Annotated in this window: 56 protein-coding genes (1 of these 56 cut by a window edge); 28 read left to right on the top strand and 28 right to left on the bottom strand. The window is 57.1% G+C overall.

The genetic code is table 11. The features are described 5' to 3' along the window. The first annotated feature begins 16 nt into the window (after positions 1 to 16). The 6 genes from FN806_RS10090 to FN806_RS10065 all read left to right on the top strand — a co-directional run bounded on the left by FN806_RS10090 (position 17) and on the right by FN806_RS10065 (position 7,219). Positions 17 to 1,270 carry an ABC transporter substrate-binding protein gene (locus FN806_RS10090; protein WP_142636676.1) on the top strand — a complete coding sequence of 418 codons (1,254 nt, stop codon included), beginning with the start codon at positions 17 to 19 and terminating at the stop codon, positions 1,268 to 1,270. 65 nt (positions 1,271 to 1,335) lie between these two features. Continuing rightward, on the top strand, positions 1,336 to 2,250 hold the full coding sequence (locus tag FN806_RS10085; protein WP_142636674.1) for a carbohydrate ABC transporter permease: 915 nt from the start codon (positions 1,336 to 1,338) through the stop codon (positions 2,248 to 2,250). 10 nt (positions 2,251 to 2,260) lie between these two features. Then, the gene (locus FN806_RS10080; RefSeq protein ID WP_142636672.1) at positions 2,261 to 3,100 is read left to right on the top strand and encodes a carbohydrate ABC transporter permease; all 840 of its coding nucleotides are present in this window, start codon (positions 2,261 to 2,263) and stop codon (positions 3,098 to 3,100) included. Beyond that, positions 3,097 to 4,131, top strand: coding sequence for a Gfo/Idh/MocA family protein (locus FN806_RS10075; RefSeq protein ID WP_142636670.1), 1,035 nt, complete (start codon positions 3,097 to 3,099; stop codon positions 4,129 to 4,131). The genes FN806_RS10080 and FN806_RS10075 overlap by 4 nt, the downstream gene beginning before the upstream one ends. After that, positions 4,128 to 5,123: an ABC transporter ATP-binding protein gene (locus tag FN806_RS10070; RefSeq protein ID WP_142636668.1), complete on the top strand. Its 996-nt coding sequence runs from the start codon at positions 4,128 to 4,130 to the stop codon at positions 5,121 to 5,123. Before FN806_RS10075 ends, FN806_RS10070 begins: the two co-directional genes overlap by 4 nt. A gap of 206 nt (positions 5,124 to 5,329) precedes the next feature. Then, complete coding sequence (locus FN806_RS10065; protein WP_142636666.1) at positions 5,330 to 7,219, top strand: PhoX family protein; 1,890 nt, start codon at positions 5,330 to 5,332, stop codon at positions 7,217 to 7,219. A 47-nt stretch (positions 7,220 to 7,266) separates the two neighbouring features. Here FN806_RS10065 and FN806_RS10060 read toward each other — a convergent pair whose 3' ends face one another. After that, positions 7,267 to 7,833 carry a tetratricopeptide repeat protein gene (locus FN806_RS10060; RefSeq protein ID WP_142636664.1) on the bottom strand — a complete coding sequence of 189 codons (567 nt, stop codon included), beginning with the start codon at positions 7,831 to 7,833 and terminating at the stop codon, positions 7,267 to 7,269. Between the two features lie 30 nt (positions 7,834 to 7,863). Then, the gene (locus FN806_RS10055; RefSeq protein WP_142636662.1) at positions 7,864 to 8,346 is read right to left on the bottom strand and encodes an Lrp/AsnC family transcriptional regulator; all 483 of its coding nucleotides are present in this window, start codon (positions 8,344 to 8,346) and stop codon (positions 7,864 to 7,866) included. A 108-nt stretch (positions 8,347 to 8,454) separates the two neighbouring features. Between FN806_RS10055 and putA the strand changes: the two genes are divergently transcribed. Further along, complete coding sequence (putA, locus tag FN806_RS10050; protein ID WP_142636660.1) at positions 8,455 to 11,856, top strand: bifunctional proline dehydrogenase/L-glutamate gamma-semialdehyde dehydrogenase PutA; 3,402 nt, start codon at positions 8,455 to 8,457, stop codon at positions 11,854 to 11,856. A 42-nt stretch (positions 11,857 to 11,898) separates the two neighbouring features. After that, entirely contained in the window at positions 11,899 to 12,642 is a 744-nt protein-coding gene (locus FN806_RS10045) for a rhomboid family intramembrane serine protease (RefSeq protein ID WP_142636658.1), read from the top strand. On the opposite strand, the gene FN806_RS10040 is transcribed toward FN806_RS10045, so the two are convergent. Further along, on the bottom strand, positions 12,607 to 13,449 hold the full coding sequence (locus FN806_RS10040) for an IclR family transcriptional regulator (protein ID WP_142636656.1): 843 nt from the start codon (positions 13,447 to 13,449) through the stop codon (positions 12,607 to 12,609). The two genes, FN806_RS10045 and FN806_RS10040, sit on opposite strands and share 36 nt — an antisense overlap. Positions 13,450 to 13,638: 189 nt before the next feature. Between FN806_RS10040 and bhcA the strand changes: the two genes are divergently transcribed. The 4 genes from bhcA to bhcD are packed head-to-tail and all read left to right on the top strand — an operon-like array spanning position 13,639 to position 17,981. Then, entirely contained in the window at positions 13,639 to 14,829 is a 1,191-nt protein-coding gene (gene bhcA, locus FN806_RS10035) for an L-aspartate--glyoxylate aminotransferase BhcA (RefSeq protein WP_142636654.1), read from the top strand. An 11-nt stretch (positions 14,830 to 14,840) separates the two neighbouring features. Then, positions 14,841 to 15,812, top strand: coding sequence for a beta-hydroxyaspartate dehydratase BhcB (bhcB, locus tag FN806_RS10030; protein WP_142636652.1), 972 nt, complete (start codon positions 14,841 to 14,843; stop codon positions 15,810 to 15,812). Between the two features lie 11 nt (positions 15,813 to 15,823). Continuing rightward, positions 15,824 to 16,987 (top strand): 3-hydroxy-D-aspartate aldolase BhcC, encoded by a 1,164-nt coding sequence (gene bhcC / locus FN806_RS10025; protein WP_142636650.1) that lies wholly within the window; start codon positions 15,824 to 15,826, stop codon positions 16,985 to 16,987. Positions 16,988 to 17,000: 13 nt separating this feature from the next. Then, positions 17,001 to 17,981, top strand: a complete 981-nt coding sequence (gene bhcD, locus FN806_RS10020; RefSeq protein WP_142636648.1) for an iminosuccinate reductase BhcD — start codon at positions 17,001 to 17,003, stop codon at positions 17,979 to 17,981. Positions 17,982 to 18,035: 54 nt separating this feature from the next. Here bhcD and FN806_RS10015 read toward each other — a convergent pair whose 3' ends face one another. Together FN806_RS10015 and FN806_RS10010 are read right to left on the bottom strand one after the other, a co-directional pair. Next, the gene (locus tag FN806_RS10015) at positions 18,036 to 18,821 is read right to left on the bottom strand and encodes an inositol monophosphatase family protein (protein WP_142636646.1); all 786 of its coding nucleotides are present in this window, start codon (positions 18,819 to 18,821) and stop codon (positions 18,036 to 18,038) included. A 96-nt stretch (positions 18,822 to 18,917) separates the two neighbouring features. Next, entirely contained in the window at positions 18,918 to 19,823 is a 906-nt protein-coding gene (locus FN806_RS10010) for a LysR family transcriptional regulator (protein ID WP_142636644.1), read from the bottom strand. Between the two features lie 93 nt (positions 19,824 to 19,916). Here FN806_RS10010 and metF point away from each other — a divergent pair, with 93 nt between their 5' ends. Beyond that, the gene (metF, locus tag FN806_RS10005; RefSeq protein WP_142636642.1) at positions 19,917 to 20,783 is read left to right on the top strand and encodes a methylenetetrahydrofolate reductase [NAD(P)H]; all 867 of its coding nucleotides are present in this window, start codon (positions 19,917 to 19,919) and stop codon (positions 20,781 to 20,783) included. Positions 20,784 to 20,981: 198 nt separating this feature from the next. Continuing rightward, entirely contained in the window at positions 20,982 to 21,659 is a 678-nt protein-coding gene (locus FN806_RS10000; RefSeq protein ID WP_246097226.1) for a J domain-containing protein, read from the top strand. Between the two features lie 53 nt (positions 21,660 to 21,712). On the opposite strand, the gene FN806_RS09995 is transcribed toward FN806_RS10000, so the two are convergent. Continuing rightward, positions 21,713 to 22,231, bottom strand: coding sequence for a YHS domain-containing (seleno)protein (locus tag FN806_RS09995; protein ID WP_142636638.1), 519 nt, complete (start codon positions 22,229 to 22,231; stop codon positions 21,713 to 21,715). 246 nt (positions 22,232 to 22,477) lie between these two features. On the opposite strand from FN806_RS09995, the gene yghU reads away from it, so the two are divergent. Next, the gene (gene yghU, locus FN806_RS09990) at positions 22,478 to 23,356 is read left to right on the top strand and encodes a glutathione-dependent disulfide-bond oxidoreductase (RefSeq protein WP_142636636.1); all 879 of its coding nucleotides are present in this window, start codon (positions 22,478 to 22,480) and stop codon (positions 23,354 to 23,356) included. 45 nt (positions 23,357 to 23,401) lie between these two features. On the opposite strand, the gene FN806_RS09985 is transcribed toward yghU, so the two are convergent. Continuing rightward, a complete protein-coding gene (locus tag FN806_RS09985) occupies positions 23,402 to 24,190 on the bottom strand; it encodes an SseB family protein (RefSeq protein ID WP_142636634.1) in 789 nt (262 codons plus the stop codon). Further along, a complete protein-coding gene (locus FN806_RS09980; RefSeq protein ID WP_142636632.1) occupies positions 24,183 to 24,770 on the bottom strand; it encodes a uracil-DNA glycosylase family protein in 588 nt (195 codons plus the stop codon). Before FN806_RS09980 ends, FN806_RS09985 begins: the two co-directional genes overlap by 8 nt. 228 nt (positions 24,771 to 24,998) lie before the next feature. Here FN806_RS09980 and FN806_RS09975 point away from each other — a divergent pair, with 228 nt between their 5' ends. The 4 genes from FN806_RS09975 to FN806_RS09960 are packed head-to-tail and all read left to right on the top strand — an operon-like array spanning position 24,999 to position 29,560. After that, positions 24,999 to 25,658: an ABC transporter ATP-binding protein gene (locus FN806_RS09975; protein WP_142636630.1), complete on the top strand. Its 660-nt coding sequence runs from the start codon at positions 24,999 to 25,001 to the stop codon at positions 25,656 to 25,658. Beyond that, positions 25,636 to 27,210, top strand: coding sequence for a KpsE/RkpR family capsule polysaccharide export protein (locus tag FN806_RS09970; protein WP_142636628.1), 1,575 nt, complete (start codon positions 25,636 to 25,638; stop codon positions 27,208 to 27,210). Before FN806_RS09975 ends, FN806_RS09970 begins: the two co-directional genes overlap by 23 nt. 5 nt (positions 27,211 to 27,215) lie before the next feature. After that, positions 27,216 to 28,049, top strand: coding sequence for a 3-deoxy-8-phosphooctulonate synthase (kdsA, locus tag FN806_RS09965; protein WP_142636626.1), 834 nt, complete (start codon positions 27,216 to 27,218; stop codon positions 28,047 to 28,049). A gap of 14 nt (positions 28,050 to 28,063) precedes the next feature. Beyond that, complete coding sequence (locus tag FN806_RS09960) at positions 28,064 to 29,560, top strand: phosphomannomutase/phosphoglucomutase (RefSeq protein ID WP_142636624.1); 1,497 nt, start codon at positions 28,064 to 28,066, stop codon at positions 29,558 to 29,560. A gap of 31 nt (positions 29,561 to 29,591) precedes the next feature. Here FN806_RS09960 and FN806_RS09955 read toward each other — a convergent pair whose 3' ends face one another. Then, complete coding sequence (locus FN806_RS09955; RefSeq protein ID WP_142636622.1) at positions 29,592 to 31,550, bottom strand: AsmA family protein; 1,959 nt, start codon at positions 31,548 to 31,550, stop codon at positions 29,592 to 29,594. Between the two features lie 96 nt (positions 31,551 to 31,646). Here FN806_RS09955 and rimO point away from each other — a divergent pair, with 96 nt between their 5' ends. Continuing rightward, positions 31,647 to 33,035 (top strand): 30S ribosomal protein S12 methylthiotransferase RimO, encoded by a 1,389-nt coding sequence (gene rimO / locus FN806_RS09950; RefSeq protein WP_142636620.1) that lies wholly within the window; start codon positions 31,647 to 31,649, stop codon positions 33,033 to 33,035. 34 nt (positions 33,036 to 33,069) lie between these two features. On the opposite strand, the gene FN806_RS09945 is transcribed toward rimO, so the two are convergent. Together FN806_RS09945 and FN806_RS09940 are read right to left on the bottom strand one after the other, a co-directional pair. Beyond that, on the bottom strand, positions 33,070 to 33,426 hold the full coding sequence (locus FN806_RS09945) for a diacylglycerol kinase (protein ID WP_142636618.1): 357 nt from the start codon (positions 33,424 to 33,426) through the stop codon (positions 33,070 to 33,072). A 131-nt stretch (positions 33,427 to 33,557) separates the two neighbouring features. After that, on the bottom strand, positions 33,558 to 33,746 hold the full coding sequence (locus tag FN806_RS09940; protein ID WP_142636616.1) for a hypothetical protein: 189 nt from the start codon (positions 33,744 to 33,746) through the stop codon (positions 33,558 to 33,560). A gap of 226 nt (positions 33,747 to 33,972) precedes the next feature. On the opposite strand from FN806_RS09940, the gene FN806_RS09935 reads away from it, so the two are divergent. After that, a complete protein-coding gene (locus tag FN806_RS09935) occupies positions 33,973 to 34,215 on the top strand; it encodes a CDGSH iron-sulfur domain-containing protein (protein ID WP_142636614.1) in 243 nt (80 codons plus the stop codon). On the opposite strand, the gene FN806_RS09930 is transcribed toward FN806_RS09935, so the two are convergent. From FN806_RS09930 to FN806_RS09915, 5 genes are all read right to left on the bottom strand, one after another. Continuing rightward, positions 34,216 to 34,473 carry a DUF6455 family protein gene (locus FN806_RS09930; protein ID WP_142636612.1) on the bottom strand — a complete coding sequence of 86 codons (258 nt, stop codon included), beginning with the start codon at positions 34,471 to 34,473 and terminating at the stop codon, positions 34,216 to 34,218. Next, on the bottom strand, positions 34,470 to 34,742 hold the full coding sequence (locus tag FN806_RS20845; protein WP_221929482.1) for a DUF6455 family protein: 273 nt from the start codon (positions 34,740 to 34,742) through the stop codon (positions 34,470 to 34,472). Before FN806_RS20845 ends, FN806_RS09930 begins: the two co-directional genes overlap by 4 nt. Positions 34,743 to 34,752: 10 nt before the next feature. Beyond that, positions 34,753 to 35,004 carry a DUF6455 family protein gene (locus FN806_RS20585; RefSeq protein WP_142636610.1) on the bottom strand — a complete coding sequence of 84 codons (252 nt, stop codon included), beginning with the start codon at positions 35,002 to 35,004 and terminating at the stop codon, positions 34,753 to 34,755. Positions 35,005 to 35,074: 70 nt separating this feature from the next. Then, positions 35,075 to 35,443, bottom strand: coding sequence for a YigZ family protein (locus FN806_RS09920; RefSeq protein WP_142636608.1), 369 nt, complete (start codon positions 35,441 to 35,443; stop codon positions 35,075 to 35,077). After that, positions 35,440 to 36,147: a M48 family metallopeptidase gene (locus FN806_RS09915; protein WP_142636606.1), complete on the bottom strand. Its 708-nt coding sequence runs from the start codon at positions 36,145 to 36,147 to the stop codon at positions 35,440 to 35,442. Before FN806_RS09915 ends, FN806_RS09920 begins: the two co-directional genes overlap by 4 nt. Before the next feature lie 122 nt (positions 36,148 to 36,269). Here FN806_RS09915 and FN806_RS09910 point away from each other — a divergent pair, with 122 nt between their 5' ends. Continuing rightward, complete coding sequence (locus tag FN806_RS09910; protein WP_142636604.1) at positions 36,270 to 36,515, top strand: hypothetical protein; 246 nt, start codon at positions 36,270 to 36,272, stop codon at positions 36,513 to 36,515. Here the strand turns inward: FN806_RS09910 and FN806_RS09905 are convergent. Continuing rightward, a complete protein-coding gene (locus tag FN806_RS09905) occupies positions 36,506 to 36,781 on the bottom strand; it encodes a DUF167 domain-containing protein (RefSeq protein ID WP_142636602.1) in 276 nt (91 codons plus the stop codon). The two genes, FN806_RS09910 and FN806_RS09905, sit on opposite strands and share 10 nt — an antisense overlap. Positions 36,782 to 36,917: 136 nt before the next feature. Here FN806_RS09905 and FN806_RS09900 point away from each other — a divergent pair, with 136 nt between their 5' ends. Together FN806_RS09900 and FN806_RS09895 are read left to right on the top strand one after the other, a co-directional pair. Then, entirely contained in the window at positions 36,918 to 37,496 is a 579-nt protein-coding gene (locus tag FN806_RS09900; RefSeq protein WP_142636600.1) for a nitroreductase family protein, read from the top strand. Beyond that, on the top strand, positions 37,493 to 38,191 hold the full coding sequence (locus tag FN806_RS09895; protein WP_185956679.1) for an EI24 domain-containing protein: 699 nt from the start codon (positions 37,493 to 37,495) through the stop codon (positions 38,189 to 38,191). Before FN806_RS09900 ends, FN806_RS09895 begins: the two co-directional genes overlap by 4 nt. A gap of 3 nt (positions 38,192 to 38,194) precedes the next feature. On the opposite strand, the gene FN806_RS09890 is transcribed toward FN806_RS09895, so the two are convergent. Together FN806_RS09890 and mce are read right to left on the bottom strand one after the other, a co-directional pair. After that, positions 38,195 to 38,470 carry a DUF1467 family protein gene (locus FN806_RS09890; RefSeq protein WP_142636598.1) on the bottom strand — a complete coding sequence of 92 codons (276 nt, stop codon included), beginning with the start codon at positions 38,468 to 38,470 and terminating at the stop codon, positions 38,195 to 38,197. A gap of 17 nt (positions 38,471 to 38,487) precedes the next feature. Continuing rightward, on the bottom strand, positions 38,488 to 38,892 hold the full coding sequence (gene mce / locus FN806_RS09885) for a methylmalonyl-CoA epimerase (protein WP_142636596.1): 405 nt from the start codon (positions 38,890 to 38,892) through the stop codon (positions 38,488 to 38,490). Between the two features lie 134 nt (positions 38,893 to 39,026). Here mce and FN806_RS09880 point away from each other — a divergent pair, with 134 nt between their 5' ends. Next, positions 39,027 to 39,743, top strand: coding sequence for a response regulator (locus FN806_RS09880; RefSeq protein WP_142636594.1), 717 nt, complete (start codon positions 39,027 to 39,029; stop codon positions 39,741 to 39,743). A 194-nt stretch (positions 39,744 to 39,937) separates the two neighbouring features. Here the strand turns inward: FN806_RS09880 and aspS are convergent, their stop codons facing one another. The 4 genes from aspS to FN806_RS09860 all read right to left on the bottom strand — a co-directional run bounded on the left by aspS (position 39,938) and on the right by FN806_RS09860 (position 44,190). Next, positions 39,938 to 41,713 carry an aspartate--tRNA ligase gene (aspS, locus tag FN806_RS09875; RefSeq protein WP_142636592.1) on the bottom strand — a complete coding sequence of 592 codons (1,776 nt, stop codon included), beginning with the start codon at positions 41,711 to 41,713 and terminating at the stop codon, positions 39,938 to 39,940. Positions 41,714 to 41,792: 79 nt separating this feature from the next. Then, the gene (locus FN806_RS09870) at positions 41,793 to 42,464 is read right to left on the bottom strand and encodes a CPBP family intramembrane glutamic endopeptidase (protein WP_142636590.1); all 672 of its coding nucleotides are present in this window, start codon (positions 42,462 to 42,464) and stop codon (positions 41,793 to 41,795) included. Next, positions 42,461 to 43,108 (bottom strand): aminotransferase class IV family protein, encoded by a 648-nt coding sequence (locus tag FN806_RS09865; RefSeq protein ID WP_142636588.1) that lies wholly within the window; start codon positions 43,106 to 43,108, stop codon positions 42,461 to 42,463. The genes FN806_RS09870 and FN806_RS09865 overlap by 4 nt, the downstream gene beginning before the upstream one ends. After that, the gene (locus tag FN806_RS09860) at positions 43,063 to 44,190 is read right to left on the bottom strand and encodes an aminodeoxychorismate synthase component I (RefSeq protein WP_142636586.1); all 1,128 of its coding nucleotides are present in this window, start codon (positions 44,188 to 44,190) and stop codon (positions 43,063 to 43,065) included. The genes FN806_RS09865 and FN806_RS09860 overlap by 46 nt, the downstream gene beginning before the upstream one ends. Positions 44,191 to 44,367: 177 nt before the next feature. Here FN806_RS09860 and carB point away from each other — a divergent pair, with 177 nt between their 5' ends. Continuing rightward, positions 44,368 to 47,712, top strand: coding sequence for a carbamoyl-phosphate synthase large subunit (gene carB, locus FN806_RS09855; protein ID WP_142636584.1), 3,345 nt, complete (start codon positions 44,368 to 44,370; stop codon positions 47,710 to 47,712). 60 nt (positions 47,713 to 47,772) lie between these two features. Here the strand turns inward: carB and FN806_RS09850 are convergent, their stop codons facing one another. The 3 genes from FN806_RS09850 to FN806_RS09840 are packed head-to-tail and all read right to left on the bottom strand — an operon-like array spanning position 47,773 to position 52,336. Continuing rightward, positions 47,773 to 50,823, bottom strand: coding sequence for an efflux RND transporter permease subunit (locus tag FN806_RS09850; RefSeq protein WP_142636582.1), 3,051 nt, complete (start codon positions 50,821 to 50,823; stop codon positions 47,773 to 47,775). A gap of 11 nt (positions 50,824 to 50,834) precedes the next feature. Further along, positions 50,835 to 51,872, bottom strand: coding sequence for an efflux RND transporter periplasmic adaptor subunit (locus FN806_RS09845; protein ID WP_142636580.1), 1,038 nt, complete (start codon positions 51,870 to 51,872; stop codon positions 50,835 to 50,837). Further along, positions 51,869 to 52,336, bottom strand: coding sequence for a MarR family winged helix-turn-helix transcriptional regulator (locus FN806_RS09840; protein WP_185956678.1), 468 nt, complete (start codon positions 52,334 to 52,336; stop codon positions 51,869 to 51,871). Before FN806_RS09840 ends, FN806_RS09845 begins: the two co-directional genes overlap by 4 nt. A gap of 166 nt (positions 52,337 to 52,502) precedes the next feature. On the opposite strand from FN806_RS09840, the gene FN806_RS09835 reads away from it, so the two are divergent. Further along, positions 52,503 to 53,627, top strand: a complete 1,125-nt coding sequence (locus FN806_RS09835; protein ID WP_142636578.1) for a beta-ketoacyl-ACP synthase III — start codon at positions 52,503 to 52,505, stop codon at positions 53,625 to 53,627. 220 nt (positions 53,628 to 53,847) lie between these two features. On the opposite strand, the gene FN806_RS09830 is transcribed toward FN806_RS09835, so the two are convergent. Further along, positions 53,848 to 54,309: a hypothetical protein gene (locus FN806_RS09830; protein ID WP_142636888.1), complete on the bottom strand. Its 462-nt coding sequence runs from the start codon at positions 54,307 to 54,309 to the stop codon at positions 53,848 to 53,850. Between the two features lie 353 nt (positions 54,310 to 54,662). Between FN806_RS09830 and FN806_RS09825 the strand changes: the two genes are divergently transcribed. After that, entirely contained in the window at positions 54,663 to 55,241 is a 579-nt protein-coding gene (locus FN806_RS09825; protein WP_142636576.1) for a thymidine kinase, read from the top strand. On the opposite strand, the gene FN806_RS09820 is transcribed toward FN806_RS09825, so the two are convergent. Continuing rightward, a protein-coding gene (locus FN806_RS09820; RefSeq protein WP_142636574.1) for a 2-hydroxyacid dehydrogenase crosses the window boundary here: on the bottom strand, positions 55,238 to 55,532 show its final stretch. It continues 656 nt past the right edge of the window; the window shows 295 of its 951 coding nt (coding positions 657-951); the start codon falls outside the window, past its right edge; it ends in the stop codon at positions 55,238 to 55,240. The two genes, FN806_RS09825 and FN806_RS09820, sit on opposite strands and share 4 nt — an antisense overlap.

Raw genomic sequence — 55,532 nt, 5'->3', positions numbered from 1 at the left:
AATCGGGAGAATATGGATGACCAAGAATAGCTTGAAACTTGCTCTGCTGGGCACGACGCTGATGGCGTCGGCTGCCTATGCGGAAGATGTGACCCTGACCATCGAAAGCTGGCGAAATGACGACCTGACGCTATGGCAGGACCAGATCATCCCTGCGTTTGAGGCCAAACACCCCGGCATCAAAGTGCAATTCACACCCTCGGCCCCGGCAGAATACAACGCTGTCCTGAACTCGAAACTGGATGCGGGCTCGGCTGGCGATCTGATCACCTGCCGTCCTTTCGATGCATCACTGGCCCTCTATGAGGCCGGCCACCTGAGCGACCTGTCGGGTGTCGAAGCGATGGGCAACTTCTCGGATGTGGCCAAATCGGCCTGGCAGACGGATGACGGCTCGGCCAGCTTCTGCGTTCCCATGGCATCGGTGATCCACGGGTTCATCTATAACAAGGACGCGTTTGCCGAACTGGGTATCGAAGTTCCCACAACCGAGGACGAGTTCTTTGCCGCCCTCGACAAGATCAAGGAAGACGGCACTTATATCCCGATGGCGATGGGCACCAACGACCAGTGGGAAGCCGCCACTATGGGTTATAACAACATCGGCCCGAACTATTGGAAAGGCGAAGAGGGCCGCCAGGCGCTGATCGCGGGCGAGCAAAAGCTGACCGATGAAGCCTGGACCGCCCCCTATGCCACCCTGGCCCGTTGGGGCGCTTATCTGGGTGATGGATATGAGGCGCAGACCTATCCCGACAGCCAGAACATCTTTACCTTGGGCCGCGCAGCCGTCTACCCTGCGGGATCCTGGGAAATTTCGGGCTTCAATGCGCAGGCCGATTTCGAAATGGGCGCCTTTAAGCCCCCAGTCCAGAATGCGGGCGATACGTGCTATATCTCGGACCACACCGACATTGGCATTGGTATGAATGCGGCCACCGCGAATCCCGAAGCTGCCGAGACGTTCCTGGCCTGGGTCGCAAGCCCGGAATTCGCCGAAATCTTCGGCAACGCCCTGCCTGGCTTCTTCCCGCTCTCGAACACTCCGGTCGAGCTGCAGGACCCGCTGGCCAAGGAAATCGTAGGCTGGCGCGAAGAGTGTGAATCGACCATCCGCTCGACCTATCAAATCCTGTCGCGTGGCACACCGAACCTTGAAAACGATACCTGGGGCGCTTCGGTTGCCGCTATCAAAGGCGCAAAATCCCCCGAGGAACTGGGTGCCGAACTGCAGGAAGGCCTGGCCTCTTGGTACGCTCCGCATCAGTAAGCTGATCCATACCCGGGCGGTGCCGACCGCCCGGGTAACTCCGACACCCCTTTGAAAGCAATCCCATGACCCGCCCCCGCATCCGCTGGCATATCGTTGTTTTTCTGGCACCTGCCGTACTCGTCTATACCGCTGTGATGATTTTCCCGCTGTTCAACACACTGCGCCTTGCACTGTATACAGAGGTTGATCAGGCTCGCGTGTTTGTCGGATTGCAGAATTTCCGGACGCTGTTTTTCGATCCCAACTGGTCGGATCAGTTCTGGAATGCTCTGGGTAATAATTTTTGGTTCTTCCTGATCCATATGTTGGTTCAGAACCCGATCGGCATCGCGCTGGCCGCCCTTCTCAGCCACCCCCGCCTACGGTTTGCCGCCCTGTATCGCTCGGCGATCTTTATTCCTACGATCCTCAGCTTTGTGATCGTGGGCTTTGCCTGGAAACTGATCCTGTCGCCGATCTGGGGCATCGCACCTTCGATGCTGGATGCGGTTGGGCTTAAGTCCCTCTTTGCACCGTGGTTGGGCAAAGAGGAATACGCACTGACCACGCTGGCGCTGATCTCGGTCTGGCAGTTCGTAGGCATCCCGATGATGCTGATCTATGCCGCCCTGCTGACCATCCCCGAAGAAATCCTTGAGGCCGGAGAGATCGACGGCATCACCGGGGCCTCGGCCTTCTGGAAGATCAAACTACCGCTGATCCTGCCCTCGATCGGGATCATCTCGATCCTGACCTTTGTAGGAAATTTCAACGCATTCGACCTGATCTATGCCTCACAAGGCGCGCTGGCGGGGCCGGATTTCTCAACCGATATTCTAGGTACTTTCATGTATCGCACATTCTTCGGCTTCCAGTTGCAACTAGGCGACCCGCATATGGGGTCCGCCATCGCCGGGGCCATGTTCGCAATCATCCTGGTGGGCGTCTGCATCTATCTGTTCGGCATCCAGACCCGGATGCGCCGGTATCAACTGTGAGGGCCAAGTGATGAACAAAGCACGCCAAAACCCCCTCAACACCGCAGCAATGCATGCCGGGTTGATCCTGTACACGCTGATCGCGCTGTTCCCGGTCTTTGTGATCCTGATCAACAGCTTCAAAACCCGCCGGTCGATCTTTCGCGAACCGCTGGCCCTGCCCAACGCAGACAGTTTTTCGCTGATCGGCTATGAGACGGTGATGAAGCAGGGAGATTTCTTCCTCTACTTTCAGAACTCGATGATCGTCACCGTGGCGTCGTTGTTCTTTATCCTGCTGTTCGGTGCCATGGCGGCCTATGCGCTGTCCGAATACCAGTTCAAAGGCAACCTGCTGATGGGCCTGTATCTGGCACTGGGGATCATGATTCCGATCCGCATCGGCACTGTCGCAATCCTTGAGATGATGGTGGCGACCGGGTTGGTGAACTCACTTTGGGCGCTGATCCTGGTCTATACGGCACAGGGTTTGCCGCTGGCTGTGTTCATCCTGTCCGAATTCATGCGACAGGTCAGTGATGATCTTAAGAATGCCGGGCGCATTGATGGGCTGTCGGAATATACGATCTTCTTCCGCCTGGTGCTGCCACTGGTGCGGCCCGCCATGGCGACGGTGGCGGTGTTCAACATGATCCCGATCTGGAACGACCTTTGGTTCCCGCTGATCCTGGCCCCCGCCGAAGAGACCAAGACCCTGACGCTGGGCAGCCAGGTCTTTATCGGTCAATTTGTCACCGACTGGAACGCGGTCCTGTCAGCCTTGTCGATGGCAATCCTGCCGGTCCTGGTTCTCTATGTCATATTCTCACGCCAGCTGATCCGCGGCATCACGTCAGGGGCTGTCAAATGACACGTGTTCTGATCGCAGGTCTTGGCAATATGGGGTTCAGCCACGCGCTGGCCCATCACCATCACCCGGACGTGCAAATTGCTGGGCTGGTGAACCGATCCGGGCGCGTGGATGACCCCGATCTGGCGGATTATCCTGCCTATTCGGATTTCGAAACCGCGCTGGCCGAAACAAACCCGGATCTGGTCGTGATCGCCACCTATTCCGACAGCCATGCGGATTATGCCTGTGCGGCGATGGAAGCCGGGGCGCATGTCTTTGTAGAGAAACCGCTGGCCACCAATGTCGCTGATGCGCGGCGCGTGGTCGAAACCGCCATCCGACTGAACCGCAAGCTGGTTGTTGGCTACATCCTGCGCCACCACCCCTCGTGGGTGCGGCTGATTGCCGAGGCCCGCAACCTGGGTGGGCCTTATGTATTCCGCCTGAACCTGAACCAACAATCCAACGGTGCGGAATGGGAGACGCATAAAGCGTTGATGCAGACCACCTCGCCCATCGTGGATTGCGGCGTTCACTATGTCGATGTGATGTGCCAGATCACTGATGCCCGGCCCGTCCGTGTCCACGGAATGGGTCTGCGGCTGTCCGATGAGATCGCGCCCGACATGTACAATTACGGGCAGTTTCAGGTGGTTTTCAATGACGGCTCGGTCGGCTGGTATGAGGCCGGCTGGGGCCCGATGATGTCGGAAACCGCATTCTTCGTGAAAGATATAGTGTCGCCCAACGGTTCGGTCTCGATCACCGACGGGAACAAGGGCGCCTCGGCGGATATTGACGGCCACACAAAGGTTGGCGGTCTGCTAGTCCACACACCGCAAGGCGACCACACAATCGACATGCCCGGTGAACCCGGTCACCAGGAACTCTGCGATGCCGAACAGGGCTATATGCTGCGCGCCATCGCCGAAGACATAGACCTGACGCGTCATATGAATGACGCTGTCCAATCCCTTGCCATTTGCCTGGCCGCAGATGAAAGCATCCGCACTGGCCAGCCCGTTTCCTTTGAGGAGCAAGCGACATGACCGCCCTGACGCTGAACAAAATCAATAAATCCTTCGGCAATGTGCATGTCCTAAAAGACATCACGCTTGAGGTCGAAGACGGCGAGTTTGTCGTCTTTGTCGGCCCTTCTGGTTGCGGCAAGTCTACTTTGCTACGGGTGATTGCCGGGCTCGAGGATGCATCGTCCGGTGAGATCAACATTGGCGGGCAGCAGGTCAATCTGGTGCCGCCATCCAAGCGCGGCATTGCGATGGTATTCCAAAGCTATGCGCTCTATCCCCACCTCAGCGTTCGGGGCAATATGACCCTTGCACTGAAGCAGGAAAAGCAGCCCAAATCGGAAATCGAAGGCCGCGTGGCCAAAGCCAGCCGGATGCTGAACCTGGAACCCTATCTGGACCGCTTCCCGTCCGAACTGTCAGGCGGTCAGCGTCAGCGGGTTGCCATTGGCCGCGCCATCGTGCGCGAACCCAAACTGTTCCTGTTTGATGAGCCTCTGTCCAATCTGGATGCCGCGCTTCGCATGAATACGCGAATCGAGATCGCCAACCTGCACCGAGCACTGGACGCCTCGATGATCTATGTTACCCACGACCAGACCGAAGCCATGACCCTGGCCGACAAGATCGTTGTTCTGCGTGACGGCCGGGTAGAACAGATCGGCAGCCCGATGGAACTGTATAACAATCCCGCGAACCAGTTCGTAGCAGGGTTCCTCGGCTCTCCGTCAATGAATTTCTTGCCGCAGGGGTTGCTGAACGAAAGCGGTCAGAACACGATTGGCATCCGGCCCGAGGACCTGTTTGTTGCAGATGACGGACCACTCACCGCGCGTGTCAGCCATGTCGAAAAGTTGGGCGGAGACACAAATGTCATCGCGCAGATCAATGAACACGCCATAACCGCCCGGCTGTTTGGCCAGCATGCGATATCCGAAGGGCAGGAATTGCGTTTCGCCTATTCACCGGACAAGGCCTATCGGTTCACTGCGGACGGTCAGCGCCTTACCTGACCGCTTTTCCTGGCAAAAAACCAATAAAAACAAGATGTCATCAGCCCGTTTTGACGGACTGATCCAATCGGCGTATCCTAACGCATCCAAAGTTTATCTGTTTCCTGAGTATCCCGGCACCATTGTTAATGGTGCTGTTATTACCCTGTCACAAATGCCCCCTAAATCCGTTTCATCGACTTTTCACAGACAGCCAGGAGCAATCCATGAAAGACGTTGACCCTACCACACTTTCCGCCGACGATTGGGACGAGCTGCATTTCCCCCGCCCCGAAGAAAACGACTTTGACCGCGTTGTCGAAAGCGCAATTTCCCGCCGTGGATTTCTGGCGGGTGTCGTGGCCTTTGGCTCTGGCGCGGCTGCGATGGGTACTTGCCTACTTGGTTCGACCTCGGCGCAGGCACAGGCAGCATCCCGGTTCGCCTTCACCCCGATTCCCGCACAAACTGATGGCACCGTCCATGTGCCTGAAGGGTTTGAGTGGAAAATCTTGATGCGCTGGGGCGATCCGCTGTTTTCGGATGCCGATGGCTATGACATCGCCGAGGGAGGTCCGGTCGAGAGCTCGGACCGAATATTTGGCGAGAATACAGACGGGATGCATACATTCACGTTCCAGGGCCACCAGCTGATCGCGATCAATCACGAATATCCCAACGGCAAGATCAACCTGCCCGCTGCGCAGGAAGGTGTTCCGGCCAGTGCTGACGACGTGCGCAAACTGCAGAACCTGCAGGGTGTGACCGTGATGGAAATCACCGAAGGCCCCGAAGGTTGGTCCGTGGTCAAGGACAGCCCGTTCAACCGGCGCATCCACCACAACACTGAGATGAACATCGTCGGCCCCGCTGCCGGCCACGACCTGCTGAAGACCGAGGCCGACCCGACCGGCACAACCTCGCTGGGCACCATGAACAACTGTGGTGCAGGCAAGACGCCCTGGGGCACGTATCTGACCTGCGAAGAGAACTTTAACGGCTATTTCGGGTCCAGCGACGAAAACGCCAGCTACGATCAAAAGGTCGCGGACGGCTTCAAGCGCTATGGCGTCAAAGCCGAAAGCTGGAATGGCTACGAACTGTTCGATCCGCGGTTCGACACCTCCAAAAACCCAAACGAGCCGCACCGAGTGGGATGGATCGTTGAAATCGACCCGACCAAACCGGACAGCACCCCGGTCAAACACACCGGCCTTGGCCGTTTCAAGCATGAGAATGCCGAGGTGACTCTGGCCGCTGATGGCCGCGTGGTTGTCTATATGGGCGATGATGAGCGGGGCGAGTATCTGTACAAATTCGTCTCGAACGGCACCTATCAGCCCGGCGGCGAAACCCAGAATCTGTTGAACGACGGCACGCTTTATGTGGCGAAATTCGATGACGACATGACAGGCACCTGGCTGCCGCTGACGCCGGATGCAACCGGCATGGATGCGGCGGATATTGCGATCTTCACCCGATTGGCGGCATCCAAGGCGGGTGGCACGACCATGGATCGCCCTGAATGGGTGGCGTCCAGCCCGGTAGCGGTCGAAGCCTATTGCTGCCTAACCAACAACAAGAACCGCGGCGTGAAACCAAATGCCGGGGGAGACGACACGTCGACCAATGGCCCCAACCCGCGTGAGGCCAATAAATATGGCCAGATCGTTCGCTGGAAACCGGACAACGACGACCACGCAGCCGACGCGTTCGTTTGGGATCTCTATGTCATGGCGGGTAATCCGACAGTGCATTCTGACGCCCGCGCCGGATCGGCCAATGTGAACGAGGGCAACCTGTTCAACTCACCCGACGGAATGACCATTGACTCGACTGGTCTGGTCTGGATCCAGACCGACGGCAATGACGACAACGAAGAAGACTTTGCAGGCCACGGCAACAACCAGATGCTGGTCGGTGATCCGGTCACGGGCGAAATCGCCCGCTTCATGACCGGTCCAAACGGGTGTGAGGTCACGGGGCTGGCTTGGTCCAGCGATCTGCGCACCATGTTTGTCGGCATTCAGCATCCCGGCAGCGAATGGCCGGATGGAGGCACGCCGCGCTCATCGGTGATCACGATCAAGCGCACCGATAACGGGCTGGTCGGTTAAGCTGTTCCAGATTGTCCCCGGTCCTATGGATCGGGGACGTCTATTCCTCAGATATCCTTACCTGGCGGCTCCAACGGTCCGCCCGGAGCCATCAGGTGGCGCTCGGACAGCCAGGGGTTAAGCTCCAAGGCATGTGACAGTGCCACACGGGCTTCATCAATCCGATGCAAGCCAAGCAGCGTCAGGGCGCGCCCGCTGATCGCCGCGACATGGTTCGGAGACAGCTCGATCGCCTTGTCCAGATCCGGCAGTGCAGATGCGAAATCCTGGCTAAGATAATATGCAAAGGCGCGCTGATTGTACCCCTCGGCATAGTGCGGGCAGTATTCGATGAGCTTGTCAAACTCCTCGATGGCGCCCCGAAGGTCCCAGCCACTGCGGCGGGTCATGCCCCGGTCCAGAACGGCCTGCGCAACAGCGTCGGGCGCATCGGTCCAGAACTCCCATAATTGATTGGAAAATGTCTGGGCTTCGGCCTCGTTTCCAACATCCTGAATTTGCGCGATTACGGCCGAGATGCTTTCGGTATGATCCGGCGAGGACGGGCATACTTCAGACCAGGCGACACCCGGAGGGGCCACCAACACTAGCAGAGGGAACACAAAACGCTTCATACGCGTATGGTGACGCGCTTGCGCAATTCGTCAACCCACCCTGTCCAAAGCGCCTGAAACAACGGTTTCCTTAACTGCCTCCATCGCCACAAAGGTCGAGGTATTCGCCACATGCGGAAGCGAGGATATCTTCTCAGCCAAAACGGCGCGGTATTCCGACATTGAACCAGTGCGGATTTTCAGCAGATAGTCGAAATTCGACGCGATCATATGGGCTTGCTCGATTTCGGGCACCTTGCGGACTGCGGCGTTAAACTCGGCCAGTGCCTTCTCTCTTGTGTCGGTCAGGCGCACCTCGACAAAAGCCACATGGTCCAGCCCCAGTCGGATCGGGTCCAGTAAGGCGCGATACCCGGTGATCACCCCGCTAGCCTCAAGTCGCTTTAGACGCGCCTGGGTTGGGGATTTCGACAGCCCGATCCGCCGCGCTAGGTCGGCAACTGATATGCGCCCATCCTCTGAGAGAATCGCCAAGATCGCTCGATCAAACCGATCCAAATCCGGAAAGCTCATTTGCACGGCATTATCCCCTAAATACAGTCCATCCGACCAGATGAATTAAAAAATACGGCAATCGTCCTGAGAAATCGACATTATATTCAACAAAAGTCTGGAGGATTCATGTCACACAGCCTGAGCACCCATATCGACAGCCAAACCTACGCTGATCAAACCGCCGTTCTCGACAATCTTATCGATCATGCCGCGCTGTCTGAAACTGATCGAGCCCAAATCTGTGCGGCAGCCGCCCAGCTTGTGCGTGATATTCGATCCAGTACATCGCCGGGCATGATGGAGGTGTTTCTGGCCGAATATGGCCTGTCTACCGATGAGGGCGTGGCGCTGATGTGTCTGGCCGAAGCGCTGCTGCGCGTGCCGGATGCCGACACGATCGATGCTCTCATCGAAGACAAGATCGCGCCGTCCGACTGGGGCAAGCATCTTGGGCAATCCTCCTCGCCGCTGGTGAATGCCTCGACTTGGGCGCTGATGCTGACCGGTAAAGTCCTCGACGACGGCAAGCCCTCGCCTGTCAGTGCCCTGCGAGGTGCGATCAAAAGACTGGGTGAACCGGTTATCCGCACGGCCGTCGGGCGCGCAATGAAGGAAATGGGTCGTCAGTTCGTGCTGGGCGAGACCATCCAGTCGGCCATGGAACGTGCCAGCGGGACGGAGGCCAAGGGCTATACCTATTCCTACGATATGCTGGGTGAAGCCGCACGGACCGAGGCCGACGCGGCACGATATCATTTGTCTTATTCCCGTGCCATCACCGCCATTGCAGAGGCCTGCACCCATGATGACATTCGCGCCAATCCAGGCATCTCGGTAAAGCTGTCAGCACTGCACCCCCGGTATGAGTTGGCCCAGGAACAGCGAGTGATGGCCGAGCTTGTCCCGCGCCTGCGCGCTCTGTGCCTTTTGGCCAAAGCCGCTGGCATGGGCCTGAACATCGACGCCGAAGAGGCCGACCGCCTGTCGCTGTCCCTGCAGGTCATCGAAGCGGTGATGGCCGAGCCTGCACTCGCAGGATGGGACGGGTTCGGAATTGTGGTTCAGGCCTATGGTCCGCGTGCTGGAATCGCTCTGGACGCGCTCTATGGAATGGCCGAGCGCTATGACCGCAAACTGATGGTGCGGCTGGTCAAAGGCGCCTATTGGGATACCGAAATCAAGCGCGCTCAGGTTGAAGGCGTAGAGGGTTTTCCGGTGTTTACCAGCAAGGCCGTGACCGATGTCTCCTATATTGCTAATGCGCGAAAATTGCTGGGCATGACCGACAGGATCTATCCGCAGTTTGCCACCCATAACGCCCATACGGTCAGTACAATTCTGCAAATGGCAACTGATCAGCCTTTCGAATTTCAGCGGCTGCACGGGATGGGAGAAACCCTGCACCATCTGGTTAAGAACGCAAACAACACACGCTGCCGCATATATGCGCCTGTCGGGGCCCATCGTGACTTGCTGGCCTACCTGGTGCGGCGACTGCTTGAGAATGGTGCAAACTCTTCATTCGTGAACCAAATCGTGGATGATACTGTTCCCCCGGAGGAGGTTGCGGCCGATCCGTTTCTCACTCTCCTCGAGCCGGCGCGCGCCATTCCAACCGGACCCGAGCTGTTTCAACCCGAGCGGCCCAATTCGCAGGGGTTTGACCTGCGGCACATTCCCACTTTGGACCGGGTCAACGCCGCGCGGGACGCGTTTCGGACGCATCACTGGTGTGCGCGCCCGTTGTTGTCCGGCGATGCGCGGCCCGATGACGATCAGCCCATCGTCAACCCCGCACAGTCGCGGGATCGCCCCGGTGCCGTTGCCCCGGCCAGCGCACAAGATGTCGAGCTTGCTTTGACTGCAGCCACCCCCTGGCAGGTAGTGGCAGATCAACGCTCGCAGGTTCTGAATGCCGCCGCCGACCTTTACGAGACCCATTTCGGTGAACTTTTCGCCCTGCTGGCCCGTGAGGCTGGTAAGTCCCTGCCCGATGCAGTCGCCGAACTGCGCGAGGCGGTAGATTTCCTGCGCTATTATGCGGCGAATATACCCGACGCAGAACCAGCGGGTGTGTTCACCTGTATCAGCCCGTGGAACTTTCCGCTGGCCATTTTCACCGGTCAAATATCCGCCGCTTTGGCCACTGGGAATGCGGTATTGGCAAAGCCCGCACCGCAGACACCATTGATCGCGCATCGCGCCGTTGAATTGCTCCACGAGGCCGGAGTGCCACGCAGCGCGCTACAGTTGCTGCCGGGCGGTCCATCGGTGGGCGCAGCCCTGACCTCGGACCCGAGGGTGTCGGGAGTGGCCTTTACCGGCTCGACCGGGACCGCCCTGAAAATCCGTGCAGCCATGGCCGGAAACTTGCGACCGGGAACGCCTCTGATCGCGGAAACCGGTGGTCTGAATGCGATGATCGTGGACAGCACCGCCCTGCCCGAACAGGCGGTTCAGTCGATCATCGAAAGCGCATTCCAATCAGCGGGACAAAGGTGCTCGGCGTTGCGCTGTCTTTATGTCCAAGAAGACATTGCCGATGATCTTCTGACCATGCTGACAGGGGCCATGGACGCGCTGCTGGTTGGCGATCCCTGGTTGATTTCAACCGATTGCGGTCCCGTGATCGACGAAGATGCACGCCTTGGTATCGCTGATCACATCGCATTGGCACGGTCCGAAGGGCGTGTCCTGAAAGAGATGTCCGTCCCTGGCGACGGCACGTTCATCGCCCCAACCCTTATCGAAATCCCCGGCATTGCCGAGTTGGAGCGCGAGGTGTTTGGCCCCGTCCTGCATGTAGTACGGTTCAATTCCTCGGAGTTGGATCAGATCATCGCCGATATCAACGCCACAGGATACGGGCTGACCTTTGGCCTGCACACACGGATCGACGACCGCGTTCAACACATCACCGAAGCTGTTCATGCCGGAAACATCTACGTCAATCGCAACCAGATCGGCGCCATAGTTGGATCGCAACCCTTTGGCGGCGAGGGTCTGTCGGGGACCGGCCCAAAGGCGGGCGGGCCGAACTACCTGACCCGTTTCTGCGCCCCGGACCGGCAGGTCAGTCCCGAGCAATGGTCCACCGATATGACCGATCTACCATTGCCAGAAGGAAAATCTGCTGAGATCAAGGCGCGGTTGCTGCCCGGTCCGACGGGTGAATCGAACCGCCTGAGTGAATTCTCACGCGCACCGCTATTGTGTATGGGTCCCGGAGTTGAAGCCGCACAAGCGCAGGCCAACGCGGTCAAAGCACTGGGCGGGCGGGCTATCACTGCTATCGGCGCGTTAGACCTGCACCGGCTTGAAAACCTGACTGGCTTCTCAGGCGTATTGTGGTGGGGCGACGACGCAACCGGTCAGGAAATCGAGCGTCATCTGTCCCGGCGTGCAGGCCCGATCATCCCTCTGATCCCCGGCCAGCCAGATCGCACCCGCGTTCTGGGAGAACGACATGTCTGTGTCGACACCACTGCTGCGGGTGGGAATGCCGCATTGCTGGGGGGTGCGGCCTAAACAGGCCTTGACGCTGGGCAGCCAACCGCCCAGCGTCGCACCATGTTTCCAATTCGTGACCATAACCCTTCGGGACGCACACCGTATGTCATCTATCTGTTGATGGCTGCAAATATCCTGATTTTCCTCAGCTATGCGGGAAGCATGGAGAACCAGCGGCTGATCACCCAGCTGTATACCGACTATGCGGTGGTGCCCGCCCGGATTACGGACGGCTATACGCTTGAGACCCTCGTGACCTCGATGTTCCTGCATGGCGGCTGGATGCATCTGGCAGGAAACATGCTGTTCCTGTGGATCTTCGGCGACAACCTCGAAGACGAGATGGGCCACCTGCCCTTTCTGCTGTTCTATCTTGCCGCCGGTATCGGGGCCGGTCTGATCCACGTCGTCACAGCGCCACAATCTCTGGTCCCTACGATTGGTGCGTCTGGCGCAATAGCTGGCGTCATGGGTGGCTATTTGTTGATGTTCCCCAAAGCGCGCGTGGACATCCTGCTTGTTCTGGTGATCTATTTCCGTGTCTTCTCGATCCCGGCGTTTGTCATGCTAGGCGTGTGGCTGGGTATGCAGTTCATTGGAAGCCTGTCCAGCAACCCCGACGAGGGCGGCGTCGCCTATTGGGCCCATACCGGGGGCTTCCTTGTTGGTTTGCTCTTGTGCATACCCCTTTGGTTGCGGCGCGGCGCGAGTGACTATTGGAACCGCACCCATGGGCATCCGCCCCATCCAGAGCACAAATACAAGCTGTCACAATCCCGCATCCCCCGCATCCCGCGCCGGTAAGCGCCCACCGCTGAGCAAGGTAACCTCTTGCGCGGCGGCTTGTACCAATCGGCCCAATTCCGGCGCGCGTTCAGTGCTGAACCGGGCGGTAGGGCCAGATACGGAAATGCCCGCACAGGGTTCCCCCCGGTCGTTGAAGATGGCCGCACCGATGCATGACATCCCCTCGTATCGTTCCTCCCGATCATGCGACCACCCGCGGGCCCGGGTCTGGTTCAGATCGCTTTGCAGCCCATCGCCGTGCACCAGTGTTTGAGGCGTGAAGACCTTTGTGTCCAACGTGCCCAGCGCTTTGATCAATGCAGCCTCGTTCAACGCGGCCAAGATCGCCTTACCGGTGCCCGAGGCATACATCGGTGTCCGCGCGCCCGGAGGAAAAAAGGCCCGGATCGGATTGGCCGTTTCGACCTGCCCCACAAACACCACTTCGGCCCCGTCCGGAACGGCCAGATTCGCCGTTTCGCCGCTATCCTGCATCAGCCGGCGTAAAATGGGCCTTCCGATTTCGATAACACCATTACGGCGTAGAAAGGACGCTCCGGTGCGATAAGTCTCGATCCCGATCATCCATTCTTGACGCTCTTCATCAAAGGCGACGAAACCGTGCTTCTGCAGCGTCACCAGAATTCGGTGTGTTGTGGCCGTGGGCACATCAACTTCGCGCGCCAAATCGCTGAGTGCTGCGCGTTCCAGACTGGCTACTGTGGTCAAAACGCTAAGCGCCCGATCCAGCGATTGCATGGTCCCGGCCGAGCTTTCCTTGAACAGCGATTTTGGCCTGCCGCGTGGCCTTTTCTGCGTTTCCATCCCAGGCATTTCCTTTCAGCTGTCCAAAGTTTCTCGCGTCCGGATTTCTTGTACGTAAAAATGAAAAACGGAAAAGTATAATATATCAGTAGCTTAATATTTATCTTCAATAAATGAAAATATTTTTCAAGAAAATTGCGTAATGCAGCTTTTTCCCGGACACTTATCTCCAAAGCAGAGGAACAAGCCATGTCGAACCAAAACCCGGTTTTCATTCCCGGCCCGACCAACATACCTGATAGATTGCGCCTGGCCATGCAGGTCCAGACGCAGGATCATCGCGCGCCGGACTTTGTCCAGACATTTGCACCCGTACTGGAAGACACAAAGAAGGTCTTTGATACCGCTACGGCCCAGATCGTTACCTTTCCCGCCAGCGGCACAGGTGGATGGGAGGCTGCAATCACCAACACGCTCAGCCCCGGTGATAAGGTCCTGATTGCGCGCTATGGCGTTTTCAGCCACCGCTGGATTGATCTGTGTACACGTCACGGGCTTGACGTTCAGGTCATCGACTGCCCTTGGGGCAGCGGCGCCCCCGCCGACCAATTTCAGACGGTTCTGACTGGGGACAAAGCGCATGAAATTCGCGCCGTTCTGGTCACTCATAATGAGACGGCGACAGGGGTGCTTTCGGATATCGGGGCTGTAAGGCGGGCGATGGATGCCGCCAATCATCCGGCGCTTTTGATGGTGGACTGCGTCAGCTCTTTGGCCTCTGTACCGTTCGAGTTCGACCGCTGGGGCGTCGACATCGCGGTTTCGGGATCGCAGAAGGGATTCATGCTGGCCACTGGCATGGCCATCCTTTGCGTCAGCCAGAAAGCGCTGGACGCGATGGAAACCGCAGAGCTGCACCGGACCTTTTTCGATTTCCGGGATATGATGGCGGCCAATGCGACCGGAGGGTTTCCCTATACACCACCTCTGCAACTGATCTACGGGCTGCGTGAAAGCCTGAAGATGCTGTTTGAAGAAGGCTTACCGAATGTTTACGCCCGTCATCATCGGCTTGCCGAGGGCGTCCGACGCGCCGTCGATGCTTGGGGGCTGGAACTGGTTGCTCAATCGCCAGACCTTTACTCGGACACGGTCAGCGCAATCTACGTGCCCGAAGGGTTCGACAGCAACATTCTGACCGACCATGCCTTTAACACCTACGGGATGTCCTTTGGTGTTGGCTTGGGCCAGTTGCACGGCAAGGCGTTCCGTATTGGGCATCTGGGCAGTCTGACAGATGCGATGGTCCTGTCCGGACTCTGTACGATCGAGATGGCAATGGCCGATCTAAGCTATCCGATCACGTTGGGCTCTGGCGTCGCAGCAGCCCAGGAACACTTTCGCGCCACACCCGGCAACCGAACCGAGGCCGCGGCGTAAGGAGAATGACAATGTTGGATCACCCCTCTGCCGCGGATCTGACGATCGAGGACATGCGTGTCGCGCATGATCGGATCAAACCGCATATCCGCCGAACTACGGTCATGGCTTCGGACCACCTGAATGACCTGACCGGCGCGCAGCTGTTCTTCAAATGCGAAAATTTCCAAGAAGCCGGGGCCTTTAAGGTGCGTGGGGCCTGCAACGCTGTATTCGGCCTTGCAGACCATTTGATGCCCAAGGGTGTCTGCACGCATTCCAGCGGCAACCACGCCTTGTCTTTGTCTTATGCGGCCGGTCGCCGCGGCATTCCGTGCAACGTGGTCATGCCGCGCACAGCACCGCAGGCCAAGAAGGATGCAGTTCGCCGATATGGCGGAACAATCACCGAATGTGACCCTTCGACAAGCTCGCGCGAAGCAACATTTGCCGAGGTTCAGGCCCGAACCGGTGGCGAATTTGTTCACCCCTATAACGACCCGCGTGTGATTACCGGTCAGGCCACCTGCTCCGCCGAACTGCTGGAACAGACTGGTGGTATGGACGCCGTTATCGCGCCCATCGGCGGTGGCGGCATGATTTCAGGCACCTGTCTGACGGTTTCGAACCTTGCGCCCGAGACCGCAATTTATGCAGCGGAACCGGAACAGGCGGATGACGCTTACCGGTCCTTCAAGGCCGGTCATATCATCGCAGATGACGCCCCCAAGACAGTCGCGGATGGGCTGCTGGTGCCCCTGAAAGAAAACACCTGGCATTTCGTATCCAACCACGTGACCGATATTTTTACCGCCTCGGAAGAGGAAATCATCGAAGCGATGAAACTGACCTGGAAGCACCTGCGCGTGGTGATGGAGCCGTCTTCGGCGGTTCCTCTGGCAACCATTTTGAAGAACCCAGAGGTTTTCCGAGGCAAGCGCATTGGCGTCATCGTGACCGGTGGCAATGTAGACCTGGACAAACTGCCCTGGCTGAAAGGGTAAGGAGAAACAACATGAACAAGACCGTAAATTTTGAAGACCTCGAAGTCGGCTTCGACATCCCCGCCGCGATCGGCATGGACGAAAGCGAGATACAGACGCCTTGCCTGATCCTTGATCTGGACGCGCTAGAGAGCAACATCCGAAAGATGGGCGATTTCGCAAAGGCCCATGGGATGCGCCATCGTGTTCATGGCAAGATGCACAAATCGGTCGATGTGGCCAAGCTGCAGGAACGGTTGGGCGGTTCGATCGGCGTCTGCTGTCAGAAAGTGTCAGAAGCCGAGGTATTTGCCCGTGGCGGCATTACAGACATCCTTGTATCCAACCAGGTGCGCGACCCGGCCAAGCTTGACCGACTGGCACGGCTGCCCAATTTCGGCGCACGTATCATTGTCTGCGTGGACGATATCGACAATATCTCCGACCTGTCGGCTGCCGCTTCGCGTCACGGCACAGAACTGGAAGTGTTCATCGAGATCGACTGCGGCGCAGGGCGCTGTGGTGTAACCACGACACCGGCGGTCATCGAGATTGCCAAAGCTGTGCAAGCAGCGCCAAATCTGAAATTCACCGGCATTCAGGCCTATCAGGGTGCGATGCAACATCTCGATACCTATGAGGCCCGTAAAGAGAAGCTGGATGTTGCCATTGCCATGGTCGAAGACGCTGTCGCCGGGTTGAAAGCAGAAGGGATCGAGTGCGAACTGGTTTCGGGCGGCGGCACCGGTTCCTATTACTTCGAAAGTAACTCGGGCGTTTACAACGAATTGCAATGCGGCTCTTACGCCTTCATGGACGCGGATTATGGGCGGATTCTGGATCAGAACGGCCAGCGGATTGATCAGGGAGAATGGGAAAATGCGCTGTTCATCCTGACCAGCATCATGAGCCATGCCAAAGCAGACAAGGCCATCTGCGACGCCGGCCTCAAGGCGCAATCGGTCGATAGCGGCCTGCCCTTTGTGTTTGGGCGTGATGATGTCGAATACCTCAAGTGCTCGGACGAGCATGGGGTTATCGGGGATCCAGACGGCGTACTGAAGGTCAATGACAAGCTGCGGTTGGTGCCGGGCCACTGTGACCCCACCTGCAATGTCCATGATTGGTATGTGGGCGTACGGGGCGGCAAAGTCGAAGCCCTGTGGCCGGTCTCGGCCCGCGGGAAAGCCTATTGAGATGAGGGATGTTATGAAAAGCGACGGCCTGCTGATTGTAGGCGAAGATCTGTGCGAGAAACTGGTAGGACGCCAGCAGGCCTTTGACGCTGTACAGGCTGTGTTCGGTGCGATGGCTAAAGGTGGCGCGTGGAACTTTCCCGTTATCCGCGAGGCTTTGGGCCATGCCGACGTTCTCTATGGGTTCAAATCGGGATTTGACCGCGACGGTCAGGTGCTGGGCCTCAAATCCGGTGGATACTGGCCGGGCAATGCGGCGAAGGGCCTGACCAACCACCAATCCACGGTGTTTCTGTTCGACCCCGATACCGGGCGATTGTCCGCGCTTGTCGGGGGCAATTACCTGACAGCGGTGCGCACAGCGGCCTCTTCGGCGGTTTCGATCGCGCATCTGGCGCGGCAAGACGCAAGAGTACTTGGTATGGTCGGGGCCGGACATCAGTCAACTTTCCAGCTGCGGGCGGCGGCGGAACAGCGCGACTTCGAAAAGGTCATTGCCTGGAACCCGCATCCCGACATGCTGCCCCGCCTTGCAGCTGTGGCCACTGAGGTTGGGTTGGAATTCGAGGCCGTCAGCCAACAGGAGCTTGGCGCACAGGCGGATGTGATCATCACCATCACCTCGGCTTTTGAGCCGCTCTTGATGAAAGACTGGATCAAGCCCGGCACGCATCTGGCTTGCATGGGCACCGACACCAAAGGCAAACAGGAGGTCGACGCGGATCTCGTCGCTGCGGCGACTGTCTTTACCGACGAGGTCGCCCAGTCCGTGACAATCGGCGAGGCCCAACATGCCATCAACCTTGGCGCCTTGACCGAGGATGCAATCGCGCCCATCGGCGCCGTCATCAATGGTGACCACCCCGGTCGGACAAGCGACGATCAGATCACTCTGTTTGATGGAACCGGGGTCGGGTTGCAGGATCTTGCAGTCGCCTCAGTCGCTGCACGATTGGCTGAAGAGGCGGATCTAGCCCAGCGCGCGACCCTCTGAAACGAAAAAGCGCGCCTCAATCGGGCGCGCTTGCTTGACCTGTCTGTTGGTGGCTCAGCCCCGGATGACCTTGGAAAACTGATCAAAGATGGGCTCGTTGGAACAGATGACCTCGCCGTCCTCCAGCACGTTACCTTCCGGGTTCAAAGCCTGCACAAAGCCACCGGCCTCTTTCACGATGATGATCCCGGCGGCAACATCCCAGGCATTCAGACGGCGTTCCCAAAAGCCTTCATACCGGCCAGCAGCAACATAAGCCATGTCCAGCGCTGCTGCGCCCCACCGACGTACACCGGCGCAGACCGGCATCAGACGTGCCAGATCCTGCAGGGTCGCAGGCAAGTCAGACCGTCCGCCAAAAGGCAGCCCGGTCGAAAAGATCGACTCGATCATGCGGTGACGACCCGAAACGCGGATACGGGTGTCGTTCATCCATGCGCCTTCGCCATTTTCTGCAAAGAACATCTCGTCCTTGGCGGCGTCATAGATCACACCGGCAACAATTTTGCCTTTATGTTCCAACGCGATCGAGATCGCCCAGTGCGGCAAGCCGTGCAGAAAATTCGTGGTGCCATCCAGCGGATCCACAATCCAGCGGCGGGTGGGATCTTCGCCGGCAATCTCGCCGCCCTCTTCGGCCAGCCAGCCATAGGTCGGGCGCGCGCCAAGCAGTTCCTCTTTCAGGATCGCCTCGGCTGCAATGTCTGCCTTGGACACAAAGTCCCCGGCGCCTTTCATCGACACCTGAAGGTTCTCGACTTCACGAAAATCCTTGACCAGTGAACGCCCCGCTTTGCGCGCGGCTTTGATCATGATGTTGAGGTTTGCACTGCCAACCATTGTCCAAAGGCTCCTGTCCGGTCAAACCGCGCGTATACTGGGGCAATGCGCCCTTGCCAAGAGGAATGATACGCATAGCAGACCCGCGTTTTGTGCCTATTGCTCCTGCAGCTTGCGCGCCTCGGTTTTGGCCAGCTTGATCAGCTCTTGCACAAAGGGTTTTTCAAGGTCCTCGGTGCGCACTGCAGCATAAAGGCGACGTGTAATGCCCGCCTTGGTCAGCGGGCGGGTAACATAGTCGGAATTATACTTCACCTCACGCACAACCCAGTCCGGCAGCACCGATATCCCCCGGTTTGACGCGACCAGCAACAGGATCACTGCGGTCAGCTCAACCTGCCGGATCGCAGCCGGTTCAACCCGCGCAGGGATCAGCAGCTGGCTGAATACATCCAACCGTGTCCGTTCGACCGGATAGGTAATCAGGGTCTGGCCCCGAAAATCTTCGGCCTCAATGAACTCTTTCTGGGCAAGCGGGTGTGTCGAAGCCGCGACAAACACCGCGTCATAGTCAAAGAGTTCGATGAATTCGACACCGGGCAGATCTTCTGGGTCCGAGGAAACAACCAGATCGACCTCTTCTTTTTGCAAAGCCGGCAAGGCATCAAAGGCTAGGCCGGGGCGGATATCGACATCCACATCGCCCCAGGATTTACGAAAGGATTCCAGCACCGGGAACAGCCACTCAAAACAGGCGTGGCATTCAATGGCGATATGCATACGGCCCGTGCGCCCGTCGCGCAAAGAAGAGAACTCCTGCTGTGTCGCCTCGACCTGCGGCAGGATCTGCTCGGCCAGGCGTAACAGCCGCAAACCGGCCGCCGAAAGTTTCATCGGTTTGGACCGGCGCAAGAACAATTCGACCCCGGCCTGATCCTCTAGGCCTTTGATTTGATGGCTCAACGCGGATTGAGTGATGTTCAGTTGATCTGCGGCACGGGCAAGCCCGCCACATTCATGGATCGCTTTGATCGTACGCAGGTGGCGGAATTCGATATGCATTGCGTGGAACTCATGTTGTTCTTGAATAATATGAGTTTGTCTCACAATGCGTAAGCTGGCACAAGGGTCAGAGATTTCACCCGTGAGGCCGAGATGACAAGACCAGAAGTTTCATTTGAATTTTTCCCGCCACAGACGCTTGAGGCTTCATTCCGCCTTTGGGATACGGTGCAAACACTGGCACCGCTTGAACCGCGCTTTGTTTCTGTCACGTATGGCGCGGGGGGCACCACGCGCGAGCTGACGCGCGATGCGGTGGCCACATTGCACAAGTCCTCTGGCCTGCCTGTTGCTGCACATCTGACTTGTGTGGATGCGTCACGTCAGGAAACACTGGAAATCGCAGATACCTTTGCTCGGGCGGGCGTGGAGAACATCGTCGCCTTGCGCGGCGATCCGCCCAAGGGTCAGGATCGGTTCGTGCCGCACCCGGAAGGGTTCGCGGACTCGGTCGAATTGATCGAAGCGCTGGCAGAAACCGAGATGTTCAGCATCCGTGTTGGCGCCTATCCAGACAAACACCCCGAAGCGCGGGATTTTTCCGCCGATGTCGATTGGTTAAAGGCCAAGCTGGACGCTGGGGCCGACGAAGCCCTGACTCAGTTCTTCTTTGAGGCCGAGACATTTTTCCGTTTCCGCGATGCCTGTGAAAAGGCAGGGATCGACAAGCCCATCGTTCCGGGCATCCTGCCGATCGAAAACTGGAAAGGGGCGCGCAACTTTGCCCGCAGATGCGGGACACATATTCCGGATTGGATCGAGAATGCCTTTGAGAAGGCCATTCGTGACGACCGCGAAGACCTGCTGGCCACCGCATTGTGCACAGAACTTTGTTCAGACCTGATCGAGGGCGGAGTGGACAAGCTCCACTTTTACACCCTGAACCGGCCGGAACTGACCCGGGATGTGTGCTTTGCCCTTGGCGTCACACCAAAGGCCGAGCTTCAGAACGTCGCTTGATATCCGCTTGTTTCAGACTGTGCACCCGAGGCCAAAACCCCGGGTGTTTTTGCGGAATAAGTTGGGATTACCCTGTCTGACTGGGCCACTTGAACAATCCAGCTGCAGCCTTAATCATTGTCGCGATAAACCGTTCAATTCTGTTACAAATTTGACTTTATCAACCGCCCATTCATTGTGGGGCCGTATAGTTTGTTTATGAGTGAATTTAGTATGGAACCTTTTGACAAGGTTAGTGCCCGCGCCAATGCCTTCGGCACACTTGGTCTGGCTCAAAGCGCCAGTTCAGATGACATTCGAGAAGCCTGGCGCAACATCGCATTCGAAGCCCACCCCGACAAGAATGGCGGAGACGGTGCGGCCTTGGCCAACGCCAAGGCGGCCTATGATTTGCTGCGCAGCGAGGGGCTGGCTGGGAAAGGTCTGGCGGGCTCGGCGGCGGGGAAACCACGCCGCCCCCGATTGCGCAAACGCGTTATTCAGCTGGAAACCCAAGATATTGATGCCTGTCGTGCAATGCTGAATACGGCGCTGCCCCACTTGCAGGACACCCCGGTGGACAGTCAAGATGCGGATCGCCTGCAAGATGCTGACCACATTCCGGACGCTGTCGGCTTGCATGGCCGCAACCTGACTTATTTCATTTCCGCACCTGTCTGCGAAGGTGCTAACCGCGTCGCATTGCCGACGAGTGTTCTCGCTGGCTCCAAGCGCGTCAAGACAGAGATTCTGAGCTTTCAGTCCAAAGATGCGGGCACTGGCGAAGTTGTCGTACCCGTTGCGCTTGCGACCAAGAAATTTCCGGGCGCCCGCAGCGTGCGGATCAGATTCAACGCCGACCAGCAAACGCAGGATGAGTACTGGTTGGCCGGATGACAAACAAAAAGCCCGGCAAATCAATGCCGGGCTTTGCATCCGTTGCAGAACTCTCAGTTTGCGACCGGGCCTTCGGAGGTAAACTTCGGGATCACGCTGCTGGAGGCCCCGTCGGCCTCGATGCCCGGCCAGTTTCCTTCAGCCAGATTGATATTGCCGGGAATATCTTCTTCAAAGAACCCGACAACCACATCGGTAATGTTCAGATACAGCTTGTCATCAACAATCCGCCACAAGTTCGGGTTCGCAGGCACCTTGCCACCGCGTGACACGCCATAGGCGCAGTGACCGTCATATTGCGGCGCATAATAAGCAGGGTTTTCCAGGAACTTGTCCCGGTTCTCTTCGGTCGAGAATGCCCAGGTAACGCCGTTGTATTCGGCCGTAATATCTGACCTTCCGCGAACGGCTTCGGGCTGTGATTGACCGACAGCAACCTGATCCAGACTGCGATAGGCAACCACGTCATATCCCGACACCGCATAGCCGGTGCCGTCCACATACTGATCACCTGCAAGGGCAGGCATGGCAAATGCCAAGGTCGCAGCTAAGGTCCAGGCAAATCGTTTCATAAGGGCGGTCCTTTTTTATTGGATGGGTGATCGGCCCGGAATACGGGGCTGTGCAGAGAATAGGTGATTCCTCGATCGAACGCAGTCCCGCTCGCGTCGCTGTGACATCGAATGAGAAAACGTGAAGTCTTTTGCACTGAATGTTACAAAATCTTCCCAACGGGCAGGGTTGGACTTTGCCCTTTGCAATATTAGCTGTTGAAGCGAACGGATAATTCACCCGAACTTTGCTGAGAAAGGCAAGAAATGAGCGAGCAATCGACCTATACGCCCCCGATGGTCTGGACATGGGATAGCCAAAACGGCGGACAATTCGCTAATATCAACCGCCCGATTGCGGGGGCAACTCATGACAAGGATTTGCCTGCTGGGCGCCATCCTCTGCAGCTCTATTCGCTTGCCACTCCTAACGGGGTAAAAGTAACCGTCATGCTGGAAGAGCTTCTGGCGCTAGGCCATGAAGAGGCCGAGTATAACGCCTGGCTGATCAACATCGGCCAGGGAGATCAGTTTAGTTCGGGCTTTGTAGAGGCCAACCCGAACTCGAAGATCCCTGCCCTGTGGGATCGGTCCGGTGAAAAACCTGTGCGCGTGTTCGAAAGTGCCTCGATTCTGTTTCACCTGGCTGAAAGGTTCAACGCTTTCCTACCCGAATCCGGGCCCGAACGGACAGAGGTGATGAACTGGGTTTTCTGGCAAATGGGCAGTGCACCATATCTGGGTGGCGGGTTTGGCCATTTCTACGCCTATGCGCCCGAGAAATGGGAATATCCCATCAACCGCTTTGCCATGGAAACCAAGCGGCAGCTGGATGTTCTGGATCGGGAGCTGTCCGAGAAAACCTATATCGCAGGCGAGGATTACTCTATCGCCGATATCGCGATCTGGCCCTGGTACGGACAACTGGTTCTTGGGCGCCTGTACAGCGCAGCCGAGTTCCTGGACGTCGAATCCTACAAGAACGTCATGCGCTGGGCCAAGGAGATTGACGGCCGTCCCGCCGTGAAACGCGGTCGCATGGTCAATCGTGCCTTCGGCGAAAAGCATACACAGCTTCACGAACGCCACGAGGCTGGCGACTTTGAAACGCGTACACAGGACAAGCTGGAGCCGGCAGCCGAGTAAACAAACCGGGCTTCGCGGATCAATCTGCGAAGCCCCATTCCGCCATTACTTAAGCAAAGGCGGTTTGTCCGGATCGCGCCCAGGAGCGATATGCGCATTCACACGCGCCTCAGGCTGCGGCAGATCGTACCGCAAACCCACCCGCGCCAAAGACGCTGCGGCCGTGTCACTTGATTTGAAAAAACCTACGTCCATTGCCCCAGCTTCGACCCCGGAAAAGGTAAGCGCTTCGGATGCGGCCTTGGCCAGAGCTGCCTCTGCCCCTTCGACGGCATCGACAAAACCCAGCAAATGCCCGAACCCACCTTCAGCCGTTTTGGTGCTGACCAGATAGGCGGCTTGCGCCAACCCAATGGCCGTAGCCAGCTTGGCGTCCAAAGCTGTCAGCAGTTCGTCGGGCAACCCCGATGGAGCCAGGAACTCGGACAGGTGCTGTTGCACCTCTTCGGGACCATGCTGCAAAGTTTCCATCAACCAGCCCAATGCCTCGGGCGGGATCAACATCGAGGACGGGGCAACCTCAAGGTTCAACCCCAGCCCGATCCCCTGCCCCGACAACATAGACGATAAAACCCGCCCCGACAGCGCAACATAGGGCACCGGGCGGTCTGCGAAGCGGGCCAGCCGGTCTTCGCGATCGAAAGCCAGCACAAAACGCCCGTCTGCCACGTCGAACAATTCGGGCGAAATATTCTCGTTCTTTGCCTCTTCCGTCAGCATCAGGAACAGCTCACTGTCAGCCAGCCGTTCAAAGAAACGCAGACGGGCTGCATCATCCTGCGGAGCGGCCTCAGCCGCGGCATGGGCGGCGTCCAGAGCCGAAATCTCAGTCATTCAGAACCTCCTGCACCCGTGCGCGCAAAACCGGCAACAGATCGGCTTCGAACCACGGGTTTTTCTTCATCCATGCCGTATTCCGCCAGGACGGATGAGGCAAGGCAAAGACCCGCGGTGCATAGTCCCGCCAGTTGCGCACGGTTTCGGTGACTGACCCACGTGACTTCAGGTGATATCTATGGGCGTGCCCCCCGACAAGAATGGTCAACGGCACAGGCCCAAGATCCGCCATGACCCGATCATGCCAAGTCTGACCGCATACTGGCGGAGGAGGCAAATCTGCCTTGCGCGCATCATAGCCGGGAAAGCAAAACGCCATTGGAACGATCGAGACACGCGAACGGTCATAAAACAGCTCCTCATCAACACCCAACCACGCCCGAAGCCGATCACCGGAAGGGTCGGTAAAAGGGCGACCCGACGCATGCACTCGTGCCCCCGGAGCCTGACCACAGACTAAAACGGGCGTGTCTTTGCGGAACCAGACAATGGGTCTTGGTTCATGCGCGGTTTCAGTTGCCGCAAATCGGTCAGCACAAATACGGCAGGCCTCTATTTCTTTTTCGAGTGGGTTCATGAGATCGCAATCAGTGCCGCATCAGATGGTTGGTGTTCTGAAAGCAAGATAGGTAACACACATCCAGACGCCAACAGATGCAAAAGTCACATTACCAAAAACGACCCCCGGAACGCATTGATCATTTGTTTCATAATTCGACATAATGTGGCCTATATGGCGCCGTAGAGGTACCGTTCTTTCGCCGATCCGAACGGAGCAACAACAAGATAAACCCGCAGGCCTTGGATGCTTGAGTTTGAAAATGTCAGCAAGTCCTTTTGGACCGGGACGCGCCGAAAGGTGATTCTGGACAGAGTGTCTTTTCGCGTCGAACTTGGCACATCCATCGGTATTCTGGCCCCGAACGGTACCGGGAAAACCACCCTGATCAACATGATGGCCGGACTAGAGAAACCCGACGAAGGGGTCATTCGCAAATCCTGCCGCGTCTCTTTTCCGATGGGATTTACCGGCGGAGTTTCAAACAAGCTGTCGGCTCTGGAGAACTCGCGCTATATCGCCAAGATCTATGGTATGGACCCGGACTATGTCGAGGCATATTGCAGTTGGCTGTGTGGCCTGGGTGAATATTTCAATCAACCGCTGGCGACCTATTCATCCGGTATGCGGTCGCGGTTCACATTCGCGTTGATGCTGGCTCTGGATTTCGACATGTACCTCATCGACGAAGGGATGCCGGCCACAACGGATGTTGAATTCAACAAAAAGGCAGGCGACATTCTGCAGGAACGGCTGCGCACAACAACACTGGTCATCGTCTCTCACAACCCGGCCCTGCTTGAAAAATTCGCGCGTCAGGCGGCGGTATTAGTGGATGGTCAGCTTCACTTGTTCGAAACCTTGGAAGAGGCAAAGCAGTTATATGACTACCAAACCCAGGGCTGATAAATACAACTGGCGCCGCAAACGGCGGTCTGCGGGAAATGCCGAAACGCGCGAAGACGCGATCTCGCGTATTCGCCAGGCCACAAAGGCGCCCGGCCCAGAAAATGAACCGCCAGTAGGGACCGAGATCGACGCTATCAAACGCGAGGGACTGACCGGCCGCCAACTGAGGGTGGCACGTCGTCTTGCCCAGAAAAACGGTCTTGCGGCGACTTCGGACTATGATGCAGTTCGGTTGTTGCGCAAAAAGGGAATTGATCCGTTTGAACGCTCCAGTCTACTGAACCTTGCCTCGGAAAAGAAAACTTCGGACGAGCAGACGAATGATCGCGTCACGATCCACCTGCCCCAGACCGTGAAAGATGCACCAGAGAACTTGCCCGGACCCGAGATGAGCCCGGCTGAGCGGCGTGAACGTGAAATCGGACAGATTCAGAGGGACATCGCCCGCCGCCGCCGTCGCAAACTGTTCGCTCTGTTTGCGCGGCTTGCGGTCTTTGTCCTGCTACCTACCTTTGTCGTGGGTCTCTATTTCTATCGGATCGCGACCCCAATGTACGCCAGCAACTCTGCCTTTCTTATCCTTCAGGCGGACGGGGGCGCGGGCTCTATCGGAGGGCTTCTGGCAGGGACCCAATTTGCGACCACGCAGGATTCGGTTGCCACCCAGGAGTTTCTGGAATCGAAAGATGCGCTTGAACTTTTGGACACAGAGGCCGGTTTCGCCGATGTGTTCAAACAGGACTGGATCGACCCCATTCAGCGATTGTCCCCAGACGCCAGTCTCGAAGAGGCTTACAAGCTGTACAAACGCATGATCACGGTCGGATATGACCCGACCGATGGCCTGATCCGGATGGAGGTGGCGACACCTGACCCCCAGACTTCGGCCGCGTTTTCACGAGAACTGATTTCCTATGCCGAGCAACGGGTAAACGCGCTGACCGAAAAGAAACGCGAAGACCAGATGAAAGATGCCCGGGAAGGGTTTGTAAGCGCTCAGGAAGAACGCAAGAAAGCTCAGGAAGACCTGATCGAGCTTCAGCTGCAAGGCGCAATCCTTGACCCTGAAAGCGTCATTGCCGGGTTGCGGGGCCGCATAAACGAAATCGAGACGCTTATTCAGGACAAAGAACTGCAGCTTGCAGCCTTGTTGGACAATCGCCGCCCAAACAAAGCCAAGGTGGATGGCGCACAGGCCGACATCGCACGGCTTACGGTTGTGCTGGAGGAATTGAACGCCGAAATGCTGGATGTCTCTGCCGGCGAGAATTCGCTGGCCAGGCTGAGTGTTCGGATTCAGATGGCACAGGCCGATCTGGCCGCTCGGGATATGATCCTGCAATCAGCTATGCAGCATATGGAGACAACCAGGACCGAAGCCAATCGTCAGGTTCGGTATCTGACGGTTTCCGTCAATCCTGTTCCCAGTCAGGAACCCAGCTATCCGCGCAAGTTCGAAAATACGATTTTGGCTTTCCTGTTGTTTGCTGGTATCTACCTGATGATCTCGCTTACCGCGTCGGTCCTTCGTGAACAGGTATCCTCGTAAGACACATGAAACATGTAAAAATCTCCGATCTCACGGTCGGCAATGATCTTCCGCTGACGATCATCGCCGGTCCCTGCCAACTGGAAACTGCCGATCATGCCCAAATGATCGCAGGAAAAATGAAAGAGGCCTGCGACGCCGCCGGGGCGCAGTACGTCTTTAAAGCCTCGTACGACAAGGCGAACCGAACTTCGCTGTCGGGTGCGCGAGGTATGGGAATAGACACAGGGCTCAAGGTTCTGGATGACATCCGCAAAACCTTGGGTATTCCAGTGCTGACTGACGTACATACCGAAGCCCAGTGCGCGATTGCGGCCGAGGCTGTGGACGTGCTGCAAATCCCTGCCTTTCTATGCCGACAAACAGATATGCTGCTCGCAGCTGGCGAAACCGGCAAGGCGGTTAATGTCAAAAAAGGACAGTTTTTGGCCCCATGGGAGATGGGCAACATCGTGAGCAAGGTCGAAAGCACTGGGAACACAAACATCCTACTGACAGAACGCGGAACTTCGTTTGGATATAATACGTTGGTCGCTGACATGCGCGGCCTGCCGCAGATGGCCAAAACGGGATACCCGGTCGTAATGGATGCCACACACTCGGTACAGCAGCCTGGCGGCAAAGGTGGTTCAACTGGTGGGCAGCGAGAATTCGCGCCTGTGATGGCCCGCGCTGCGGTTTCGCTTGGCATCGGTGCGGTTTTTATCGAAACCCATCAGGACCCTGATACTGCACCTTCCGACGGTCCTAATATGATCCCATTGGACCAGATGCCGCAGCTCATCGATACATTGATGCGTTTTGATGCGTTGGCCAAGGCCAACCCTATCCAGATCTGAACAAGAGTATTCCCATGACCAAACCCAACCCCGAGGTGACTCCGAACACCTGGAGCTTTCTGCGCGACGCAATGATCAAGCCAACCGGCTTTCGCGAATATGATGCCCGCTGGAAATATCCAGAAGAGATCAACCTGCCGGGCATGACCGCACTGGGGTTGGGTCTGGGCACACAGATGCGCAAGCGTGGGATTGAACCCGTGATTGCTGTAGCCAATGATTATCGTGATTATTCTCTGACCATTAAAAATGCCCTGATCCTGGGCCTGATGCAGGCGGGAATTCAGGTAAAGGATATCGGTCCGGCGCTTAGCCCGATGGCCTATTTCGCTCAGTTCCATCTGGACGTTCCAGCGGTGGCCATGGTCACGGCCAGCCACAATCCAAATGGCTGGACCGGGGTCAAGATGGGGTTTGAACGTCCCCTGACCCATGGCCCGGACGAGATGTCGGAACTGCGAGACATTGTTCTGAATGGCGAAGGGCAGACCCACCCTGGCGGGTCCTACGAATTCGTTGATGGCGTGAAAGAGGCCTATATCGACGATCTGGTCGGCGATTTCAGAATATCCCGACCTCTCAAAGTGGTCTGTGCCACAGGAAACGGCACCGCATCCGCCTTTGCCCCGGAAATCTTTGAACGCATGGGGGTCGAAGTCGTGCCCAGCCATAACCAGCTGGACTATACCTTCCCGCATTACAACCCGAACCCAGAAGCGATGGAAATGCTGCACGACATGTCCGATACCGTGAAAGCCAGCGGTGCCGACATGGCGCTGGGATTCGATGGTGACGGTGACCGCTGTGGCGTTGTGGATGACGAGGGGGAGGAGATTTTTGCTGATAAGGTCGGCGTGATCATGGCCCGCGATCTGGCCAAGATTTACCCCAATGCCACCTTTGTCGCCGACGTGAAATCAACCGGCCTTTTTGCCAGCGACCCCGAGTTGAAGGCCCGCGGGGTCAAGGCAGATTATTGGAAAACCGGCCACAGCCACATGAAGCGGCGAGTCAAAGAGATCAACGCGCTGGCTGGGTTCGAAAAGTCGGGGCATTACTTTTTGGCCGAACCGATTGGCCGTGGCTATGATTGCGGCATGCGCGTCGCGGTTGAGATCTGTAAACTGATGGACCGCAACCCGGACCAAAGCATGTCCGACCTGCGAAAGGCACTACCGAAAACATGGTCGACACCGACCATGTCCCCCTATGCAGCGGATATCGAAAAATACGACATACTCGACCGTTTGGTCGCAAAGCTGGTCGCCAAATCCGAGGCCGGAGAGACGCTAGCAGGTCGCCCGATCAAAGAAGTGGTCACTGTCAACGGTGCCCGAGTCATTCTGGACAATGGCAGCTGGGGGTTGGTCCGCGCCTCGTCGAATACGCCCAATCTGGTGGTCGTCTGCGAAAGCAGCGAAAGCGAAGAAGAGATGCGTGCCATTTTTGCGGATATCGACGCGGTTATCCGAACCGAACCGGGTGTCGGAGATTACGACCAGACCATCTGAGCGTTGGTGTCGGGGCGCTGGCCCCGACACTTCAATTTCCGCCAAACAGCTTAAGCAGTCCTTTCTTGGCCTCGTCCTCAAGCTTGTTCTTCAGCGCATCCTCGACGCTGTCCCCGTCAGTCCCGGCCGTACCGGTATCGCCGCCTATCTTGTCGATGACTTTCTTTTTGACATCATCCTCAAGCTCTTTGACCTTTCCTCCGGCGGCCGCTTCGATCACCTTGGTCAGGTCCGGCTTGATCGACGGATTGCTCCATGGTCCAACGATACGCACCGGAACCGACAGGCCCTCTCCCGAATTCGCACGCAGAGCGACCGGCGTGAACAGATAGTCGATATTGCGCGCTCCGATCCCGACTTTTCCTTTGCCATCCGCGCGGAAATTGTCCAGCGACATCAACAAATCGTTGTTCTGCAAAACGCCCTGATCAATGGTGAAGCTACCCGTCAGGCTGTTGAACACGGTGGTGCCACCCGATCCTTTGCCTCGTCCCATGAGACGATCAAGGTCAAAGCCCGATATCAACCCCTTTCCTACATCCAAGCGGCCCTTACCGCTGAGAGAACGCATGATCTGATTCTCGTTCTGGCCAACGCCCAGAAACTCGAATGATCCTGACCCGGTCCCGGACAGCCGCTCGACCCCGACCAAGGCTGTCAGAGCTTGTTTGAGGTCAATGCCCTTGGCCTTTATCTTGCCGCCAACGGACAACCCATTCCGATTATTGGCCACCACCTGCCCGTTCAGCGTTCCGGAAAACAAGGTTGCCGGGTTCATCTCCAATGCAGCCCGAGACCGGTCCAGCCGCATTGTCAGGTCGCTGGGGCCAAGCGTCAGCTCGGGCAGCGCGATAGATTTGGCTGTCAGTCGAATTTCACCATTGGCCAAAGCCAGCGCCGAGGCGTCGATCGGTTCCCTTGACCACCCCTCCGAGGCAGCACCCGCGCCGGAACCGCCTGAACTGGACGAGACCGTCTGACCACTTTGATTATAGCGAGAAAGATCAAGATCACTGGCATCCAACCGAGCGGTGATCTGTGGCGGGTTGGAAATGACAATATCAACTTCGCCTGTAAAACGGTTACTGTCGAGTGAAGCCACCAGATCGCGCACAGATATGCGGCCATCTCTGGTATAAGTCATCTGCCCCGACACATTCGCAGCGCGGCCCAACCCGTGCGGCACTCCAACGCCCTCCTGACCAAACGCGGCCAGCATTTTTTCCGTGTCTTTGGTTTTCAACTGCAGCTTGCCGTCCATCTCTCCGGCAAGGTTGACGCGCCCGTCAAACCCGATGTCACCACCGGGGGCGGCAAGCGCCAGCTCAATCTCGGATGCCGCGCCCGAGGCATAGGCCGGCAGGTCGGGTATCTTGATATCCACGCGGGCCTCACCGCCCGGAACCGGCATTTGTGCATCCAGAACCATGGGGGCCGAGACTGCTGGCCAACTAGCAGACAAATCCACATCTGCGACATCAAATCGGGCCGATCCATTTTCAACAAAGATCAGACGCGCCTGAGTCAGTTTCAGATGCTCCAGTGTCACCGCACGCGATGCATCCGCCGGTTTTGATCCACCCGAGCCGCTGGCTGTCGGGGCGACGGCCGTGTCAAACTCCCAGTTTCCGCGCCCGTCTGACAGTTCAAGTCTGAGGGTCGGATTCTCGGCAATAATCCGTTTGATCAGCACATCGCCGGACAAAATGGCCAAGGTATCGACCCCAACCGCCAGGCTTTCGGCGCTCAGCATCGGCTCAGACCCCGCCCACGAGGCATTTCCGAAGGAAACCGCCCCGGTTTCCATGCCCAGCACAGGCCAGAAGGATAGCTTAACGCCCCCCGACAGTTTCAGATCACGCCCGGTTTGTGCCTTGACCTGCTCGGCCAGAATGGTCGCCAACTTGTCGCCCGGCATCAGCAGCAACGCGCCGATGACAAGACCGACCACAGCCACCAAAAGGAACAGGATGCGCATTAGCCATTTCATTTTCTGCTCTCCGACTTATTTGGCACGCTATAAAAAGATCATTCAAAGACGGCAGCGCATTTGCAAGGGGAAGCTTTCCCCACTATATGCCGCGCCATGACCACAAACCCGCCAAACCTCCGCCCCGACCTGGCACCTGCTGCCCGGATCACTGATACACCACGTCCGAACCAGCCGACCATCGGCATGGTATCGCTGGGTTGCCCCAAGGCTTTGGTCGACAGCGAGCGGATTCTGACGCGCCTGAGGGCCGAAGGATACGGCATCTCGCCGGACTATTCAGGCGCGGATGCCGTGATTGTGAATACCTGCGGATTTCTGGACAGCGCCAAGGCGGAGTCTCTGGATGCCATCGGCGAGGCTTTGGTAGAAAACGGCAAGGTTATCGTAACCGGATGCCTGGGGGCCGAACCCGATTACATCCGCGAGCATCACCCCCGTATCATGGCCGTCACCGGACCACATCAGTACGAGCAGGTGCTGGATGCGGTACACAAGGCCGTGCCGCCTGATCCCGACCCCTTCGTGGATCTGCTGCCTGCGGCCAACGTTCAACTGACGCCGCGCCACTACAGCTATCTCAAGATATCCGAGGGCTGTAACCACAAATGCAAGTTCTGCATCATCCCGGACATGCGCGGCAAACTAGCCAGCCGTCCGGCGCATGCTGTTCTGCGCGAGGCGGAAAAGCTGGTCGATAACGGTGTGCGCGAATTGCTCGTGATCTCTCAGGACACGTCGGCCTATGGGTTGGACCGGAAATATGACGTGAATCCCTGGAAAGACCGTGAGGTCCGCAGCCATATCACCGATCTGGCGCGTGAATTGGGTCAGTTGGATGCCTGGATTCGTCTGCACTATGTCTATCCCTACCCGCATGTACGTGAACTGATCCCGCTGATGGCGGATGCGGGCAGTAACGTGCTGCCCTATCTGGATATCCCTTTTCAACACGCACATCCGGATGTTTTGAAACGAATGGCCCGCCCCGCTGCAGCTGCCAGAACACTGGACGAGATCGCCGCCTGGCGCGCGACCTGTCCTGATATCACTCTGCGATCCACCTTTATCGTGGGCTATCCCGGCGAGACCGAGGCTGAGTTCCAGACCCTGCTGGACTGGATGGACGAGGCGCAACTGGATCGCGTCGGCTGCTTTCAGTACGAGAACGTCGAAGGAGCCCGATCCAACGACCTACCTGACCATGTGCCCGCCGATGTCAAACAAGACCGATGGGAAAGGTTCATGGAAAAGGCTCAGGCGATTTCTGAGGCCAAACTGGCCGCCAAGGTCGGCCATACCCTGCAAGTCATCGTGGATGATATCGACGATGAGGCCGCGACCTGTCGCACCACCGCAGATGCGCCCGAGATCGACGGCAATCTGTTCATCGACGAGGGGTTTGAGGCCCTGAAGCCGGGCGACATTGTCTCGGTCGAGGTGGACGAGGCCGGGGAATATGATCTATGGGGCAAGCTGCGCTAACCACACCTAACTGAATTGACCGACCCAGCGGCAGTCAGAAAAGGCTCAACAGCCCGATAACCCAGGCCAATCCGCCAGCCAAAGCAGACAGTGCCACCGCAGCGCTGGCGGCGTCTTTGGCTTGCCCGGCCAATAGATTGTGTTCGGTCGAAGTATGATCCACCGCCCGTTCGATCGCCGTGTTGAACAGTTCGGCCACCAGAACCAACAGACCGATCACCAGTATCAGAGCCCGAACGCCATCGCTCAGGGGCAGCCACAGGGCCAGACCCGCAGAAACAAGATTAGCGCAGACCCAAGCGCGGAACGAGTATTCACCGTGCCAAGTGGCAGCCAATCCCTGCCAGCTCCAGCGGATGCGGTCCTTTAGATGGGTGACAAGTTTTCTCATGCGACCTCGGTAATTCAATAGGTCAAACAGAAACCCGAACACCGTATGACAGGCAATAAAAAAGCCACCCATAGGGCGGCTTTTTTGTTCGATTGTGCGGGCGGCTATGTCGGAATCCGCCCGCGAAAATCTTATTGAGCAGTCGGATTACATACGGTCTGACCTGCTTCGGTCGTCGCCAGATCTGTCCCTGCCGGGCAGCTCGGCGTGCCGTATTTGTCATAATCTGGGGTAATGTATACCGGTGTCGGCTCTTCCTGTTGCGAGCAAGCAGCCAGAACCAGGGCAAACGCACTAACGGCAGCAAATTTGAGTTTCATGTCCGTCATTCCTCTAATTAATTTCTGTTATTGCCCTGAACATGGGGCCGACTTCACAATACGGTGTGGTTGGTAATTTTGCAATAAAATCAACAGCGCGTTTGCGAAAGCAGGCAAAACCATGCCGGGGGGATTGCCCATGGAATGGGTGCCGCGTGGCAGCTACTGCTTTCGGCACATCTGTTCAGGCGATAGACTGGGGAAAGTCAGCGAACGGAGAAACCAGATGCCAGAAGGTCCAGTCATTGCGCAAAAAGCGCCCTATCCAATCGAAGTAACCGAAGGAAAAAGCTATTTCTGGTGCTCGTGCGGCCGGTCCAATCGGCAGCCATTTTGTGATGGATCTCACAAAGGAACCGGCTTTGAACCGGTCAAGTTCACGGCTGATACCAGCAAGAAACTGTTCTTCTGCGGCTGTAAAAACTGCGCTAACCCACCGTTTTGCGACGGGACACATTCCAAGATCTGATCACTTCAGCCGGTTGAAAACCTGGCTATTTACGCAGAACCCGGGCGCTGAACGGGGATCAGATTGCTGCGCCGCCAGCCATTTCGTGCATTTCTCGTGACAGTCCGAGGCCCGGCAACGCGTTACCATCTCGGCGTATTCATCCGGGCTCAACCGCCCGTCGGACATGGCTTCGGTCAACGAGATCTTAAGGCATCGGGCAACAGATCGAGTCAGCCAAAAGTGCTTTTCCACGTCGCCCAGTACAGCGTGTTTCATCCCAATTCCTGCATTTGTATTGCTTTCAACGCGGCGAATTGATGTTTGTTTGGGCAGGTTTGCGGTGCTCCTGCAACATCTGGATGTCTTTCCATCCAATCCGGACAGGCAGCCGCCCAGCCACACCCCTGACACAGGCGGATCATTTCAGCCCAGTCTTCCTGACTTAGCCGACCTTTATTGTGGGCCCGCACAATATCCGTACCCGTAGCTTGCCCCATCCTCAACACAAGGCACAAATGAGTCATGAGGTGTCCAAGGCGCGGCATTGCGGCCCCCCTAAGGGATCAACTTGCTTAACAAATCTTGGTTCCGGCAATATTCGGGTGTCTGCGTTGCCAGAACCGGTTGATTCAAAAATGATTGGCAATGGCCCGGGTTCGGGCAATCGGTGCATCGCAGAACCGCATCGGTAATCTGATCCACCGATATATGTCCAGCGATTGCAGATTCCTGCAGATCCACCCCTAGCTTGCCAGCCATACGGTCAACAAGACCAGCATGATGCCTAAGCGTTTCGCGATCGGGCATTGGCATTCCTTTCCGTTTCGCTTTGTCCGATCAGACTAGCAATACGAAACAGCCCAAGCCTTGACGCAGGTCAAAGTCCCAATTCCAGTTCGTCCAGATAAGCCCGTGTTGCATCCTGAACCCGGCGAAATCGATCACCGCCCAGCTTTTTTCCGCCATACCATCGAGTGACAATGACGATATGACCGCTCAGTTCGGCCCTTTCCAGCATGCGCAGAATCACCATTCCGGCACCGCTTTCCCCGTCATCCGCCTTGAGCGCACCAGTGGGCAGGATTGCGGCCCAGGTATTGTGCGTGGCCTTGGCATAGCTTTTGTCAGATTTCAGATCCTGCAGGACAGCAGCCACCTCGTCACGGGAACTGACCAAAGCGCCGGACACGGCATATTTCGATCCGCGGTCCGTCAAGACAACCCCCAACCGTTTCAGTCCCGTCATTGTGTCAGCCCAAGCTGCCGCGAGGTTTCCAAAACAATTTCGACGCGCTGAGCATTCGGTGGATGGGTGCCTAGAAAACGATCGCCCGGGTCAGGAATTCGGGCAAAATAGCGGGCTCCTAACAAGGGATTATAACCTGCCCGGTGCGTGATGATCGTTCCCAACCGGTCCGCTTCCAGTTCAAAGTCCTTGACATATATCTGGGCACCCACCTGCGCGCCTAGCTTCTGCGCCTGTTCAAGATCGGCGTCATTTGCCCCCGCTATGCGTGCAAGCTCGCCAAAAATCGCGGCACTTTCTCGTGAGTTTTCGGACTGGCGGGGAATATGGCGCAGGATGTGATGAGCAGATTCATGCCCCATCACAAAGGCCAGTTCATCGGCGTTTTCCACCGATTGAATCATCGCGCGGGTGAAGATTATGACTGGTTGATTGTCGTCATCCAAGGTTTGAAAAGCATTTGCTGGTGCGCGAGGGTTCAGATCAACCACGATCGAAAAATCGCAGTTGCTGACATTACTGCGCCGCTTGCACTCTGCGCGCGCCACATCCCCAACCCTTTGACTGATTTCGCGAAAGGTCAGCACATCGACCTGAAAATCAGTTGAAGGTTGTTGCCATTCCTCTACCGGCTGAACGCGTAGCGAACCGGTGTCACAGGCCGACAGAACCAGACCAAATATCAACAAGATCAGGCGACGCATACTATATCCTTTGGTCCGGTCATGCCTTTTCGTCGAACATAGCCCGACACAAGGCGGTTCGCCACCGGACGATTTCCCAAGAACGGGTTGCATTGCAATGTTCCGCCCGGCAAGCTGGACACATGTTTTCGATTGAGCATGAATTCGACTCGACGGTCATAACCCTGGTGGACGAAGGCGAAAAGCCTTTGAACGAGGATGTGGTTATTAACAATTTTGCAGAATGCGTAACGCTGGAACAACTGGATCCGCGCACTGACCAGGTTCAGAAGATTACGCTTTCGCCCGAACAGGTTCGTGATCTGGCTGCGGCACTGGATCTGCCCGAAGGTGTTTACCAAATTCGCGAAACCCCCGGTCAGGCCTGACACACAAAGACTTTCTCGCGCGATGTCTGCCCGCGCTTCAGGATGAGTGCGGACGGAGCAACCCCCAGCGCCACCGCCAGAATCTCACGTGTGGCATCATTTGCCCTGCCGTTTTCGGGCGGTGCAGTGATATATATTCTGATCGTTCCGTCCTGAACCAAAATCCTGTCTGCTGCGGCTTTCGGGGTAACCCTGACCGCAATCTCAGCATTCGGTGCTACACGGTCGCTCAGGTCTGGAAGATTTCTTAGTTTCGGTTTTCCCATTGGCACCTTCTGTTAACAAAGACCCTTGCACGGTTGGGCGGGGAATGAAATTGATCCAACTGGTCCAGCCGATTGCACTTGAAACTCGCCAGACGTTCAACCAGATACAGACAGCCTATGTAAAGGAAGTTAACATATGTCCTTGAAGAATCCGGCCGCTTTTGAGTTTCTGCAGACCCGTCGGTCGCGCCCAGCCAAAACGTTGATTGAACCGGCCCCCGACCGTGAGCAGCTGATGCCCCTGCTGACCGCAGCAGCCCGCAGCCCGGATCACGGAAAACTGGAACCCTGGCGGTTCATCGTGCTTGAAAAAGGCGCAATGGGGCGCCTGTCGGGGCTGACGCAGGAATGCGGTGAGGCGCTTGGCAAATCCCCTCAAGACATTGAAAAAGCGCGCGGACAGTTTGATTTAGGCCATCTCGCCGTCGCTGTGATCGAGGTTCAGAAGCCTTCGGAAAAGATTCCAGCCATCGAGCAGACCTATTCAGCTGGGGCTGTTTGCCTTGCTTTGCTGAACGCTGCTTTGACCGCAGGATGGGGCGCGAATTGGTTGTCTGGCTGGCAAACCCACGATCCAGAATTCTGTCGCAAGGCGTTTGGATTGCGGGATAACGAGAGTGTTGCCGGTTTGATCCATATCGCGACCGAGGGCTCGACCCCGCCCGACCGCCCTCGCCCGGATGTTGATGCCCTGACCGAATGGGTCACAGAATGATCATCCTCAACGCCTTTTTTTCAGCGCTTGGTCAGATCGGAGACCCGAAATTCCGCGGGGTTCTGCTGCGAGGTATCGGCCTGACCATCCTGATGCTGATCGCAGCCTGCGCCGGTGCAATTTGGCTGATCAACCGGCTGTCAGGGGACGAGATATCGCTGCCATTCATTGGTGCAGTTCCCTGGCTGAATGACGTCCTCAGCTATTCCGGCATTTTCCTGGTGCTGATCCTGCCAGTGTTTCTGATGATTCCCGTCGCCTCAGCCATCACGTCTGTGTTTCTGGACGATGTCGCACAAGCTGTAGAGGACAGGCATTATCCGAGCCTGCCCGCGGTTCCACGCATCCCGATAGGCGATGCGATCACTGACGCGCTTGGTTTTATGGGTGTGCTGATTGTGGCCAACCTTCTGGCGCTGATCCTTTATGCGATCTTCACGCCACTGGCCCCGTTTATCTTTTGGGCGATGAACGGATTTCTGCTGGGGCGTGAGTATTTTACGCTGGCAGCCATGCGCCGTATCGGGCGTGAGGGCGCGCGAAAACTGCGGGCACAACATTCGTCAACAATTTGGCTTGCGGGCACGTTGATGGCCATCCCACTGTCTATTCCGCTGGTGAATCTTGTGATCCCGATTATCGGAGCTGCTACATTCACGCATATCTTTCATAAGCTGTCAGGGCCAACGCCCTGAAGCTTAGTTTCGCGGTTCCATTTGATTTAGCCAATCGAAATCCCGTACCGAAATCACGCCCGAAATAATGATCCCTGCAATGATAGCCCAGAGCACGACCGACACCCCGGTGGTGATCCATAGCTTTTTCTTCATGTGATGCACTTCCGGGGCCCCTGAATGGGTGCCGGGAACGACCTCGCCCAAATCACCCTGGGTCTTGATGCGGATCGGCAGAATCACCAAAAGCGTCATGAACCAGATGACGGCAAACAGAACCAGTCCTGCAGTGATCGTCATGTGTACACCTCCGGTGTTTATACTTGTTCCAACTCGACCAGACAGCCGTTGAAATCTTTGGGATGCAGGAAAAGAACCGGTTTCCCGTGCGCGCCGATCTTGGGTTCACCGCTACCCAACACCCGGGCGCCGGTTTCTTTCAGGTGATCACGCGCGGCAATGATATCCTCCACCTCATAGCAGACATGATGGATTCCGCCGGCGGGGTTCTTCTCTAGAAAACCATTGATCGGGCTGTCATCGCCCAGAGGATAAAGCAACTCGATCTTGGTGTTGGGCAATTCAATGAACACCACAGTAACGCCGTGATCAGGTTCATCCTGCGGCGCGCCAACCTTGGCACCTAAAGCGCTGCGGTACTGTTCAGACGCCGCCATAAGATCAGGGACGGCAATGGCAACGTGGTTTAAGCGGCCAATCATGGAACTCTCCTAACTTCTGCGTTGCAGCGGTTATGGGGACAGATCAGGCAAAGGACAAGTGCGCCAAATTGCCGTTAACCCCGTGTTAGCCAGAAGTTCCTAGCGTGAAGCATCTGCTGAATAGGAGTTCTCCCATGGACGATTCGAGCCCCTTCACCGCACCCGCACAGCCAACGGCCACGCGGCCGCTGCTGGGACAAACCATTTTGGTTGTTGAGGACAGCCGCTATGCCTGCGACGCCATCCGGTTAATGTGTTTGCATTCGGGTGCGCGGATCAGGCGAGCCGATTGCCTGAAATCCGCCCGACGCCACCTTCAAATCTATCGGCCTTCTGTGATCTTGGTGGATATGGGACTACCCGATGGCTCTGGTGCTGATCTGATTGCCGAATTGGCCATGACTACGCCCCGGATCGGAGCGATCCTGGGCATGTCAGGCGACGACAATTCAGAAACCCTTGCGACAGAGGTTGGCGCGGACGGGTTTCTTGCCAAACCGCTTAACTCACTGTCCTATTTCCAGTCGTCTATTCTGAATTGTCTACCTGAAGACCGCCGCCCCTGCACACTCCACGCCGTTCAGGATGAGGTGATATGCCCCGATCCTATGGCCTATCAGGACGACATGGCACATATCGCAGATGTTCTGGCCGGACCGAATGACCATCGGTCACTGGACTATGCGGCCCAATTCCTGCGCGGCGTTGCCCGTAATGCTGAAGATACGGTTCTGGCCGAAGCCGCCCAGCAGTTGGCAGCCTCACGCGCCGCAGGTATGCCCATCACCGCTCTGACAGCCCAGGTTGCGGGAATAGTGCAGGCCCGTCTGGAACAGCGCGAGGCTATCTGAAGTGACAACCGCATATCTAATTACCGCATCGCTCCTTTGTCTGTGGGCATACAGACAGACACGCGTCAGCGCGCGTGACATTCGGAACAGCCGCGAGAGGAAAAAGGACCATTTCCTGTAAACCCGCTAACAGAGAATTGGAAATGGGTTGAAAACAGAAAAAACCGCCACAGGCGACTGTGGCGGGTTTTCTATCAGTCCTGAGGGATAATTCGCAGGCCCAACTCCATCAGCTGGTCCGAGGCCGGGTCGGACGGTGCCTGCATCATCAGATCCTCGGCACGCTGGTTCATCGGGAACATCATGACTTCTCGGATATTGGCTTCATCGGCCAAAAGCATCACGATCCGGTCGATACCAGCGGCACAGCCACCGTGCGGCGGGGCGCCATAATGGAAGGCGTTGAACAGCGCGCCAAATCGGGATTTCACCTCATCCGCGCCGTAGCCAGCCAGCTCAAAAGCCTTCAGCATGATCTCGGGCTTGTGGTTCCGGATCGCGCCCGAGACCAGCTCGTATCCGTTACAGGCCAGGTCATATTGATAACCGCGCACGTCCAGAGGATTGCCGTTCAGCGCCTCCATCCCGCCCTGCGGCATCGAGAAGGGGTTGTGTTCAAAGTCGATCGCACCGGTTTCTTCGTCTTGCTCATAGATCGGAAAATCGACGATCCAGGCAAAGGCAAAGCGGTCTTTCTCGGTCAGGTTCAGTTCATCACCGATCACATCGCGCGCCCTGCCGGCCACCTTTTCAAAGGCTTTCGGTTTGCCACCCAGGAAGAACGCCGCGTCTCCGACGCCCAGACCCAGTTGCTGGCGGATCGCCTCGGTCCGTTCAGGGCCAATGTTTTTGGCCAGTGGACCGGCGGCCTCCATCCCTTCGCCCTGATCGCGCCAGAAGATATAGCCCATACCGGGCAGACCCTCTTTCTGGGCAAAGGCGTTCATGCGGTCGCAGAACTTGCGGCTGCCACCCGTCGGCGCAGGGATAGCGCGGATTTCGGTGCCATCCTGCTCCAACAGCTTTGCGAAAATCGCGAAGCCAGACCCGCGGAAGTGGTCGGAGACCACTTGCATTTTAATAGGATTCCGCAGGTCGGGCTTGTCGCTGCCATACCACAGGGCCGCGTCCTTGTAGGAAATCTGCGGCCAGTCCTGATCGACTTTACGGCCGCCGCCGAACTCTTCGAACACGCCGGTCAGAACGGGCTGAATCGTGTCGAATACGTCTTGCTGCTCAACAAACGACATCTCAAGGTCAAGCTGGTAGAAATCGGTGGGTGAGCGGTCGGCACGCGGATCTTCGTCGCGGAAACAGGGCGCAATCTGGAAATACTTGTCGAAGCCCGACACCATGATCAGCTGTTTGAACTGCTGTGGGGCCTGCGGCAGCGCGTAGAACTTGCCCGGGTGCAAACGCGACGGCACAAGGAAGTCACGCGCGCCTTCAGGCGATGATGCGGTGATAATCGGCGTCTGATACTCGCGGAAGCCCTGATCCCACATCCGGCGGCGCATCGAGGCAACAACGTCCGAGCGCAAGGTCATATTCTGCTGCATCACTTCGCGGCGCAGGTCCAGATAGCGATAGCGCAGGCGCGTTTCCTCAGGGTATTCCTGATCGCCGAACACCATCAGCGGCAGCTCGTCAGCGGCGCCCAGTACTTCCAACTCGCGCACGTAAACTTCGATCTCGCCCGTGGGCAATTTCGCGTTCACCAGATCGGCGGCGCGCGCTTTGACTGTGCCATCGATACGGATACACCATTCCGAGCGGACTTTTTCCAGTTCGGCGAATGCCGCGCTGTCGCCGTCGCACAAAACCTGTGTGACGCCGAAATGATCGCGAAGGTCGATGAATAGAACGCCGCCGTGATCTCGGACCCGATGCACCCAGCCAGACAGGCGAACGGTTTCACCGACATTGGCGGCGGTCAGAGCGGCGCAGGTGTGGCTGCGATAGGCGTGCATGGATCATATCCCTTCGGGCGCAGAATTGGTCGGGCCGATACACCGCGTCAGACTGGGAAAGTCAAGGCAAGTCGCACCGTCAAAACGGCCTTTGCACGTTGCCTGAGTAGAAATAGATGCCCAGACCCACCGCAAAGATGATGTTCCCCGCGATGGCATGCAGCAGAACCGCATAGAAAAACGATCCGCGTTTGCGATAGGCCCAGGTGAACAGCAACCCTCCGGCAAATGTCATCAGAGCTACGATCCAGCTCCAATACATCAAATGCGCAAGCGAAAAGAGCGATGCATTCAGTAAATAAGCTGTGCGTCCATTGGGCAGGATCGCGTGGTAACGACGAAAGAACAGCGACCGGAACAGCAGCTCTTGCGGCAGGGCGGAAACGAATGGGTAAAACACCCAAATCATCGCCAGCAGCTCGGGTTGGTTGTGCAACAGGAAAAAGGCAGCTTCGGGACGGGTCAGTCGTACTAGCGCAACACAAAACAGTGTCATTCCCACAGCAAAGCCGGCGACTTCGGGCCAGGACCAGTTGCGCCAGCTATATCGCAATTCCGCCCAGGCAAATCCGTGCGTGAAATGCAACAACACGATCCCGATGGCCGTAAAGGTAAACAGCGATGGAAACATCCAGTTGGGCGGGAAAAGTACGGCAATCAGCACAGGTACGGCGATGAAGAACAAACCGAATTCCAGTCGCAACCAACGGGAAGGTGCTGCGGCTTCAGCCCAATCGGTTTGCCTGTTCACAGTACCGCCAATTCTGCCCAGATCAGGCCTCGCAAGGAATTGCCCATCCAGAACCATTCCGCGCTTTGCAGGTCGGTCATGGTCAGCACCGCCTCGCTGACTTTATTATTTTCCAGCAAGTCTTCGCGCAAAATTCCGGGAAGCAAGCCGGAGGACAAGGGCGGCGTCAGGCAACGACCATCGGGCATGTCCAGAAAGATGTTAGTAATGGTGCCCTCGCACACTTCGTCACGCTCATTCAGAAACAGCCACTCATCTACGCCCTCGGGCAGTGCCGCCCGGGCCCGGTCATAAACATCGCGCTGCGTCGTCTTGTGCTGCAACCAGATATCAGAGGCGGCAAGCCTCGTATTGGAAACTGCGACCCGCCAGACGGACGGGTTATCCGCCAGTGCACCAGTTGTCACGCCAAACCCGCCACTGATGTCCATCGTCAATCGACAGCGCAACGAGGTTGAACCCGCAACTTGGTCAAGCGTTGCAATCGCGCGCCCTGCATCGAAAGGAAGCCCCAATGCCCGTGCCGAACGCTCCATCCGGGCTAGGTGTTTTCCAACACGCACAAACCCGCTCTCTGGCCGGAATGCCAGCGTTTCGATCAGACGGAAGTCAGGGTCAGCTGGTGGGCGAAACGTGCCTTCCATAGCGCTTCCTCATATTCGGATGGGGCTGTGCTGTCCCAGACGACGCCCCCACCCACATTCAGCGTGGCCTTGTTGCCCTCGACCATCAGCGTGCGAATAGCCACGTTGAACTCGGATCGCCCGTCTGGCGCGGCCCAACCGATAGCACCACAATAGATATCGCGTGGCCAGGGTTCGAGATCGGTCAAAATCTCCATCGCGCGAATTTTGGGCGCGCCTGTGATCGAGCCGCAGGGAAACAACGCGTTTAGGATATCGGAAAGTTCTGCCCCAAGATGCAGCTGTGCCTGCACCAGCGAGATCATCTGATGCACGGTTGCATATGTTTCGACCTTGAATAGCTCGGGTACCTTTACGGACCCCGGCAGCGCAACCCGGCTGATGTCATTGCGCAGAAGGTCAACGATCATGAGGTTTTCAGCGCGGTTCTTCTCGTCTCTCGACAAGAAATCGCGGCGGCGCGCGTCCTCGGCCATGTCTTCGCTGCGGGGTTGTGTGCCCTTCATCGGGCGGGTTTCGATCGTCCGATCTGCACCGGTGCGAAAGAACAACTCTGGCGAGCGGCTGAGCAAATCGGGCAAATCATCCTGCTGAACCAGCGCTCCGTGACCGACCGGCTGGCCCACAGCCAACGCCGCATAAAGCGCGGCGCTATCCCCTTGCAATGTCAGGTCAATGGGGAACGTCAGGTTGGCCTGATAGATATCCCCTGCCCCGATCGCATCGTGGACCAGCTGAAAGGCGCTTGCATATCTTGCCTCGTCCCAGCGCGGTGTGAATTCGGCAACACCGCCTAGGGGTGCGGGCAGATCGCACTGGCCTGGCGCATCATAGGCACCGAAACACAGCAGTGGCAGGCGGCGGTCAGTAGGCATCCGGTCCAACAGGCGGGGTTCCAACGCATATCCAAGCTCATAGCTTGCATAACCGGCCAGCCAGGCCCCATCCGCGCGTGCCTCATCCAGCGCCGCCAACGCCTGTGGCACGTCTTCCGCTTTGTCTGCGCGGATCACCCGGTCTGGCCGTTCGAAATAAGTTCCCGATCCGGCCGGCCCCTGATCAAAACGAATACGCACGTGCATCCTCATTTGTCGTGCTGCGCGGTATAGACAATACGGCGGTAAGGGAAAGAGGGGAAAGCGGCAATTTCGCCCCTGTTTCCGATACCTCTTGAACCTTTTGGCGCGGTCCCTATAACGCAGAACAATTTGGGCACGCGGGCGGTGCCCTGACTCGCAGTTAACCGAAGGAAACAGGCTATGCCGAGAAGAACCGACATCCAGTCGATCATGATCATCGGGGCGGGCCCCATTGTCATCGGTCAGGCCTGCGAATTCGACTATTCAGGCGCACAGGCCTGTAAAGCCCTGCGCGAAGAAGGATACCGGGTCATTCTGGTAAACTCAAACCCGGCGACAATCATGACCGATCCCGGTCTGGCCGATGCCACTTATATCGAGCCGATCACGCCCGAAGTTGTCGCCAAGATCATCGAGAAGGAACGCCCCGACGCCTTGTTGCCCACAATGGGTGGGCAGACCGGACTGAACACCTCACTTGCACTGGAAGAGATGGGCGTACTGAACGAGTTCGGTGTCGAGATGATCGGTGCGACCCGCGACGCCATCGAAATGGCCGAAGACCGCAAACTATTCCGCGAAGCGATGGATCGGCTGGGCATCGAAAACCCCAAGGCCACCATCGTTACCGCCCCCAAGCGCGACGACGGCTCCACCGATCTTGATGCTGGCGTCCAGATTGCCTTGGGCGATCTGGAAGACATCGGCCTGCCTGCCATCATTCGCCCCGCCTTTACCATGGGCGGCACCGGCGGCGGTGTGGCTTATAACCGCGAGGATTATATTCACTTCTGCCGCTCGGGCATGGATGCCTCGCCGGTAAACCAAATCCTCGTCGATGAGAGCCTGCTGGGTTGGAAAGAGTATGAGATGGAGGTGGTACGCGACACGGCCGACAACGCCATCATCGTCTGTTCCATTGAGAATATCGATCCGATGGGTGTGCATACCGGCGACTCGATCACCGTGGCCCCTGCCCTGACACTGACCGACAAAGAATACCAGATCATGCGCAACGGCTCCATCGCCGTTCTGCGCGAGATTGGGGTCGAGACTGGCGGTTCGAACGTACAATGGGCGATCAACCCCGAAGACGGCCGAATGGTCGTGATCGAGATGAACCCCCGCGTGTCGCGCTCGTCCGCGCTGGCGTCCAAGGCGACCGGGTTCCCGATTGCGAAGATCGCGGCCAAGCTGGCTGTTGGCTATACGCTGGACGAGCTGGACAATGACATCACCAAGGTCACGCCCGCCTCCTTCGAGCCAACCATCGACTATGTCGTGACAAAAATTCCGAAATTTGCGTTCGAAAAGTTCCCCGGCTCTGAACCTTACCTGACCACGGCGATGAAATCGGTGGGTGAGGCCATGTCCATTGGCCGCACGATCCACGAATCGATGCAAAAGGCGCTGGCCTCGATGGAATCCGGCCTGACTGGCTTTGATGAAGTAGAAATCCCCGGCCTGAACGTTGGTGTCTGGGACGAGGTCAGTGACAAAGTCGCGGTGATCAAAGCGATCAGCAAGCAAACCCCCGACCGTCTGCGCACCATCGCGCAGGCCATGCGTCACGGTTTGACCGATGATGAGATATTTGGGGTCACCAAATTTGACCCTTGGTTCCTGGCCCGCATCCGCGAGATCATCGAGGCCGAGCGTCAGTTGCGCAAAGACGGCCTGCCGGTGACCGAAGAAGGCATCCGCAGGCTGAAAATGCTTGGCTTTACCGATGCGCGCCTGGGCAACCTGACAGGCCGTGACGAAGGCAATGTACGCCGCGCCCGCCGCAATCTGGGTGTTAACGCAGTATTCAAGCGCATCGACACTTGCGCTGCCGAGTTTGAGGCGCAGACGCCCTATATGTACTCGACCTACGAAGCCCCTATGATGGGTGATGTTGAGTGCGAGGCGCGCCCGAGTGACCGCAAGAAGGTTGTTATCCTGGGCGGCGGCCCCAACCGGATCGGTCAGGGGATCGAATTCGATTATTGCTGTTGTCACGCCTGCTTCGCACTGACCGATGCGGGCTATGAGACCATCATGATCAACTGTAACCCCGAAACGGTTTCGACCGACTATGACACTTCAGACCGGTTGTATTTCGAACCGCTAACTTTTGAACACGTGATGGAAATCCTGACGAAAGAACAGGAAAACGGCACGCTGCACGGTGTTATCGTTCAGTTCGGTGGTCAGACCCCGCTGAAACTAGCCAACGCTCTGGAAGAAGAAGGCATTCCGATCCTCGGTACTACACCCGACGCCATCGACCTCGCCGAAGACCGCGAAAGGTTTCAGGCGCTGGTCAATGAACTGGACCTGAAACAGCCCAATAACGGCATTGCCTCGACCGACGAGCAGGCGCTGAAAATCGCCGAGGATATCGGCTTTCCGCTGGTGATCCGCCCGTCCTATGTTCTGGGTGGCCGCGCGATGGAAATCGTGCGCGATATGGATCAATTGCGGCGCTATATCAACGAGGCCGTGGTGGTCTCGGGCGACAGCCCCGTGCTGCTGGACAGCTATTTGGCGGGCGCGGTTGAACTGGATGTCGACGCCCTGTGCGACGGCACGGATGTACATGTCGCGGGCATCATGCAGCATATCGAAGAGGCTGGCGTGCATTCGGGCGATAGCGCCTGTTCGCTGCCGCCCTACTCGCTGTCGAAAGAGGTCATTGGCCGGATCAAGGATCAGACTTTCAAGCTGGCCAAGGCGTTGAACGTTGTCGGCCTGATGAATGTACAATTTGCGATCAAGGATGACGATATCTACCTGATCGAAGTCAACCCGCGCGCCTCGCGTACCGTGCCCTTCGTGGCCAAAGCCACGGACAGCGCCATTGCCTCCATCGCCGCGCGTGTGATGGCCGGCGAGAAGCTGGCGGATTTCCCGTTGCGCCCGGCTTACAAGACCGTGGACGACACCAAGATCGCCGACCAGATGACACTGGCAGACCCGGATATGCCGTGGTTCTCGGTGAAAGAGGCGGTGCTGCCCTTCGCCCGGTTCCCCGGCGTCGACACTATTCTGGGGCCTGAGATGCGCTCGACCGGAGAAGTCATGGGCTGGGACCGCGACTTCCCCCGCGCCTTCCTCAAGGCACAGATGGGTGCGGGAATGGTGCTGCCATCCTCGGGACGTGCGTTTATTTCGATCAAGGATGCCGACAAGACGCCTGCCATGCTTGAGGCCGCACAAGTTCTGGCCGCGCAGGGCTTTGCCCTTGTCGCCACCCGCGGAACGCAAAGCTGGCTGGCCGAGCACGGTATTGCCTGTGATCTGGTCAACAAGGTCTACGAAGGTCGCCCCGACGTGGCTGACATGCTTAAAGATGGTCAGGTACAGCTGGTGATGAATACCACCGAAGGTGCACAGGCGGTCGAGGACAGCAAGGCCATCCGGTCCATCGCGCTTTATGACAAGATCCCCTATTTCACCACCGCCGCCGCCAGCCACGCTGCCGCATTGGCGATCAAGGCGCAGGCCGAGGGTGATGTCGAGGTCAGGTCCCTGCAAGGCTGACCTTCCCCCACTACACCAGAATAAAGCAAAACCCCCGGTCCATGACCGGGGGTTTTTCATTTAGACAACCGGCTGCGGTGGTTTCTTGCGCCGTTCCTCCGGCAGGAAGAACACCATGTAGAACACAGGGGCCGCCACCATGGTAAGGACCGTGGCAAAGGCCAGACCTCCCATGATGGTCACCGCCATCGACCTGAAGAACGCATCCGTCAACAACGGAGCCATACCCAAAATCGTCGTGATCGCGGCCAGCATCACGGGGCGCAAACGCGAGACCGAAGCCTCGATGATCGATTCACGCAGCCCCTGCCCGGTTGCACGTACCAAATCGATCTCTTCGACCAAAACGATACCATTCTTGATCAGCATCCCCGATAGGCTAAGCAGTCCCAGTAGCGCCGTAAATGTGAACGGCAGACCCGTGCCCAGCAGACCGATCACCACTCCGTTTACCGACATCGGTACCAACAGCCAGATAATGATCGGCTGACGAATGGCGTTGAATATCAGCACCGAAATCAGAACCATGATCAACAGGCTCAACGGCAACTGACGACCCAGGCTTTTATTTGCATCGCCAGCATTCTCGAACTCTCCACCCCATTCCAGTCGATAGCCCGCTGGCAGCTCCATGCTTTCGATGGCTGTGCGGACTTCGGAATGAACCTGCGCAGCTGTCAAATCCGGCGGGATGTCGGCCCCTACCGTAATGGTCAGCACACGATCCCGGCGGTGAACCAGCGTATTGAGTGCCTTATATTCGAACCTGTCGACCATCTGCTCGATCGGTACGAATTTCTGCGACTGGTCCGAGAATACAACCTGATCCACGATCGAATAATCCCCGTCCACCGGGCGGCGCAAGATGATCGGAATCAGGCGGTCGCGCTCGCGGAACACACCACCGGTGATCCCATCGGTCGAGAATTGCAGAGTCGCCGCGATATCTTCGCGCGACACCCCAGCGGTCTGCGCCCGTTCGGTCGCATAAATTGGCTGGACAGCCAGCCCTTGTTCGCGCCAGTCGTGATAGACGTTCAGCGCATTGGGCGAGGCCGCGCGCATCGTCTGCACAGCCTCATTCGCAAGTTGCCGAAGCACCGCCGGATCGCTTCCCGAGAAACGGGCCTGAATTGGATCACCGCCGCCAGGACCAAAGACCAGCCGCTTGGTGCGGAACTTGCCTTCGGGGAACTGCGCCGAGCCAAACGCCTCGAGATCCGCCCGCAAAGCCGGAATGTCATCCAATGTTTCCGTCCGGATGATCATGTGACCGTAGCTGGGGTTCGGTTTTTCCGAAGAGTAGGTCAACAAAAAACGAGTTGCTCCTTGCCCAACAAATGTCGTGACAGATACCACATCGTCCCGATCCGCCAGCCAGTTTTCGAAAACAGCCATATCCTCGGCGGTGCGCGCAATGGGTGTGCCCTGCGGCAGGTTGTAATGCACGAAAAACAGCGGTGTATTCGAGTCTGGAAAGAACTGTTGTTTGACCAAGCCAAATCCTGCGAAACAGACCACCGTAATGCCCACCAGCATTGCAATCACCATCCAACGGAACCGCAGCGCCCAGTTTAGGATCGCGCCATAAACACGGAACATGATCCCGCCATAGGCATCAATTTCACCTTCTTTGCCCTGCTTGAAGAAATAGTGCCCAAGCATCGGAGTCACCGTCAGCGCCAGGGTCCAGCTCAGCAGCAGCGATATCCCGATAACAGCAAATAGCGAAAACAAGAACTCACCCGTCGCATCAGGGCTAAGACCAATCCCGGCAAAAGCCATGATGCCAATCACCGTTGCTCCCAACAGCGGGATTTGCGTTTTGGCCGCAGCCTCATCCGCCGCATCGCGCGAATTCTTGCCGCGCAGCATTGCAATCTGCATTCCTTCGGCCACCACAATGGCGTTGTCCACCAACATACCCATCGCGATGATCAAAGCGCCCAGCGAAATTCGTTCCATCTCGATCGAGAACAATGCCATGAACAACAACGTGCCAACCACGGTCAGCAACAGAGTTGTTCCCACAACCACAGCCGCGCGCCAACCCATGAACAGCGCCAAAACCGCAACAACAATAGAGACCGACAGCGCGAGGTTCACCAGAAAATCGTTCGATGCCTGCTCAACAACGACGTGCTGCTGGTAAATCGGCAGGATTTCGACACCATAGGGGATCTGAGAATCCAACTCGGCAAATTTCGCGTCAGCACGCTTGCCGACCTCAACGATATTATCAGTCGAAAGCCCAGCAATACCCAGAGTGAAGGCTTCGGTCCCGTTGAACCGGATGATGACATTAGGATCGGTTAGGCGACCACGATGTACATTCGACATATCGAACAGGTTGATAACCTGGCCCTGCGATCCAACAGAAAGGCCAGCAATGGCGGAAACAGTATCGGACCCTTCGGCGGTTAATATCGCGGTCCGGCCATCTTCTGATCGCAATGACCCCGACGAGTTTACCGAGTCCGCATTTGTAATCGCGTCGGTAAGCGCCTGCAGAGGCACGTTCTGGTTCACCGAAATAGACAGGTCGGGTTCGATAAAGATCGCCTCTTGCGGCAGGCCCATCACCTCGACATCCGCGACACCGTCAACCGTCAGTAGTTCGCGCCGAAGAAATGTGGAAAGCTCATGTTTTTCAGCGTCCGAGAAGCCCTCGGCCGTGACCGCATAAAACAAGCCAAACACATCGCCAAACCCGTCATTGACCAGCGGATCACCCACCCCCGATGGCAGCTCCCGTGAGGCGTCACGGACCTTGGCGCGCAATTTGGTCCAGATCTCCGGCAGCTCGGTCCCATCATAAGCTGAGTTAATCTCGACCTCGATCAGCGAAAAACCGGGCTGGTTCATTGATGTGATTGTCTTGACCTCGCCCATCTGCTGGATGGCGGATTCCAGTGGCTCTGAAACCTCCAGCGCCACTTGTTCCGCCGTTGCCCCCGGATACTGGGTAGCGATGACGGCGTTTTTGATTGTGAAGGCTGGATCTTCCAGACGGCCAAGCGACAGAAATCCCCAGATGCCGCCGAACAAGGCGATCAGGATGACCAGCCATGTATAGATAGGGCGATCAATGGATGCGCGTGCGATGTTCATCAATCCGCCCCTTAGTTGGCAAGACCGGTAAAGCGGCGCACCACCTGACCGTCAATCAAAACGTCGCCGCCGGCGACAACGATTTCTTCCCCGTCACTTAGGCCGTCCAGCACGTTGACATCACCAGTTTCCGTGGGCTCGATGGTAACGGGGACGCGGCGCAGTGTCCCTTGGTCAACCCCAGTCGGAGAAAACACCATTACGCCCAGCGCCCCTTCGACATCGGCCACAATGGCTGTAGGCGGAACAAAGATTCCCCGTTTCTGGTCCTTAACCCGAACGGTCACAGTAGCCGACGAACCAGGCAGAATTTGCAGCCCTTCAGGCGGTGTCAGGCCAAATTGGATGCGGAAGGTTTGACCGACGCTTGAAGATTCAGCATCGAATTCGCGGATCTGAAGCGGGAAGACTTCGTCGCTCACCGGAAATTTCGCGGTGATGGTGATGTCATCCTGCTGGCCCGACCGTTGAAACAAAATTTCGGGTACGTCGACCTCAATCCGAAGTTCGGACATATCATGGATGCGCACGATCGGGGTACCTGCGGAAACAGTGGTAAAGGCCTCGACCGCCCGGCTGGACACCAGCGCGTTAAATGGTGCCGTCAATGTCGCCTGTTCCAGATCGTAAAGCGCGTCACGCACAGCGATATCAGCCAGTTGCGCCGCAGTCTCAGAGTCGTCCACAGCCACTTGACTGGCCGCAGTTCCCCGCAGCCGAGACAGGCGGGCCAGGGTCCGGTCCGCCTGATCTTTCTGCAGAACGGCACGATCATAGCGGCGCTGGAACGGCTCACGATCCAGCTCGGCGATCAGCTCACCCTTGGGGATGACAAATCCTTCAGCCACTGGCATTTCAACAATCTGTCCAGCCACCTGAAAGGCCAGATCAACCGTTTGCCGCGCAGCGACGCGACCAAAGAACTGACGTGTGAACCCAGGCGTGGTTTCCTTTACCACCATCAGCTTTACCGGCTTGGCAGCTTCTTCAGCCATGATTGAGCTGGAGAGAAAGATCAGGGCCACGCCCAAAGCAGAGATCAGTTTCATTTCTTCAGTCCCTCGGGAATTCCAGTTTTCAGTATGTTTTCCCGGATCTTCCGGGCCAGTCTTGCGAATTCTGCGGTTTCATCTTTGTTCAGTCCGGACGCGCGCTGAAACAGGGCGCCCGCTTGGGCCACAAGCATCTGGCGTGTTTCTGTGCCTTTTTCGGTCAAAACCAAAAGCCATGCACGGCGGTCCTCTGGGTCGCGTTCGCGTCTCAGATAGCCCGCTTTTTCCAAGGCATCGGCGGTCGACGTGATTGTCGAAGGAACCGACAGCATGTCAGCCGCCAAAACGCCCATACGCCTGGGCTGATCCAATTTGATCACCATATGGCATTCCTGATGGCTCAGCTCTATTTCGATGGCATCGAAGCTCTCCTCGAGCTTCCAATAGAGCGCATACACACCCATCATCGCCTGCATCTCGGGGCTTAAGCGATGCAACAGAGTGTTATGATCATGGGCCATGGGATCATTCCTTGCAGAATTTGACGCGTATATACTTCGAAAAACGAACTATTCAAGAACTGAAGCTCAATTTCCAACCAAGCTTAGCATTCCCTCGGGTCAATCTCTCTTGAACAATACCAATCATAACGGCATTTTGGGTGAATCCAGAAATCCAGGACCCAACATGTATACGCCAGCAATCACCGGCTCGGGTGTTTTCACGCCAGATAATGTCATTACGAATGCTGAGCTCGTTTCGGCCTTCAATGCATATGCCGACAGGATGAACACCCAGAACGCAGAGGCGATTGCCGCTGGTGACGTTGAGCCGATGCAGCATTCGTCTGAAGAGTTCATTCTGAAGGCCTCCGGAATCGAAAACCGCTATGTGATGGACAAAGCGGGTGTTCTGGATCCCGACGTGATGCACCCGCTGTTTCGTCAGCGCTCTGACGATGAACCTGGCATCATGACCGAAATGGCCGTTGACGCCTGCAAGAAAGCGCTGGCACAGGCTGGGCGCAACGGGGACGATGTTGATCTGGTAATCTGCGCGGCTTCGAACCATGAACGGGCTTATCCTGCAATCGCGATCGAGATCCAGCAGGCGCTGGGATGCAAAGGGTTCGGATTCGACATGAACGTTGCCTGTTCTTCGGCCACGTTCGGCATTCAGGCGGCGGCGGATATGGTCAGGTCCGGTTCGGTAAAATGTGCGCTTGTGGTAAACCCCGAGATTTGCACGGGCCACCTGGAATGGCGTGACCGAGATTGCCACTTTATTTTTGGTGACGTGGCAACGGCCACCGTGATCGAACGGATCGAGGATGCGACCGGACCGCATTTCGAGATTTTGTCGACCAGCTGCGCCACGGATTTTTCCAACAACATCCGAAACAATAATGGCTTCCTGCGTCGCACTCGGCCAGAGGGATTGACCGACCGCCGCGATATGCAGTTCATGCAAAACGGCCGTAAAGTGTTCAAAGAGGTTCTTCCAATGGTCAGCAAGCACATTGCCGATCACATGGACGCCGAAGGGATCAGCAACGCCGATCTCAAACGTCTTTGGCTGCATCAGGCGAACAAAACGATGAATGATTTTATCGGTAAAAAAGTCATGGGCCGCGAACCCGCCCCCGGAGAGCAGCCAAACATCCTGCAAGACTATGCGAACACGTCCTCGGCTGGGTCGATCATCGCATTTTCGAAATACTCTGACGATTTCACCGATGGCGAGATCGGCCTTATCTGTTCCTTCGGAGCAGGGTATTCCGTGGGTTCGGTAATCGTGAAACGGCACGGTTAAGACAACACTCCGCGCAACCACAAATTCGTACAAGAAAGCCGGGCTTATTCTACCCTGCTTGGTTGTTTGATCCTTGTTTCAGCACTGGCATCACCCCGTCCGGCGGCAAGCGGCAAAAGCCCCAGCATGCGAGCGTTCAGATCGGGTCAAGTTTGACCTAGCATGTCATGAGTATCGGTACGCACACCAAACTGGATCAAGACACGCAACTTCCCTTGCCTCAGCTCACGCTTTCTTCTTCCAGGTGCAGCTTCATCTCGATCAGAACATGCTGCAGCAGGCTGGTTTCCTTCAACAGGCGTTTGGCCTCGTTCACCGTGATGATACCGTCTTCGATAGCTGACTGATATTCGGTCATAAGCATGGCAAAGCGTTGGCTCAACGCGATGACATCCGAATTCACACCTCCGGTGCGAGGAGCGTCCGTGTTGCGGCCATCATATGACAGCGTAATGTTCTTGAGGTCGGCCAACGCCGACGTCACATGCGGAAAGTTGGCCACCGCTTCAAGGCGTGCAACCGCATCAACCGGCATGAACCGATCAGCATGCTCTGCATTATCTGAATAATATCGGCCAAGCGTGGCTTTGGATTTACCCGTGATCTCGCACGCGGACTCAATTCCAACGTCCTTGACCAACGCTTCGGTGTGCTTTTTGAGATAGGCCCCGATATCTGCCATGTTTTTACCTTTGCTACCTGCCTTCCCCACTACATCTGCCATTGCGGGGGAAAGGGAAATGAAATTTCCCATACCTGATTCATAATTGAAATGCGATATGTTGGCTATCCCTCAGATATGCGAGGGTTTTGTGAGTGAGTGGCGGCAATAATGCCGGTAGCGAGTGATAGCGGGGCACATATTAGCCCCGCTTCGTTTAGGCCGCTTATAGGCCGAAGGCGTCGCTGTTGTGAGTGCAGGGGCTCCATCCCCAAAGAGCGTGAGCTCATCCCCTAACTGGACAACGGCGGCGTCGCTCATTTCGCCACATGAGATGGCTTGCCCAGGCGGGGCTGGCGAATTAGACCCGAGCCATGGCAAAACTTTACTTCAACTACTCGACTATGAACGCGGGCAAATCGACCGTGTTGCTGCAGGCCTCGCATAATTATCGCGAGCGCGGCATGGATACTTACCTGATGACGGCTGCATTGGATGGGCGCGCCGGTGCTGGGAAAATTGCCTCGCGGATTGGGATATCATCCGAGGCTGATACTTTTGACACCGATGATGATGTTTTCGCCATGATCGAAGCCCGTCTGGCGCAAGGCAAAATTGCATGTGTCTTTATCGACGAAGCCCAGTTCCTGACCGAAGATCAGGTCTGGCAACTGGCCCGCGCCGTAGATGACCTGAACGTGCCGGTGCTGGCTTATGGGTTGCGGGTCGATTTTCAGGGCCGGCTGTTTCCCGGATCGGCCGCCTTGCTGGCGCTGGCGGATGAGATGCGTGAGGTTCGCACGATCTGCGAATGCGGCCGCAAGGCAACAATGGTGATTCGTCAGGACGAGAATGGAAATCCCATCACCCAAGGTGCTCAGGTCCAAATTGGTGGCAACGAAACCTATGTCTCGCTGTGCCGCAGGCATTGGCGCGAGGCCGTGGGCACCTAAACCGGATTTGGCAGCGGGCGCCCCTGAACAAAGGCCGCAACATTATCTAGCGCCATGTGCCCCATAGCGCTGCGGACCTCCTCAGTCGCGGTACCCAGGTGGGGCAACAGGGTCACGTTCTGCAAATCTATCAGAGCTTGCGGCACTGCGGGTTCGAATTCGTAGACATCCAGACCCGCACCCGCGATTTGCTTTTCTTGCAACGCCGAAATCAGGGCCGATTCATCCAATACCTCTCCCCGAGAAATATTGATCAGGATGGCAGCAGCGTTCATCGCCTGCAGCACCTGC

This window comes from Ruegeria faecimaris, assembly GCF_900182615.1.
GTDB lineage: Bacteria > Pseudomonadota > Alphaproteobacteria > Rhodobacterales > Rhodobacteraceae > Ruegeria > Ruegeria faecimaris.
Note: the sequence above shows the minus strand (reverse complement) of the source record. Positions and strands in the feature narration are given on the sequence as shown.

What these genes read in the sequence shown, in the direction of transcription:
- FN806_RS10085 (WP_142636674.1), top strand. Translation starts at nt 1,336, where the DNA reads ATGACCCGCCCCCGCATCCGCTGGCATATCGTTGTTTTTCTGGCACCT.
- FN806_RS09840 (WP_185956678.1), bottom strand. Translation starts at nt 52,336, where the DNA reads ATGGCCCATGATCATAACACTCTGTTGCATCGCTTAAGCCCCGAGATG.
- FN806_RS09985 (WP_142636634.1), bottom strand. Translation starts at nt 24,190, where the DNA reads ATGACTGAGATTTCGGCTCTGGACGCCGCCCATGCCGCGGCTGAGGCC.
- mce (WP_142636596.1), bottom strand. Translation starts at nt 38,892, where the DNA reads ATGATTGGCCGCTTAAACCACGTTGCCATTGCCGTCCCTGATCTTATG.
- FN806_RS09940 (WP_142636616.1), bottom strand. Translation starts at nt 33,746, where the DNA reads ATGAAACTCAAATTTGCTGCCGTTAGTGCGTTTGCCCTGGTTCTGGCT.
- aspS (WP_142636592.1), bottom strand. Translation starts at nt 41,713, where the DNA reads ATGCACGCCTATCGCAGCCACACCTGCGCCGCTCTGACCGCCGCCAAT.
- FN806_RS10040 (WP_142636656.1), bottom strand. Translation starts at nt 13,449, where the DNA reads ATGGAAACGCAGAAAAGGCCACGCGGCAGGCCAAAATCGCTGTTCAAG.
- bhcB (WP_142636652.1), top strand. Translation starts at nt 14,841, where the DNA reads ATGTTGGATCACCCCTCTGCCGCGGATCTGACGATCGAGGACATGCGT.
- FN806_RS09920 (WP_142636608.1), bottom strand. Translation starts at nt 35,443, where the DNA reads ATGACGGGACTGAAACGGTTGGGGGTTGTCTTGACGGACCGCGGATCG.
- putA (WP_142636660.1), top strand. Translation starts at nt 8,455, where the DNA reads ATGTCACACAGCCTGAGCACCCATATCGACAGCCAAACCTACGCTGAT.
- FN806_RS09880 (WP_142636594.1), top strand. Translation starts at nt 39,027, where the DNA reads ATGGACGATTCGAGCCCCTTCACCGCACCCGCACAGCCAACGGCCACG.
- FN806_RS10065 (WP_142636666.1), top strand. Translation starts at nt 5,330, where the DNA reads ATGAAAGACGTTGACCCTACCACACTTTCCGCCGACGATTGGGACGAG.
- FN806_RS10000 (WP_246097226.1), top strand. Translation starts at nt 20,982, where the DNA reads ATGAGTGAATTTAGTATGGAACCTTTTGACAAGGTTAGTGCCCGCGCC.
- FN806_RS10010 (WP_142636644.1), bottom strand. Translation starts at nt 19,823, where the DNA reads ATGCATATCGAATTCCGCCACCTGCGTACGATCAAAGCGATCCATGAA.
- rimO (WP_142636620.1), top strand. Translation starts at nt 31,647, where the DNA reads ATGACCACAAACCCGCCAAACCTCCGCCCCGACCTGGCACCTGCTGCC.
- FN806_RS09910 (WP_142636604.1), top strand. Translation starts at nt 36,270, where the DNA reads ATGTTTTCGATTGAGCATGAATTCGACTCGACGGTCATAACCCTGGTG.
- bhcD (WP_142636648.1), top strand. Translation starts at nt 17,001, where the DNA reads ATGAAAAGCGACGGCCTGCTGATTGTAGGCGAAGATCTGTGCGAGAAA.
- FN806_RS10060 (WP_142636664.1), bottom strand. Translation starts at nt 7,833, where the DNA reads ATGAAGCGTTTTGTGTTCCCTCTGCTAGTGTTGGTGGCCCCTCCGGGT.
- FN806_RS09825 (WP_142636576.1), top strand. Translation starts at nt 54,663, where the DNA reads ATGGCAAAACTTTACTTCAACTACTCGACTATGAACGCGGGCAAATCG.
- FN806_RS09995 (WP_142636638.1), bottom strand. Translation starts at nt 22,231, where the DNA reads ATGAAACGATTTGCCTGGACCTTAGCTGCGACCTTGGCATTTGCCATG.
- FN806_RS10070 (WP_142636668.1), top strand. Translation starts at nt 4,128, where the DNA reads ATGACCGCCCTGACGCTGAACAAAATCAATAAATCCTTCGGCAATGTG.
- FN806_RS09900 (WP_142636600.1), top strand. Translation starts at nt 36,918, where the DNA reads ATGTCCTTGAAGAATCCGGCCGCTTTTGAGTTTCTGCAGACCCGTCGG.
- FN806_RS09895 (WP_185956679.1), top strand. Translation starts at nt 37,493, where the DNA reads ATGATCATCCTCAACGCCTTTTTTTCAGCGCTTGGTCAGATCGGAGAC.
- FN806_RS09830 (WP_142636888.1), bottom strand. Translation starts at nt 54,309, where the DNA reads ATGGCAGATATCGGGGCCTATCTCAAAAAGCACACCGAAGCGTTGGTC.
- bhcA (WP_142636654.1), top strand. Translation starts at nt 13,639, where the DNA reads ATGTCGAACCAAAACCCGGTTTTCATTCCCGGCCCGACCAACATACCT.
- FN806_RS09970 (WP_142636628.1), top strand. Translation starts at nt 25,636, where the DNA reads ATGACTACCAAACCCAGGGCTGATAAATACAACTGGCGCCGCAAACGG.
- FN806_RS10090 (WP_142636676.1), top strand. Translation starts at nt 17, where the DNA reads ATGACCAAGAATAGCTTGAAACTTGCTCTGCTGGGCACGACGCTGATG.
- FN806_RS09915 (WP_142636606.1), bottom strand. Translation starts at nt 36,147, where the DNA reads ATGCGTCGCCTGATCTTGTTGATATTTGGTCTGGTTCTGTCGGCCTGT.
- metF (WP_142636642.1), top strand. Translation starts at nt 19,917, where the DNA reads ATGACAAGACCAGAAGTTTCATTTGAATTTTTCCCGCCACAGACGCTT.
- FN806_RS10015 (WP_142636646.1), bottom strand. Translation starts at nt 18,821, where the DNA reads ATGGTTGGCAGTGCAAACCTCAACATCATGATCAAAGCCGCGCGCAAA.
- FN806_RS09975 (WP_142636630.1), top strand. Translation starts at nt 24,999, where the DNA reads ATGCTTGAGTTTGAAAATGTCAGCAAGTCCTTTTGGACCGGGACGCGC.
- bhcC (WP_142636650.1), top strand. Translation starts at nt 15,824, where the DNA reads ATGAACAAGACCGTAAATTTTGAAGACCTCGAAGTCGGCTTCGACATC.
- FN806_RS09845 (WP_142636580.1), bottom strand. Translation starts at nt 51,872, where the DNA reads ATGAAACTGATCTCTGCTTTGGGCGTGGCCCTGATCTTTCTCTCCAGC.
- FN806_RS10045 (WP_142636658.1), top strand. Translation starts at nt 11,899, where the DNA reads ATGTTTCCAATTCGTGACCATAACCCTTCGGGACGCACACCGTATGTC.
- FN806_RS10080 (WP_142636672.1), top strand. Translation starts at nt 2,261, where the DNA reads ATGAACAAAGCACGCCAAAACCCCCTCAACACCGCAGCAATGCATGCC.
- FN806_RS09865 (WP_142636588.1), bottom strand. Translation starts at nt 43,108, where the DNA reads ATGGAAGGCACGTTTCGCCCACCAGCTGACCCTGACTTCCGTCTGATC.
- FN806_RS10075 (WP_142636670.1), top strand. Translation starts at nt 3,097, where the DNA reads ATGACACGTGTTCTGATCGCAGGTCTTGGCAATATGGGGTTCAGCCAC.
- FN806_RS09935 (WP_142636614.1), top strand. Translation starts at nt 33,973, where the DNA reads ATGCCAGAAGGTCCAGTCATTGCGCAAAAAGCGCCCTATCCAATCGAA.
- yghU (WP_142636636.1), top strand. Translation starts at nt 22,478, where the DNA reads ATGAGCGAGCAATCGACCTATACGCCCCCGATGGTCTGGACATGGGAT.
- FN806_RS20585 (WP_142636610.1), bottom strand. Translation starts at nt 35,004, where the DNA reads ATGCCCGATCGCGAAACGCTTAGGCATCATGCTGGTCTTGTTGACCGT.
- carB (WP_142636584.1), top strand. Translation starts at nt 44,368, where the DNA reads ATGCCGAGAAGAACCGACATCCAGTCGATCATGATCATCGGGGCGGGC.
- FN806_RS09905 (WP_142636602.1), bottom strand. Translation starts at nt 36,781, where the DNA reads ATGGGAAAACCGAAACTAAGAAATCTTCCAGACCTGAGCGACCGTGTA.
- FN806_RS09890 (WP_142636598.1), bottom strand. Translation starts at nt 38,470, where the DNA reads ATGACGATCACTGCAGGACTGGTTCTGTTTGCCGTCATCTGGTTCATG.
- FN806_RS20845 (WP_221929482.1), bottom strand. Translation starts at nt 34,742, where the DNA reads ATGCCGCGCCTTGGACACCTCATGACTCATTTGTGCCTTGTGTTGAGG.
- FN806_RS09955 (WP_142636622.1), bottom strand. Translation starts at nt 31,550, where the DNA reads ATGAAATGGCTAATGCGCATCCTGTTCCTTTTGGTGGCTGTGGTCGGT.
- FN806_RS09860 (WP_142636586.1), bottom strand. Translation starts at nt 44,190, where the DNA reads ATGCACGTGCGTATTCGTTTTGATCAGGGGCCGGCCGGATCGGGAACT.
- FN806_RS09960 (WP_142636624.1), top strand. Translation starts at nt 28,064, where the DNA reads ATGACCAAACCCAACCCCGAGGTGACTCCGAACACCTGGAGCTTTCTG.
- FN806_RS09930 (WP_142636612.1), bottom strand. Translation starts at nt 34,473, where the DNA reads ATGAAACACGCTGTACTGGGCGACGTGGAAAAGCACTTTTGGCTGACT.
- FN806_RS09850 (WP_142636582.1), bottom strand. Translation starts at nt 50,823, where the DNA reads ATGAACATCGCACGCGCATCCATTGATCGCCCTATCTATACATGGCTG.
- FN806_RS10055 (WP_142636662.1), bottom strand. Translation starts at nt 8,346, where the DNA reads ATGAGCTTTCCGGATTTGGATCGGTTTGATCGAGCGATCTTGGCGATT.
- FN806_RS09835 (WP_142636578.1), top strand. Translation starts at nt 52,503, where the DNA reads ATGTATACGCCAGCAATCACCGGCTCGGGTGTTTTCACGCCAGATAAT.
- FN806_RS09980 (WP_142636632.1), bottom strand. Translation starts at nt 24,770, where the DNA reads ATGAACCCACTCGAAAAAGAAATAGAGGCCTGCCGTATTTGTGCTGAC.
- FN806_RS09945 (WP_142636618.1), bottom strand. Translation starts at nt 33,426, where the DNA reads ATGAGAAAACTTGTCACCCATCTAAAGGACCGCATCCGCTGGAGCTGG.
- kdsA (WP_142636626.1), top strand. Translation starts at nt 27,216, where the DNA reads ATGAAACATGTAAAAATCTCCGATCTCACGGTCGGCAATGATCTTCCG.